The sequence below is a fragment of the Stenotrophomonas sp. BIO128-Bstrain genome, from assembly GCF_030128875.1.
Lineage (GTDB): Bacteria > Pseudomonadota > Gammaproteobacteria > Xanthomonadales > Xanthomonadaceae > Stenotrophomonas > Stenotrophomonas bentonitica_A.
In genome coordinates this window covers 2,798,156-2,853,861 of the sequence record NZ_CP124620.1, presented here as the reverse complement: position 1 = coordinate 2,853,861, position 55,706 = coordinate 2,798,156, and the positions used below count along the sequence as shown (strand labels likewise).

Annotated in this window: 53 protein-coding genes (2 of these 53 running past the window's edge); 16 read left to right on the top strand and 37 right to left on the bottom strand. The window is 67.6% G+C overall.

What is annotated here, in order from left to right; genetic code table 11:
* The 5 genes from POS15_RS12895 to purM all read right to left on the bottom strand — a co-directional run.
* Positions 1–468, bottom strand: the 5' portion of a protein-coding gene (locus POS15_RS12895) for a DUF3108 domain-containing protein (protein WP_019185415.1). It extends 216 nt beyond the left edge of the window; the window shows 468 of its 684 coding nt (coding positions 1–468); the start codon lies at positions 466–468; the stop codon falls past the left edge of the window.
* 2 nt (positions 469–470) lie between these two features.
* Positions 471–1,247 carry a DUF3108 domain-containing protein gene (locus tag POS15_RS12890; protein ID WP_284128265.1) on the bottom strand — a complete coding sequence of 259 codons (777 nt, stop codon included), beginning with the start codon at positions 1,245–1,247 and terminating at the stop codon, positions 471–473.
* 67 nt (positions 1,248–1,314) lie between these two features.
* Complete coding sequence (gene purN / locus POS15_RS12885) at positions 1,315–1,968, bottom strand: phosphoribosylglycinamide formyltransferase (RefSeq protein ID WP_019185417.1); 654 nt, start codon at positions 1,966–1,968, stop codon at positions 1,315–1,317.
* Positions 1,965–2,447, bottom strand: coding sequence for a hypothetical protein (locus POS15_RS12880; protein WP_019185418.1), 483 nt, complete (start codon positions 2,445–2,447; stop codon positions 1,965–1,967). The genes purN and POS15_RS12880 overlap by 4 nt, the downstream gene beginning before the upstream one ends.
* An 8-nt stretch (positions 2,448–2,455) precedes the next feature.
* Positions 2,456–3,511: a phosphoribosylformylglycinamidine cyclo-ligase gene (purM, locus tag POS15_RS12875; protein WP_019185419.1), complete on the bottom strand. Its 1,056-nt coding sequence runs from the start codon at positions 3,509–3,511 to the stop codon at positions 2,456–2,458.
* A 108-nt stretch (positions 3,512–3,619) separates the two neighbouring features.
* Between purM and POS15_RS12870 the strand changes: the two genes are divergently transcribed.
* The 3 genes from POS15_RS12870 to hda are packed head-to-tail and all read left to right on the top strand — an operon-like array spanning position 3,620 to position 6,620.
* Complete coding sequence (locus POS15_RS12870) at positions 3,620–4,744, top strand: DUF2066 domain-containing protein (RefSeq protein WP_235319018.1); 1,125 nt, start codon at positions 3,620–3,622, stop codon at positions 4,742–4,744.
* Positions 4,741–5,913, top strand: coding sequence for an AI-2E family transporter (locus POS15_RS12865; RefSeq protein WP_046274061.1), 1,173 nt, complete (start codon positions 4,741–4,743; stop codon positions 5,911–5,913). The genes POS15_RS12870 and POS15_RS12865 overlap by 4 nt, the downstream gene beginning before the upstream one ends.
* Entirely contained in the window at positions 5,910–6,620 is a 711-nt protein-coding gene (gene hda / locus POS15_RS12860) for a DnaA regulatory inactivator Hda (protein ID WP_046274062.1), read from the top strand. The genes POS15_RS12865 and hda overlap by 4 nt, the downstream gene beginning before the upstream one ends.
* A 106-nt stretch (positions 6,621–6,726) precedes the next feature.
* On the opposite strand, the gene murU is transcribed toward hda, so the two are convergent.
* The 4 genes from murU to POS15_RS12840 are packed head-to-tail and all read right to left on the bottom strand — an operon-like array spanning position 6,727 to position 10,331.
* Positions 6,727–7,428, bottom strand: coding sequence for an N-acetylmuramate alpha-1-phosphate uridylyltransferase MurU (murU, locus tag POS15_RS12855; RefSeq protein ID WP_046274063.1), 702 nt, complete (start codon positions 7,426–7,428; stop codon positions 6,727–6,729).
* Complete coding sequence (locus POS15_RS12850; protein ID WP_046274064.1) at positions 7,425–8,450, bottom strand: phosphotransferase; 1,026 nt, start codon at positions 8,448–8,450, stop codon at positions 7,425–7,427. The genes murU and POS15_RS12850 overlap by 4 nt, the downstream gene beginning before the upstream one ends.
* A 58-nt stretch (positions 8,451–8,508) precedes the next feature.
* Positions 8,509–8,778, bottom strand: coding sequence for a GlsB/YeaQ/YmgE family stress response membrane protein (locus POS15_RS12845; RefSeq protein WP_046274065.1), 270 nt, complete (start codon positions 8,776–8,778; stop codon positions 8,509–8,511).
* A 59-nt stretch (positions 8,779–8,837) separates the two neighbouring features.
* Positions 8,838–10,331: a M20 family metallopeptidase gene (locus tag POS15_RS12840; protein ID WP_046274066.1), complete on the bottom strand. Its 1,494-nt coding sequence runs from the start codon at positions 10,329–10,331 to the stop codon at positions 8,838–8,840.
* Between the two features lie 252 nt (positions 10,332–10,583).
* Between POS15_RS12840 and POS15_RS12835 the strand changes: the two genes are divergently transcribed.
* From POS15_RS12835 to POS15_RS12820, 4 genes are all read left to right on the top strand, one after another.
* On the top strand, positions 10,584–10,859 hold the full coding sequence (locus POS15_RS12835) for a helix-hairpin-helix domain-containing protein (RefSeq protein WP_046274067.1): 276 nt from the start codon (positions 10,584–10,586) through the stop codon (positions 10,857–10,859).
* Positions 10,860–11,267: 408 nt separating this feature from the next.
* Positions 11,268–12,329, top strand: a complete 1,062-nt coding sequence (locus POS15_RS12830; RefSeq protein WP_284128264.1) for a L,D-transpeptidase — start codon at positions 11,268–11,270, stop codon at positions 12,327–12,329.
* Between the two features lie 27 nt (positions 12,330–12,356).
* Complete coding sequence (locus POS15_RS12825; RefSeq protein ID WP_070426787.1) at positions 12,357–13,064, top strand: murein L,D-transpeptidase catalytic domain family protein; 708 nt, start codon at positions 12,357–12,359, stop codon at positions 13,062–13,064.
* 36 nt (positions 13,065–13,100) lie between these two features.
* Positions 13,101–13,712 (top strand): HutD family protein, encoded by a 612-nt coding sequence (locus POS15_RS12820; RefSeq protein ID WP_284128263.1) that lies wholly within the window; start codon positions 13,101–13,103, stop codon positions 13,710–13,712.
* A gap of 16 nt (positions 13,713–13,728) precedes the next feature.
* Here POS15_RS12820 and POS15_RS12815 read toward each other — a convergent pair whose 3' ends face one another.
* The 19 genes from POS15_RS12815 to POS15_RS12725 form a co-directional block, all read right to left on the bottom strand.
* Entirely contained in the window at positions 13,729–15,342 is a 1,614-nt protein-coding gene (locus POS15_RS12815) for a sulfite reductase subunit alpha (RefSeq protein WP_284128262.1), read from the bottom strand.
* A complete protein-coding gene (locus tag POS15_RS12810) occupies positions 15,339–16,319 on the bottom strand; it encodes an FAD:protein FMN transferase (RefSeq protein ID WP_284128261.1) in 981 nt (326 codons plus the stop codon). Before POS15_RS12810 ends, POS15_RS12815 begins: the two co-directional genes overlap by 4 nt.
* Positions 16,320–16,439: 120 nt before the next feature.
* Positions 16,440–17,246 carry a DUF4198 domain-containing protein gene (locus POS15_RS12805; RefSeq protein ID WP_102789114.1) on the bottom strand — a complete coding sequence of 269 codons (807 nt, stop codon included), beginning with the start codon at positions 17,244–17,246 and terminating at the stop codon, positions 16,440–16,442.
* A 25-nt stretch (positions 17,247–17,271) separates the two neighbouring features.
* Positions 17,272–17,790: a DUF2271 domain-containing protein gene (locus POS15_RS12800; RefSeq protein ID WP_102789113.1), complete on the bottom strand. Its 519-nt coding sequence runs from the start codon at positions 17,788–17,790 to the stop codon at positions 17,272–17,274.
* A gap of 23 nt (positions 17,791–17,813) precedes the next feature.
* Positions 17,814–18,452: a PepSY-associated TM helix domain-containing protein gene (locus POS15_RS12795; RefSeq protein ID WP_343312257.1), complete on the bottom strand. Its 639-nt coding sequence runs from the start codon at positions 18,450–18,452 to the stop codon at positions 17,814–17,816.
* A 150-nt stretch (positions 18,453–18,602) separates the two neighbouring features.
* Complete coding sequence (locus tag POS15_RS12790) at positions 18,603–21,026, bottom strand: TonB-dependent receptor (protein ID WP_284128260.1); 2,424 nt, start codon at positions 21,024–21,026, stop codon at positions 18,603–18,605.
* A 140-nt stretch (positions 21,027–21,166) separates the two neighbouring features.
* Entirely contained in the window at positions 21,167–21,601 is a 435-nt protein-coding gene (locus POS15_RS12785; RefSeq protein WP_284128259.1) for a hypothetical protein, read from the bottom strand.
* Positions 21,602–21,730: 129 nt separating this feature from the next.
* Positions 21,731–22,444 carry a tetratricopeptide repeat protein gene (locus POS15_RS12780; RefSeq protein WP_284128258.1) on the bottom strand — a complete coding sequence of 238 codons (714 nt, stop codon included), beginning with the start codon at positions 22,442–22,444 and terminating at the stop codon, positions 21,731–21,733.
* Complete coding sequence (locus tag POS15_RS12775) at positions 22,437–23,126, bottom strand: Fe2+-dependent dioxygenase (protein ID WP_284128257.1); 690 nt, start codon at positions 23,124–23,126, stop codon at positions 22,437–22,439. Before POS15_RS12775 ends, POS15_RS12780 begins: the two co-directional genes overlap by 8 nt.
* 50 nt (positions 23,127–23,176) lie before the next feature.
* Positions 23,177–25,459: a TonB-dependent receptor gene (locus tag POS15_RS12770; RefSeq protein WP_284128256.1), complete on the bottom strand. Its 2,283-nt coding sequence runs from the start codon at positions 25,457–25,459 to the stop codon at positions 23,177–23,179.
* A gap of 147 nt (positions 25,460–25,606) precedes the next feature.
* Complete coding sequence (locus POS15_RS12765) at positions 25,607–25,993, bottom strand: hypothetical protein (RefSeq protein WP_284128255.1); 387 nt, start codon at positions 25,991–25,993, stop codon at positions 25,607–25,609.
* Positions 25,994–26,082: 89 nt separating this feature from the next.
* Positions 26,083–26,415 (bottom strand): non-heme iron oxygenase ferredoxin subunit, encoded by a 333-nt coding sequence (locus POS15_RS12760; protein ID WP_019185665.1) that lies wholly within the window; start codon positions 26,413–26,415, stop codon positions 26,083–26,085.
* Positions 26,412–26,948 (bottom strand): GNAT family N-acetyltransferase, encoded by a 537-nt coding sequence (locus POS15_RS12755; protein ID WP_019185666.1) that lies wholly within the window; start codon positions 26,946–26,948, stop codon positions 26,412–26,414. Before POS15_RS12755 ends, POS15_RS12760 begins: the two co-directional genes overlap by 4 nt.
* 107 nt (positions 26,949–27,055) lie before the next feature.
* On the bottom strand, positions 27,056–28,312 hold the full coding sequence (locus POS15_RS12750; protein WP_284128254.1) for a cysteine desulfurase: 1,257 nt from the start codon (positions 28,310–28,312) through the stop codon (positions 27,056–27,058).
* Complete coding sequence (sufD, locus tag POS15_RS12745) at positions 28,309–29,571, bottom strand: Fe-S cluster assembly protein SufD (RefSeq protein WP_284128253.1); 1,263 nt, start codon at positions 29,569–29,571, stop codon at positions 28,309–28,311. Before sufD ends, POS15_RS12750 begins: the two co-directional genes overlap by 4 nt.
* Positions 29,571–30,335: a Fe-S cluster assembly ATPase SufC gene (gene sufC, locus POS15_RS12740; protein WP_019185669.1), complete on the bottom strand. Its 765-nt coding sequence runs from the start codon at positions 30,333–30,335 to the stop codon at positions 29,571–29,573. The genes sufD and sufC overlap by 1 nt, the downstream gene beginning before the upstream one ends.
* Positions 30,336–30,380: 45 nt before the next feature.
* Entirely contained in the window at positions 30,381–30,785 is a 405-nt protein-coding gene (locus POS15_RS12735) for a lysozyme inhibitor LprI family protein (protein WP_019185670.1), read from the bottom strand.
* Positions 30,782–32,257 (bottom strand): Fe-S cluster assembly protein SufB, encoded by a 1,476-nt coding sequence (sufB, locus tag POS15_RS12730; RefSeq protein ID WP_284128252.1) that lies wholly within the window; start codon positions 32,255–32,257, stop codon positions 30,782–30,784. The genes POS15_RS12735 and sufB overlap by 4 nt, the downstream gene beginning before the upstream one ends.
* 13 nt (positions 32,258–32,270) lie before the next feature.
* Complete coding sequence (locus tag POS15_RS12725) at positions 32,271–32,723, bottom strand: SUF system Fe-S cluster assembly regulator (protein ID WP_026070170.1); 453 nt, start codon at positions 32,721–32,723, stop codon at positions 32,271–32,273.
* Between the two features lie 172 nt (positions 32,724–32,895).
* Here POS15_RS12725 and POS15_RS12720 point away from each other — a divergent pair, with 172 nt between their 5' ends.
* Positions 32,896–33,363: an SET domain-containing protein-lysine N-methyltransferase gene (locus POS15_RS12720; protein WP_019185673.1), complete on the top strand. Its 468-nt coding sequence runs from the start codon at positions 32,896–32,898 to the stop codon at positions 33,361–33,363.
* A gap of 123 nt (positions 33,364–33,486) precedes the next feature.
* Positions 33,487–34,029, top strand: a complete 543-nt coding sequence (locus tag POS15_RS12715) for a type 1 glutamine amidotransferase domain-containing protein (RefSeq protein WP_284128251.1) — start codon at positions 33,487–33,489, stop codon at positions 34,027–34,029.
* A 39-nt stretch (positions 34,030–34,068) separates the two neighbouring features.
* Here the strand turns inward: POS15_RS12715 and POS15_RS12710 are convergent, their stop codons facing one another.
* The 3 genes from POS15_RS12710 to POS15_RS12700 all read right to left on the bottom strand — a co-directional run bounded on the left by POS15_RS12710 (position 34,069) and on the right by POS15_RS12700 (position 35,743).
* Complete coding sequence (locus POS15_RS12710; RefSeq protein ID WP_284128250.1) at positions 34,069–34,665, bottom strand: DUF1439 domain-containing protein; 597 nt, start codon at positions 34,663–34,665, stop codon at positions 34,069–34,071.
* 80 nt (positions 34,666–34,745) lie between these two features.
* A complete protein-coding gene (locus POS15_RS12705; protein ID WP_026070171.1) occupies positions 34,746–35,057 on the bottom strand; it encodes a DUF3861 family protein in 312 nt (103 codons plus the stop codon).
* Between the two features lie 287 nt (positions 35,058–35,344).
* Positions 35,345–35,743: an HU family DNA-binding protein gene (locus tag POS15_RS12700; RefSeq protein WP_019185677.1), complete on the bottom strand. Its 399-nt coding sequence runs from the start codon at positions 35,741–35,743 to the stop codon at positions 35,345–35,347.
* Positions 35,744–36,107: 364 nt separating this feature from the next.
* Between POS15_RS12700 and POS15_RS12695 the strand changes: the two genes are divergently transcribed.
* Together POS15_RS12695 and POS15_RS12690 are read left to right on the top strand one after the other, a co-directional pair.
* Entirely contained in the window at positions 36,108–36,542 is a 435-nt protein-coding gene (locus POS15_RS12695) for an OsmC family protein (RefSeq protein ID WP_070426802.1), read from the top strand.
* Positions 36,543–36,626: 84 nt separating this feature from the next.
* Entirely contained in the window at positions 36,627–38,300 is a 1,674-nt protein-coding gene (locus POS15_RS12690) for an amidohydrolase (protein WP_284128249.1), read from the top strand.
* A 16-nt stretch (positions 38,301–38,316) separates the two neighbouring features.
* On the opposite strand, the gene POS15_RS12685 is transcribed toward POS15_RS12690, so the two are convergent.
* A complete protein-coding gene (locus POS15_RS12685; protein WP_284128248.1) occupies positions 38,317–39,192 on the bottom strand; it encodes a PhzF family phenazine biosynthesis protein in 876 nt (291 codons plus the stop codon).
* Between the two features lie 205 nt (positions 39,193–39,397).
* Between POS15_RS12685 and POS15_RS12680 the strand changes: the two genes are divergently transcribed.
* From POS15_RS12680 to murD, 3 genes are read left to right on the top strand one after another with little or no spacing between them, the layout of a single operon-like run.
* The gene (locus POS15_RS12680; RefSeq protein WP_019185681.1) at positions 39,398–42,001 is read left to right on the top strand and encodes a bifunctional aspartate kinase/diaminopimelate decarboxylase; all 2,604 of its coding nucleotides are present in this window, start codon (positions 39,398–39,400) and stop codon (positions 41,999–42,001) included.
* 33 nt (positions 42,002–42,034) lie between these two features.
* Positions 42,035–43,387, top strand: a complete 1,353-nt coding sequence (murL, locus tag POS15_RS12675; RefSeq protein ID WP_284128247.1) for a UDP-N-acetyl-alpha-D-muramoyl-L-alanyl-L-glutamate epimerase — start codon at positions 42,035–42,037, stop codon at positions 43,385–43,387.
* Positions 43,368–44,777, top strand: coding sequence for a UDP-N-acetylmuramoyl-L-alanine--D-glutamate ligase (gene murD, locus POS15_RS12670; RefSeq protein WP_019185683.1), 1,410 nt, complete (start codon positions 43,368–43,370; stop codon positions 44,775–44,777). The genes murL and murD overlap by 20 nt, the downstream gene beginning before the upstream one ends.
* A gap of 249 nt (positions 44,778–45,026) precedes the next feature.
* Here the strand turns inward: murD and POS15_RS12665 are convergent, their stop codons facing one another.
* A complete protein-coding gene (locus POS15_RS12665; protein ID WP_019185684.1) occupies positions 45,027–45,623 on the bottom strand; it encodes an SMI1/KNR4 family protein in 597 nt (198 codons plus the stop codon).
* 208 nt (positions 45,624–45,831) lie between these two features.
* Here POS15_RS12665 and POS15_RS12660 point away from each other — a divergent pair, with 208 nt between their 5' ends.
* Positions 45,832–46,632 (top strand): dienelactone hydrolase family protein, encoded by an 801-nt coding sequence (locus tag POS15_RS12660; protein ID WP_019185685.1) that lies wholly within the window; start codon positions 45,832–45,834, stop codon positions 46,630–46,632.
* A gap of 162 nt (positions 46,633–46,794) precedes the next feature.
* Here POS15_RS12660 and POS15_RS12655 read toward each other — a convergent pair whose 3' ends face one another.
* Positions 46,795–47,793 carry a polyprenyl synthetase family protein gene (locus POS15_RS12655; RefSeq protein WP_019185686.1) on the bottom strand — a complete coding sequence of 333 codons (999 nt, stop codon included), beginning with the start codon at positions 47,791–47,793 and terminating at the stop codon, positions 46,795–46,797.
* Between the two features lie 315 nt (positions 47,794–48,108).
* Here POS15_RS12655 and POS15_RS12650 point away from each other — a divergent pair, with 315 nt between their 5' ends.
* Positions 48,109–49,722, top strand: coding sequence for an alpha-glucosidase family protein (locus tag POS15_RS12650; RefSeq protein WP_284128246.1), 1,614 nt, complete (start codon positions 48,109–48,111; stop codon positions 49,720–49,722).
* 246 nt (positions 49,723–49,968) lie between these two features.
* Here the strand turns inward: POS15_RS12650 and POS15_RS12645 are convergent, their stop codons facing one another.
* The 3 genes from POS15_RS12645 to POS15_RS12635 all read right to left on the bottom strand — a co-directional run.
* Positions 49,969–50,178 (bottom strand): hypothetical protein, encoded by a 210-nt coding sequence (locus tag POS15_RS12645; RefSeq protein WP_157267238.1) that lies wholly within the window; start codon positions 50,176–50,178, stop codon positions 49,969–49,971.
* A 388-nt stretch (positions 50,179–50,566) separates the two neighbouring features.
* Positions 50,567–53,326 (bottom strand): TonB-dependent receptor, encoded by a 2,760-nt coding sequence (locus POS15_RS12640; RefSeq protein ID WP_284128245.1) that lies wholly within the window; start codon positions 53,324–53,326, stop codon positions 50,567–50,569.
* 331 nt (positions 53,327–53,657) lie between these two features.
* Positions 53,658–55,706, bottom strand: partial view of a glycoside hydrolase family 97 protein gene (locus POS15_RS12635; protein WP_284128244.1) — the 3' portion only. It continues 18 nt past the right edge of the window; 2,049 of the gene's 2,067 nt are visible here — the last part of the coding sequence; the start codon falls outside the window, past its right edge — the gene reads right to left on this strand; the stop codon is at positions 53,658–53,660.

Below are 55,706 nucleotides of genomic sequence, written 5' to 3'. Positions count from 1 at the left end.
GACCATGCGGTAGTTCAGCGGCTTGCCGGCAGCCAGATCCCGCGCGATCGCCAGGTTGATCAGCAGGGCGTCCATGTCGCCGGCCTTGAGCGCGACCGGGCCGCGACGGTCCGGCTTGACGTCGCCGGTCCAGGTCGCCTGGTTGCTGGTCCAGTTGTAGTTGGCGTCCACGTTGCGCTTCTTGACCAGCAGCACCGAGCGGTCGTTGCTACTCAGCGGGCGCAGGCGGCCGTTGGCTTCCTCGAAGACGGTGTTCTGGCTGAGATCGGCCAGCTGGTTCTTGACGTTGAGGCTGTAGCGCCACTTGTTGGCGCCTTCGCTGGTGAGGGTCATGGTGCCATTGGCCTGCATGCCCATGTAGCTGGCCTGGTAATCGGCCTTGAACGGCTGCAGCGCCATGGCGGGCAGGCTCACGACAGCCAGGGCGCCAGCGGCGATCCAGGTCAGCGGACGGTTCAGTGTGGTCATGCTCAGACTCCTTGGTATTCGATCAGGCGCAGATCAATCCGATCTTCGCCATCTTCGCGTTGCAGGATGCGCACCGGCGTGGGAACACCGTTGGCGATCCAGAGGATGGTTTCGTCGTTGCCGCCGTTGGTGCGGTACACCCGCAGCGCGTTGTAGGACAGGTCGCCCACCGGCACGTTCTCCGTGTCCGGCGCGGCCTGGTAGTCGTGCTGGCGGACGCGGCCCACGTCCACATAGCGGTAGTGCATCTGCCCGCCGGGGCGGGCGTCGCGCATGATCGCCAGATTCAGCAGCAGCGCGCTCTGGTCGCCGGGCTGCAGCGGGATCGGCTGGCGGCGTTCCTTCTTCAGATCGCCCAGCCACTGCGCGGTGCCGGCCTTCCAGTCATAGGTGCCGGTCACTTTCTTGCCCAGGAACAGGCCTTTGCGGACAGTGCTCTGGCTCAACGGCACGTAGGTGCCGTTGCGGTTCTCGAACACCGTGCTCTGCTCCAGGTTCAGGCCGAGCACGCTGGCAAAGCCGCTGCGACCCACCACCTGCATGTCCACCCGCCACTGGTCGCCGCCGGTGTGGGTGACGCGCATGGTCGCATCGCCGGCCTGCTTGCCCTTGTAGAGGGCTTGGTAGGTGGCGGTGAATGGCTGCAGCGGCGGTGCCTCCCAGTCCATTGCAGGAAGGGCGGGCAACGGGGGGGGCGCCGTCTCCTGCGCGTGGGCAAGGGCGGCAGTGCACAGCAGGGAGGCCATCAGCAGCACGGGCTTGAACAAAGGCGTTCTCATGCGGGCCGGTCGGTGGGGGAAGGGGAAGAATGCCAGCGCCGGGATCAGCGGCGTGTGTGCGCGGCGCTTATCGGTTCAGCTGTCCGGCGCAATCTAGGCGCAGCGGGCTAAACAGGGGGTGACCGTCGAGCTGGAGCTGACCTGCCTGTTCAGTTACGCGGCCGCTGACCAGCAGCCCGAGGCTGGCGATGAGCAGCGGATGCTCCACGGCCAACACCCGCAGGGCCAGCGCTTCGGCGGTGTCACCGGCCTGGACCGGCACGCGGGCCTGTGCCAGCACGGTGCCGGCATCCAGTTCGGGCACCACGAAGTGCACGCTGGCGCCGTGCTCGGCATCACCGGCTTCCAACGCGCGCGCATGCGTGTGCAGCCCCTTGTACAGCGGCAGCAGGGAGGGATGGATGTTGACCAGGCGGCCATCGAACCGCGCCACGAAGGCCGGGCCGAGGATGCGCATGTAACCGGCGCAGACGATCCAGTCCGGGGCGAACGCGTCCAGCGCATCGGCCATCGCCGCATCGAAGGCGGCGCGGTCCGGGAAGTCCCTGGGCGAGCGCGCCCAGCGCTGGGCCGGGCCGACCTTGAGCAGGGCCGAGGCCTCGGGTTTGTCCGAGAGCACGGCCACGACCTGCGCATCCAGCCGCTGCGCGGCGATGGCGTCCAGGATGGCCTGCAGATTGCTGCCCCGGCCGGAGGCGAGTACGGCGATACGGCTGCTCATGCGGTTTCGAAGGCCGCCTTGACTGCCGGGCGCGACAGCACCACCAGGGTGAACACGCCCAGGGCGGTACCGAACGGCATGAAGATGCAGGCGATACCGGCCACCACCATGCACAGCAGGTAACGCCGGCGCTGCGCCAGGCAGCGCCCGGCATAGGCCATGTACCCGGCCAGCACCAGCCCGGCAGCGCAGCCCAGCCCACCGATCAGCACGAACACCCACCCAAGCAGGCGCGGATCGAACGGCGGCGGCGCCTCGCCCGGCGCCAACGGCGGTGGTGCGGCGAAGATGACGGCCACGCCCATCAACAGATAGATCAGCGGGAACAGCGAGAACAGCGCGGTCAGGCCGGCCAGCACATAGTGGAAGACCGACAGCAGTTGCAGCTGCGAGGTGTCAACCGCGGTGCCCGGCACGGCCGGCGCCGCTGCGGCGGGCAGCGACGGCGGTTGGGCAGCGGCCTCCAGGCGGGGCTCCATGACCGGGCTCAGCCGATCTTGACGCGTTCGGTGCCATCGGCGGGGGTCACGGCACCGATGGTCCAGTGGTCCAGCCCCTGCGCGGTGACGGCGGCAGCGACCGAGGCCACCTGGTCGGCGGCCACGATCAGCACGAAGCCGATGCCGCAGTTGAAGGTGCGCCACATCTCGCTGTCGGCCACCGCGCCTTCCTTCTGCAGCCACTGGAACACCGGCGGCAGGGTCCAGGCATCGGCCTGGATGTCCAGGCCCAGGCCCTCGGGGACGACGCGGATGATGTTCTCGGTCAGGCCGCCACCGGTGATGTGGGCCATGCCGTGGATCGCCGCGCCATGGGTCTTGAGCAGCGCCAGGATCGGCTTGACGTACAGGCGGGTCGGCGCCATCAGCGCATCGACCAGCTTGACCCCGCCCTCCAGTTCCAGGTCGGCCGGCTGGCCGGCGCGGTCATAGATGCGGCGCACCAGCGAGTAGCCGTTGGAGTGCGGGCCGGAGGAGGCGATGCCGATCAGCACGTCGCCGGCGGCCACGCTGGCGCCGTCCTTCAGTTCGCTCTTCTCGACACCGGCGACGGTGAAGCCGGCCAGGTCGTACTCGCCCGGGGCATACATGTCGGGCATTTCAGCGGTCTCACCACCGATCAGCGCGCAACCGGCCTCGGTACAGCCGTTGGCGATGCCGCCCACGACCGCTGCCGCGGTATCGATGTCCAGCTTGCCGGTGGCGAAATAATCCAGGAAGAACAACGGCTCGGCGCCCTGGACCAGCACGTCGTTCACGCACATGGCGACCAGATCGATGCCGATCGTGTCGTGGCGGCCCAGCTGTTGTGCGAGCTTCAGCTTGGTGCCCACGCCGTCCGTCCCCGAGACCAGGACCGGCTCGCGGTACTTGCTGGAGAGGTCGAACAGGGCGCCGAAGCCACCCAGGCCCCCCATGACTTCCGGGCGGAAACTGCGCTTCACCAGCGGCTTGATGCGCTCGACCAGCTCATTGCCCGCGTCGATATCGACACCGGCGTCGCGGTAGGTCAGGGGAGAGGGGTTGGACGGGGAATTGGTCACGGGCGTCGGCGCTGCGCTGGGGTGAAAGCGCGATTTTAACAGGCCACGTTGGCGCGCAGGCCCTATTCGGGCAACAATTCCCCCCGGATACGCTCAATGGAAGTCCTGATGCGCCGCAGCCTCTTTTTCATGATGTTCCTCGCGCTGTGCCTGCCGGTGGCCTCGATGGCCCAGAGCGGCCTGCGCACCGAAGGCGATGTGGCCACCGCCAGTGGCGCTTACGAGGCCGAGGTCCCGGTCAACAGCCAGGCCGATTCGGACCGCAACGGTGCCCTGGCCAGGGCGCTGGGCAATGTGCTGGCCAAACTCTCGGGCGACCGCAGCGTGATGAGCCGCCCCGGGGTGATGCAGGCCCTGCGCAACGCCAAGGATTACGTGGCCAGCTATGACTACCGCCAGGACCAGAGCACCTCGGCCGGCGGCGCCCCGAGCTACCGCACGATCCTGGTGGCGCGCTTCCGCGAGGATGACGTCGACGGGCTGATCTCGGCCCTGGGCCTGCCGCTGTGGCCGCAGCCCCGCCCGAAGCCGGTGATCTGGCTGGCTATCGACGATGGCTCCGGCCCGCGCCTGGTCACCGTCCAGCAGGCCAACGCGGCCCGCCCGCTGCTCAACCGGGCCATCGAACGCGGCTACAAGCTGGGCCTGCCCTCGGGCAGCGCGGCCGAGCAGGCGCTGGTCGGCGCGATCTGGCGCCAGGATACGGCCGCCGTCGCCCGCGCCTCGGCGCGCTATGCCCCGCCGATGCAGCTGATCGGCAAGCTCTACCGCGATGGCAGTGGCTGGGTCGCCGACTGGGTATTCGTCGATGGCGGCAAGGAACTGAACAAGTGGAGCACCAAGGACAGTGACGCCCGCCGCGCCATGGCCGGTGGTGCCGACGGCGCCGCCGATGCGCTGGTTCGCCGTTATGCCAAGGCCGGGGCCGCCACCGGTGCCGCCGGGACCTACACGATCGTGGTGCTGGGCCTGAACAGTGCCGAGGATTACATGCGCCTGGCTGCCGGCCTGCGCGAGACCGCGGTGGTGCGCAACGTCACCCCGGTGCGCGCCTCTGGCGACCGCCTGGAGCTGTCGCTGGAACTGACCACCGGCCTGCCCGGCCTGAACCGCATGCTGGGCGACAACGGCGTGATCGCGCCGACCGCGCCGCTGGCCCTGCCGGTGCCGATCGATGAAACCAACCCCTCGGCCCTGCCGCCGCCTGCCAGCAACGAGTACCGCCTGCGATGATCCTTACCCCCGAAGCGGAAATCGCGCAGTTCCTCAGGCGGTTGAAGTATGTGCTGGTGGCGCTTGCCGCCGGCTGGGTGATCTGGCTGCTCGGCCCGATCCTGACCCCCTTCGTGCTGGCCCTGGCGCTGGCCTGGCTGGGCGACCCGCTGGTCGACCGGATCGAGGCCACCGGCCGCTCGCGCAACACCGGCGTGGTGCTGGTGTTCGTCGCGATGATCCTGCTGATCACCGCCGCGCTGCTGATCCTGGTGCCGATGATCGAGCGCCAGGTCGCCACGCTGGTGGCGGCGATCCCGCAGGCACAGCAATGGCTGATGGAAAAAGGCATCCCGTGGTTCGAGCAGAAGACCGGGCTGGAGGTCATGCAGTGGATGGACCCGGACCGGCTGATCGAGTGGGTGCGCAGCCACTGGCAGCAGGCCGGTGGCTTCGCCAAGACCTTCTTCGGTTACGTGCAGCGCTCGGGCTTCACGATGGTCACCTGGGTGGTCAACATCCTGCTGCTGCCGATCCTGGCGTTCTACTTCCTGCGCGACTGGGACAAGCTGGTCGAGCGCGTGGCTTCGATGATTCCGCGCAACCACGTCGGCACCATCACCAACCTGGCGCGTGAGTCGGACGAGGTGCTGGGGGCATTCATCCGCGGCCAGTTCCTGGTGATGATCGCGCTGGGCGTGGTGTACGCCGCGGGCCTGTCGCTGGTCGGCCTGAAGCTGGGCCTGTTGATCGGGCTGGTGGCCGGCCTGATCAGCTTCATTCCCTACCTGGGCGCGACCACCGGCATCGTGATGGCCGTGGTGGCCGCGCTGGTGCAGGCGCAGGGCTTCGATCTGAAACTGCTGATCCTGGTCGGCGTGGTGTTCACCGTGGGCCAGCTGCTGGAAAGCTACGTGCTGACCCCGCGCATCGTCGGCGACAAGATCGGCCTGCACCCGGTGGCGGTGATCTTCGCGGTGATGGCCGGTGGCCAGCTGTTCGGCTTCCTGGGCATGCTGCTCGCGCTGCCGGTGGCGGCGGTCAGCAACGTGCTGCTGCGCTATGCGCACCAGCGTTATCGCCAGAGTGATCTGTATGCCGGTGAGAAGTCGGCGATCGTGCTCGATGCCTACGTCGACAAGCCCGAGATCGTGATCGTAGGCACCCCGAAGGGGCCGGACGCGCAGTGAGTGTCGTGCCGCAGTTGCCGCTTGCCCTGCGCTACCCGCAGGACGAGCGGCTGGAGACCTTCATCGGCGCGCCGGATGGCGCACTGGCGCAGCTGCGCGCCATCGCCGTGGGCGCGGCGCACGACTGGGTCTACCTCGAAGGCGCGCCGGGCACCGGCAAGACCCACCAGGCGCTGGCGATGTGTTCGCTGGCCGAACAGGCCGGCCGCCAGCCGACGTACCTGCCGCTGAAGGCGGTGGTCGGACGCACCCGCGCCGCGCTGGAATCGCTGGAGGGGCGCGACCTGGTCGCGCTGGACGGGCTCGACGCCGTAGCCGGGCAGCGCGAAGATGAAGTGGCGCTGTTTGATTTCCACAACCGTGCGCGCGCCGCGGGGATCACCCTGCTGTACACCGCGCAGCACGCCCCGGACCAGCTGGGGCTGGTGCTGCCAGACCTGCGCTCACGCCTGCAGCAGTGCGTGCGCGTGGTGCTGCAGCCGCTGGACGACGAAGGCCGTGCGGCGGTGTTGCGCGAACGCGCGGCGCGACGTGGCCTGGCCATCGACGAGGCCGCCATCGAATGGTTGCTGACCCGTACCGGCCGCGAGCTGGGCAGCCTGGTCAGCCTGCTGGACTGGCTGGACCGCGAATCGCTGGCGGCGCAGCGCCGCATCACCGTACCGTTCCTGCGCCAGGTCCTTGAAGACGGCCCACACCGCCTGTAGAGCCGACCGTTGGTCGGCTGCTCTGGTGGGCTCGGGCGTAGAGCAGCCGACCAACGGTCGGCTCTACCACCGGATTGACCGGGGGGGCGCGGTTTTGCCCGTGCCGTCAGCGCAGCTGCGCATCCAGCTGCGCCAACCGTTCCGGCGTGCCCACATCGGTCCATCGGCCGCGATGGTGCTGGCCGGTCACACGGCCCTGCGCCATCGCATGGCGCAAAAGGGGCACGAGGCTGAATTGCGGCGGTGTCGCGCCGGCCCCGGTGGTGTCGCCGATCACCGCCCGCCAGCCGTCGAGGATCGCCGGGCGGTACACGCCGATACCGGCGTAGGTGAGCCGCGCGCTGTCGCCGTCATCGCTGACGTGGCCATCGTCGTGCAGGATGAAATCACCGCGCGGGTGCTGCGCGGGATTGTCGACCAGCACCAGATGCGCATCGCCGGCAGGCGTGCGCGGCAACGTGGCGACCTCCATATCCGTCCACACATCGCCGTTGATCACCAGGAACGGTGCCTCGCCGAGGATCGGCAGTGCATTGAGGATGCCACCACCGGTTTCCAGCGGCACGACGCCCTCATCGATGAAGTGCAGGCGCAGCCCCCAGCGCGCACCGTCGCCCAGCGCGGGTGCGAACTGGTCACCCAGCCACGCGGTGTTGATCACCACCTCATTGATCCCGGCCGCGGCAAGCCGCTCCAGGTGCCACACGATCAGCGGTTTGCCACCGGCCACCAGCAATGGCTTGGGCGTGTGCAGGGTCAGCGGACGCATGCGCTCGCCTTTGCCGGCCGAGAAGATCATGGCCTTCATGGGCGCGCCAGCACGGGTTCGGCGATGCGGGCCAGCGCCGGTTTGATCCGCAGTTCGAACAGATCGAGCAGGGGTGCGAGCTGCGGATGGCGCGGCAGCACTTCATCCAGATAGCCGATGAAGCGTGGTGCATCCTCGAAGTAGTGACCTTTGCCATCGCGGTCGCGCAGGCGCACGAACAGGCCGAGGATCTTCAGGTGGCGCTGCACGCCCATCCAGTCGGCGTCGCGCAGGAACTCCGGCCACGGCCGCACCGGCAGGCCGGCGGCCAGGGCGAGTGCGTGATAACGCGCCAGCCAGGCGTCCACGCGTTCGATCGGCCAGCTCAGGAACGCATCCTTGAACAGGCTGACCGGGTCGTAGGCGATCGGTCCGCGCACCAGGTCCTGGAAATCCAGCACCGCCGGCCCCCCGTCGATCGGCATCAGGTTGCGCGGCATGAAATCGCGGTGGGTCAGCACCTGCGGCTGCTGCAGGGCGTTGTCCATCAGCAGGCGGTGCATGCGCTGCAGGTTCTCGATCTCGCCGCAGTCCAGTTCCAGGCCGAGGTGACGTTGCAGGAACCAGTCGTCGAACAGCCCGGCATCGCGCTGCAGCAGCGCCTCGCCGAAGCTGCCCATGCCCTCGGGCACGGGGATCGACTGCAGCCGGATCAGCTGCGCGAAGGCGGCATCGAACCAGGCATCGGCGTTGTCATTGTCGATATGGCGCGCCAGGGTCGGGCCGCCCAGGTCTTCCAGCAGCAGGAAGCCGTTGTCCTCATCGCGCGCCAGGACCTGCGGCACGCGCACGCCGTTGGGCTCGAGCAGGTCGTGCATGCGCAGCCACGGGCGCACATCCTCCAGCCCGGGCGGGGAGTCCATCACGATGTGGCTGCCGCGCGCGCTGGTGGCGCGCCAGTAGCTGCGGAAACCGGCATCGACCGACGCACGGTCAAGCGCAGTGGCCGGGTCGCCGAGGGCGGCACAGGTCCACTGCCGGCGGTGTTCGGCGCGCAGCGGATCGGAAGCGGGATCGTTCATGGACGGGTACGTCGAAGCGGCGCCGGACGGCGCGCGGGAAGAAAGAAGAGGGCGATGCTCAGCGCTTGCTGCTGAACAGCCGGAGCACGGCCAGGACCGCGATCGCACCCAGGATCGCGCCGATGAAACCGGCCGGCTCGCCGCGGGCATACCAGCCCATGTACTGGCCGAACCAGCCGGCCAGCAGGGCGCCGACGATGCCGAGCACGATGGTCAGCAGGCAGCCCATGCGGTTGTTGCCCGGCATGAAGAAACGCCCGAGCAGACCGACGACGAAGCCGACCAGGATGATGTAGAGCCAGCTGGTGCTGCCAAACAGTCCGTTCATGCCAAATGCGTCAGTAGAGGTGGACGCAGCCTAGCAAGGCCGGGCTGCGTCCGCCAACGTCAGCAGCAGCCGTGGCCGCCGTGACGGGTACCGCTGTCGGCGGCGACCGGCGAACCGCTGGTCTCGCCACGCAGGCTGGCCGCGTAATGCTCGCTGATCACCTTGGACACGCACGAGGTCACGCGCTTGCCCATCGGGATGTGCAGGAACTCGTTCGGGCCGTGTGCGTTGGAGTGCGGGCCGAGCACGCCGGTGATCATGAACTGCGCGCCCGGGAACTTCTCGCCGAGCATGCCCATGAACGGGATCGAGCCGCCTTCGCCCATGTACATCGCCGGCTTGCCGAAGAAGGTCTGGCTGGCATCGTCGATCGCCTGGGTCAGCCACGGCGCCATGGCCGGGGCGTTCCAGCCGCTGGAGGCCTTCTCTAGGTCCAGCTTCACTTCGGCGCCATTCGGCGGATCGCGCAGCAGCGCTTCCTTGAGCAGCTCGCCGCAGGCCTTGCCGTCGGCGGTCGGGGGCAGGCGCAGCGACAGCTTCACCGCGGTATGCGGGCGCAGCACGTTGCCGGCCGAGGCCAGCGGCGGCAGGCCGTCCACACCGGTGACCGACAGCGCCGGCCGCCAGGTGCGGTTGAGCACCAGTTCGGCCAGGTCATCGTTCATCGGGCGCAGGCCGTCGACCATCGGGAATTTCTCGAAGATGGCGGTGTCCACCACTTCAGCGGCGCGCTTGGCCTGTTCCTGGCGCTCGACCGGGATCTCGACATTCATGCCGTCGATCAGGATGCGGCCGGTGTTCTCGTCCTCGATGCGCGAGATCAGCTGGCGCAGCAGGCGGAAGCTGGACGGGATCACGCCGGAGGCATCGCCGGAATGCACGCCTTCGTTGAGCACCTTGACCGAGAAGTTGCCGCCGGTCAGGCCGCGCAGCGAGGTGGTGCACCACAGCTGGTCGTAGTTGGCGCAGCCCGAATCCAGGCACACCACCAGCGACGGCTTGCCGATGCGCTCGGCCAGGTGATCAACGTAGGCGGGCAGGTCGTAGCTGCCGGATTCTTCGCAGGCTTCGATCAGGATCACGCAGCGCGCGTGCGGCAGGCCTTGTTCCTGCAGCGCCAGCACGGCGGCCAGCGAACCGAACATCGCGTAGCCGTCATCGGCGCCGCCGCGGCCGTACAGCTTGTCGCCGCGCAGCACCGGGATCCACGGGCCCAGGTCATCGTCCCAGCCGGTCATTTCCGGCTGCTTGTCCAGATGGCCGTACAGCAGGATGGTGTCGTCGCCGGTCTCGGCGCCGGAGGCCGGGATTTCCAGCAGCAGCAGCGGGGTGCGGCCTTCCAGGCGCACGACCTCGACGGTCAGGCCGGGCAGGTTCTGGGCCTTGGCCCAGGTTTCCATCAGGGTGACGGCCTGTTCCATGTAGCCGTTGGCGACCCAATCGGCGTCGAACATCGGCGATTTGTTGGGGATACGGATGTAATCGACCAATTGCGGGACGATCTCGTTGTCCCACTTTTCACTGACGAATTGGCCGAGCTTGGCGCTGTCCATCTGAACTCCGGAATGCTTTGACAAGTCCGTCCATTCTACGCCTGCGCTGGGGTAGGTATTTCCCTACATCACGTCGGGTGTTACGCCTGCTGTGTGAAGGCGCCGTGGACGATAGGCTGTGTGTATGTGGCGAGGGACGCTGGAACCTTCGACAGGATTGCCGGCAGGGGCCGGTTCCGAGCCACACGGAGCTACACAGTGGGACCTTGGTTTTCGTGCAGGGCGCTGGTGCTGGGACTGCTGTTGAGCGGAATGGCCTTCGCGGCCGATCGGATCAACATCAATACGGCGGATGCGTCGACGCTGCAGCAGGGATTGGCGAACGTGGGCCCGATGAAGGCCGAAGCGATCGTCGCATACCGGCGACAACACGGCCCTTTTGAACGCGTCGAGGATCTGGCGCGGGTGAAGGGGATAGGGACAGCTACCGTCGAACGGAATCGACAACGGATGACCACCGGGGCCAGGCAGGCGCCGGTCCAGGCACCGCCCAGGAGGGCAGCGCCGGCCACCGTACCAAGGCGCTGAACAACAGGACACGTCGGGACGGGCAGGACGCCGGTCACTGGCTGCCACGGCAGGATGCCGCGGTGGCACCGACCGCTGCAGGGAGGCGGCACGCACGGAGGCGGCGCGGAAGGAGCGGCGCGGACCCACCAGGACGGTGGCATCCAGACCCCGGGAAGGGCTGAGATGGCGGAAGCATATACGGCCGAGTGCACGGAGCATGGCCGGCACCCAGACTGCGCAGGACGCACAGGGGGAAGGCGGGATGCCGACAAGGATGTATCGATTGCCCGGTCTGCACACGGAGGTGTGGCCGGGCAATTACTGTTTGGGGCGAACGAAATACGACGCGTGGCCGCCCGTGGTTTTCGCGAACGCTTGGCGGCACTTCGTGTAGCGTGGCGGCATCTCTTCGAATGGATGCACGACATGGCAGTACGCAGCACGCTGTTGAGTCTGGCGCTCGGAACGCTGTTGGCGACCGGGATGCTTCCCGCCACGGCCGCCAACACTGCGCCGACGGCCAGCAGGACGACCGAGGCCCCGCGCGGCCCCACCGATCTCAAGCCCGGCGAGTTCCTCTGGCATCCGGAGATCTCCCCGTCCGGCCCGATCGTGCTGGTGGTCAGCCTCGATGAGCAGCGCGCTTACGTGTACCGCAGCGGCATCGCGATCGGCATGAGCACGATCAGCTCGGGCAAGGCCGGGCACGAAACCCCGACCGGTGTGTTCACGATCCTGCAGAAGGACAAGGACCACAAGTCCAACCTCTACAACAGCGCGCCGATGCCATACATGCAGCGCCTGACCTGGGACGGCATCGCGCTGCACGGCGGCAGCCTGCCCGGGCATCCGGCTTCGCACGGCTGCGTGCGGTTGCCGCAGGCGTTCGCGCAGAAGCTGTTCGGCGAGACCCATCGCGGCGATACCGTGGTGGTGGCCGATGCCAAGAGCGCGCCGATGACGCTGGCCTATCCGGCCGTGCTGGCCCCGGTCAGCAGCACCGGCAAGCCGTTGGTGGAGAGCACCGACGCACCCGCGCACTACTGGAACGATGCGGCCGCACCGGCCGGCCAGGTCGGCATCCTGGTCAGCCTGCACGACCAGCGCCTGTACGTGCTGCGCGATGGCGTGCTGATCGGCGAGTCGCGGCTGGAAGCCAAGGCGCTGCCGGCCTTCGAGGGGACCACCCTGTTCGTGATGGGCCAGGGCTACCAGGACAACCCCAGCCCGCTGGATCCGCACCGCCCGCTGCACCGCTGGACCGCGTATCCGCTGCTGGGCCAGACCGCCGCCAATGCGACCCCGGACCTGCTCGCCACGCCCAGCCTGCCGATGGCGCTGCCGCCGGAATTCGCCGAACAGCTGTACAGCGTGCTGGTGCCCGGCACCACGCTGCTGGTGACCAGCCTGCCGGCGGTACGCCCGGTGGCCGATGAACAGAACCTGCAGCCTGTCTTGGAATCCGACGCCGGTGGGTCCACTTTGTAAGGGTTGCCTCCGCCTGGTGAGCTGCCCATGCCCGTTGTGAAATTGCTGCCTGCTGCGTTCTGTGGCCTGATCGCGTCCGCCACGGCGGGCGCGGCCAGCCCTGCGCCGGCGCCGACCGGCAGCCCGGTGCAGATGGCCGAGATGCTGGCCAAGGCCGCCCCTGCGGCGGACAAGCACGTGCTGCAGCTGGCGGCGCGCGCGATGCGCTGTGCGTTGCGCCGGCCGGAGCTCGGCGTCGACCCGGGCAAGTTGAGCGTGATCGATTACTCGCGGCCGTCGACCGAACCGCGCATGTGGATTTTCGATCTGACCCGCCAGCGGCTGCTGTTCGAGGAGTGGGTTGCGCATGGGCGCAACAGCGGTGACAACCGCACCCAGCATTTCTCCAACAAGGACGGCAGCTTCATGTCCAGCCTCGGCGCGTTCACGGCCAAGGAAACCTATATGGGCGGCAACGGCTATTCGCTGCGGCTGGAAGGGCTGGAACCCGGCTTCAACGACCATGCCCGCGACCGCGCGATCGTCATCCACGGCGCGCCGTACGTGAACCCGGCGATCGCACGGCTGCAGGGTCGCCTGGGCCGCAGCCTGGGCTGCCCGGCGGTGCGGTTGTCGGTGGCGCGGCCGCTGATCGACAGCCTGCGCGGCGGCACGATGGTGTTCGCGTACTACCCGGACAAGGACTGGCTGGCGCGTTCGCGGCTGCTGGAACCCGATTGCGGCGGTATGTCCTGACAGGACTGCCCACCTCGGCTCAGGCACACTAGGGCCATGTCCCCCGATACCGTCCTGAGCGCGGCCAGCCGCGTCATTCCCGCTTTCGAGTACCGCCGCGAACGCTGGCGCAATGGCCTGGGCTGGACCCGCGAAATCCTGCGCGTGCCCGACAACGACGATTGGCAGGTGCGCCTGTCGATCGCCGAGATCGAGCAGGACGCCGCGTTCTCGGCGTTTCCGGGCATCGAGCGCGAACTGGTGCTGCTGCGTGGCGAGGGCCTGCGCTTGCGTTTCGACGATGGCGCGCTGCACACGCTGATGCCGCCGCACGACCGGCTGCGGTTTGCCGGCGAAGCGCAGGTGACCGGCGAACTGGTCGACGGGGTGACCCACGATTTCAATCTGATGTGGCGGCGCGATGCGGTCCAGGCCGAGCTGCTGCATCGGCCATTGGTCGGCAGCATGTTCTTTTTCACCGAACCCGAGGCGGCCTGGGCGATCCATCTGCTGGCCGGCCAGGCCGAATTTGACGGGGAGCCGTTGTTGGCACCGCTGGCCGCCGGTGATACCGCCTGGTTGGCTGCCGGCGAGCGCCGCCGGTTTGCGTTGCACGGCGGCGGCGAGTTGCTGGCGATCCGCGTGAGTGCGGTGGGCCGCAACGCCTGAGGCCTGGAGGCACTTCTCAGTACACGTCGCGCCGGTAGCGCCCGGCCACGATCAGCGCTTCTTTACCGTCGCGGCCCAGCGCCTGCTCGATCACCGCATCCACCGCCGGTGCCATGCCCTGCAGGCTGCCGCAGACCAGGATCGTGGCACCGTCGTGCACCCACTGCTGCAGCGTGTGGATCTGCGCCTGCAGCCGGTCCTGCACGTAGTGATGCTCACCACCGTCGCGACTGAACACCGTATCCAGCCGTGCGATCCAGCCGTCGCGCTGCCAGGCGCGCAGGTCGTCGCCGAAGAAGAAATCGTGCGCGGCCGTACGCTCGCCGAACAGCAGCCAGTTGCGGCGCGCGCCGGCGCTGATCCGCTCGCGCAGGTGCGCGCGCAGGCCGGCGATGCCGGTGCCGTTGCCGATCAGGATCAGCGGCGTTGCCGCCGCCACACCATGGAAGTTGGGGTTGCTGCGGAAGCGCAGATCGATGCGCCCATCGAGCGCAGCGTGATCGCACAGCCAGCCACTGCCCAGGCCCGGCGTGCCATCGGGCCGCAGCTGGCGGCGCAGCAGCAGCTGCACCTGGCCTTCGGCGGGCAGGGTGGCGATGGAGTATTCCCGGTGCGGCAGGGGACGCAACGCGGCGACCACGGCATCTGGATCGGCAAGCGCCGCCATCTCCTCTGCACCGGGCAGATGCGCGTGCGAAAGGTGCGCACGCAGCGTCTGCCCATCGATGAATGTGTCGCCCGCCCACGGCGTCTTGCGCAGCCAGGCTTCGACGTCCGCCGGTGCATGCTGCGGCCCGATCTCGACCACGTCGCCGGCCTGCCAGACCGGCAGGGTGCCATCGGCAGGCACCAGGGTGATCCGGTAGGTCGGTGCGCCCGGGCTGCCCGGATTTTCCAGATGCCGCGCCTGCAGTTGCCAGGGCAGATACTCGGCCGGCGTCCAGTCCGGCAGGTCGGTGGCTTCGCCGCCGAGCTGGCCGAGCAGCTGCTGCCAGTGGCGCAGCGCACCGGGATCGGCATTGTCCACTTCAACCGTGTCGAACAGCGGGTGCGCACCACGCTGGCGCAGCCACGCGTCGAGCTGGTGGCCGAAGGCGCAGAAATGGCCATAGCTGCGATCGCCCAGGGCCAGCACGCCGTACTGCAGGTGGGGCAGTGCGGGCGCCTGCGGCATCACCTTGCGCAGGAAGGGCAGGGCATGATCCGGTGCATCGCCCTCGCCGGTGGTGCTGACCACGAACAGCACCTGCGCGCTGCGCTGCAAAAGCTCGGCCGTCACCGCATGCAGCGCACGGATGCGCACTGGCAGCCCGGCAGCGCGCAATGCCTCTGCGCTGCGGTCGCACAGCTGCTGTGCGAAGCCGGTCTGGCTGGCCCAGACCAGCAGGATCGGTGCGGGTCCGTTGTCGGCCACGCGCGCCTGCCGCGGTCGTCCACGCCACCAGATCAGGGTGCAGAACGCGGCATAGAGCACCAGGCTGCCCGCTGCCCAGCGCCAGTGCGCGGCCAACGGTGCGGCTGGCCACCAGGCGTCGCCCAGATGCAGGCGCAGCAGCGCCCAGGCAATGACGCCCAGCAGCACCATCACCATCAGGTTGCCCAACCACGCACGCGAGGGGCGCAGGCTCATGCCGCGCCCACGCGATCGTCGGCAAGCAACTGCTCGAATGCAGGACTCATGGATTCCTCGCTACCGTGCGCGCCACGGCCGACAAAGCGTGCGGCCAGCGCATGGGTGCGCGCAAATGCCATGCCCTCGTCCCTGCCCATCACGGTCAGCGCCGTGGCCCAGGCGTCGGCCTGCATGGCGCTGTCGGCAACCACGGTGACGGCCGCCGCAGCGCGCGTGACCGGCGCACCGATGCGCGGATCCAGCGTGTGGCTGAACTGCTCGCCGCTCTGCTCGAAGTGGTGCCAGCGATCACCGGAGGTGGCGACCGCGCGGTCCGTCAGTGCCAGCACGCGTGGCGGGTAGGTGGCCTGCGCGTCTTCCTCCGGTGCCGATTCCACCAGCACGCGCCACGGCTGGCCATCGGGCTTGTGCCCAAACCCGTGCAGCTCGCCGCCGACCTCCACCAATGCGGCGTGTACCCCGTTCTGGCGCAGCCACGCGCTGACCTGATCGACACCAAAGCCCTTGGCGATCGCCGACAGATCCAGTGCCAGTCCGCCGGGTTGCAGCAGGCGACCGGGCTGCCACTGCAGGCGTTCCCAGCCACAGCGCGCGCGCGTTGCCGCCAGCGTGTCGGCATCGGGAATCCGCCGGGCCTGCGCCTGCGCCCCGAACCCCCACAGCGCCACCAGCGGGCCCACGGTGGGATCGAAGGCGCCGCCGCTGCGCTGCGCGATCTCCAGCGCACACTGCATCACCGTATCGAACAACGGCGGCAGCACCTGCCATTCACCGGCGGAGGCACGGTTGAAGCGCGCGATATCGCTGTCGGCTTCCCACGTGCTCATCTGCGCCACGATGGCATCGAGCTGCGCCTGGATGCCGGCATGCAACGGGTGCAGGTCGCGGGTGCGCGCCACGGCCAGTTTTACCTGCCAGGTGGTGCCCATGGTGTGGCCACCGAGGTGGGCGATGTCGAAATCCGGATTGGTCATGGGGGTGGGCAGGTCGGGCCTTGGTAAGCCCGATGGCCGGAATGCGTCGGGTGAAAAGCCCCCGTCAGGTCGGCGGGGGCGGGTGGGGAGGACGGCGCGCGCACGGCACGCCGGATGCCGTTACTCCGGCAGCACTTCCAGCGTGGCCACGTAGCTCAGGCGACGCTTCTTGGCTTCCTTGATCGAGGTCTTGCTGTCCTCGGTGCCGGTTTCCAGCCAGTACATGCCCGCTTCCGGCCAGGTGACGGCGAACTCGCCCTTGGCATCGGTACTGACCTTGATCTCTTCCTGTGCGTTGCGGTAACGGGTGCCGCCGCGGGTGATCTCGAAGTCCAGGCCGGCGGCCGGCTTGCCGTCGACCAGCACGCGGAAGCGTGCGGCTTCACCGGCGACCAGATCGTTCGGGTGGGCCAGCGCGATCATCTCGATGCCCTGGTTGGTCGGCTTGAGCGCGGTGTCGTTCGGGGTGCCGTTGGTGACGAAGGTCTCCACGCGGCCGACCGACTGCGAGACCTGCAGGTTCCTCGCGTTTTTCGGGACTTCGGTGGCGAAGGTGGCCGGGGTGCCGCGCCAGCGCTTGGGCTTGCCGTCTTCTTCCCAGCTGGCCGACAGGCCGTTGTTGATCGTGGCCAGGCGGTAGGTGCCCTGCTGGGTCAGCTCGACATCGAACACGCTGCGGAACTTGCCGGTCGCCGCGTTCTGCGGCTGCACGGTGCTGCCGTCGGGCGCGGTGATGACCAGGTTGTCCAGGCGCAGCGGCACGTGGTTGAAGTAGAACAGGTCGTTGGAGACCGCCGCATCGACGGTGATCCACGGGTTGGTGCCCGCGATCACGGTCTGCGAGGGCTGCAGCCAGGCCTTGTGGGCCAGGGCGGAGAACGGAAGTGCGGCGGCCATGGCGGCGGCGAGGACGAGCGTGCGCTTCATCGAAAAACTCCAGGTGGATGGGGTATCAGGGCTTGGCGGACAGGGTGACCAGACCGAGTTCGGTCGCGCCCTGGGCCTTGCCCGTCTGTGCGGCCGTGACCGGCCAGGTGAAGGGGATCTTGAGCAGTTCGCGGCCGCCGACTTCGCGCACCGCTTCCACCACGAGGGTGTAGTTGCCCGGGGCGAGTGCCTTGAGCGCCGGCTGCTTGTCGTTGAACGACAGCGCATGCTTGCCGACCGGGCGGGTCGGACCGGTCACGCCGTCCACCGGCACCTCCAGCGTGCGGCCGCTCTTGCGCCACCACTGGCGCAGGTCGGGCAGCCACTTGGTGCCATGGCCCTCGCTGTTGCCGGTCTGCTGGTACCAGACCGACAGGTTGGCGGCGACCTTCTGGTCGGCGCCTTCCAGCCACACGGCCACATAGGGGCGGTGGTATTCGGCCACGTTGAGCTTGGGCACCTCGACATTGATGTCCAGGGTGGTGGCATAGGCCGGCGAGGTGGCCAGCAGGCCGCTCAGGGCGATGGTCAGGGTGACGCGCATGGTGCGGCTCCGGAAGGGGACGGTCAGTGGATGAGGATCAGGGCGATCAGCAGCGGGATCAGCAGGCCCAGGCCGACCAGCGGCCAGGTCATGCGGCGCTGGCGGGCATGCAGGTGCAGCAGGAACAGGCCGGTGATGCAGAACACCAGGCAGGCCACGGCGAAGATATCCAGGAACCAGCCCCAGGCAGGCCCGGCATTGCGCCCTTTGTGCAGATCGTTGAAATAGGACACCCAGCCACGCGCGGTGGATTCGTACTCCACCTCGCCCGTTTCACGGTCGATGCTCAGCCATGCGTCCGCGCCTGGGCTGGGCATGGAGAGATAGATTTCGCCATCGGACCATTCGGCCGGGCGACGCCCGATCGAGATGCCGAGCTGTGCATCCAGCCAGCGGCTGGCCACGCGCGGGATCGGTGCCTTTCCATCGGCGCGGTCGCCCAGCTTGCCGAGCAGGTCGGCAGGCAGTTCCAGCTGACGGCTGACCACCTCCGGCGTGGCTTCGATCCGGGAGGCGTGGTTCAAGGTGATGCCGGTCGCGGCGAACAGCAGCATGCCGATCAGGCACACCGCCGAGCTGATCCAGTGCCACTGGTGCAGCGTGCGCAGCCAGAAGCCGCGGCGTTGTTGTTGCACGCTGGAAGAGGGAGCGCTGGTGGCCACGGTCGGAAGAGAGAGTACTGAGGGGCGAATTACACCATTGATGAGAATGATTCGCAATTTGTAGACAAAGAAGGCAGCGGTCCCTTGCCGGACCGCTGCCCGAGGTCAAGACCGGGCGCGGCGTCACTACGGACGCCGCGCCGGTGTGCCTCAGAACTTGGCGTTCAACGAGATCCAGTAACTGCGCCGCTGGTCCTTGGTGGAATAGTCATCCACGCAGTCGTATTCGCTGTCGCTGATCAGCACGCAGGACTGCGACACGAAGTCCTTGTCGAACAGGTTGTTGACCCGCGCGTTGACGGTCAGCCAGTTGTTGATGTCCCAGCTGCCGCCGAGGTGGAAGATCGTGTAGTCCTCGTAATAGCGGGTCTGCGAGCTGCTGACGCCGCCGACATTGCTGACCAGCGTGTCGCGGTAGCGGTCGTAGCGGCCTTCGCCGATCAGCGACAGGCTCACCGCCTCGCTGATCTGCCAGTTCAGGCTGGCATTGGCCATGTGTCTGGCCGGGTTGCCGGTGATTGGCAGGCCCTTGCCGGTGCCGCTGGTCTGCTCGCTCTTGGTCCAGGTGTAGTTGCCGCGCAGCTGCAGGTTGTCCAGCAGATCGACCTGGGCCGCCGCCTCGACGCCGCGGGTTTCGGCCTTGTCGATGTTCACGCTCTGCCCGAAGGTGCTGTAGCCCAGCTCGGCCCAGCCCGGGCCGATGTCCACGCAATAGCTGCCATCGTTGGGGGCCACTTCGCAGTTGGCGAAGGTGCCGCCGCTGGCGATCTTGTCATCGAACTTGTTGAGGAAGCCGGTGACGTTGAAGCCCCAGCGATCGCCTTCGTAGTACGCGGCGATTTCGTAGTTGGTGCTGGTCTCCGGCTTCAGGTTGGGCGAGCCGACCAGCGGGGTCACACCCTGGCCACCGAAGCCGACGATGCCGGGGAACAGCTGGTCCGGGCGCGGTGTCTTGTAGCCGGTGCTGACGCCGCCCTTGAGGGTCCAGGCATCGTTGGCGTTCCACACCAGGTAAGCGCGCGGGCTGACGTGGCTGCCGAAGATGTTGTGGTCGTCATAGCGCACGCCGACCGTCGCGGTCAGGCTGTCGGTCAGCGACCAGTTGTCCTCGGCGAACAGCGCCCACATGCGGTGCTGCTGCTTCACGTTATCTTTGTAGCCGGCCCCATCCATGCCGAACACGCCGTCGACCATGTCGGTGTCGTTGTACTGGCCGCCCACGGTCAGCTTGTGCGCACCGAAGGTGAGGTCGAGCATCGTGTCCAGCACGTTGCCCTTCAGCTCCATGGTGCGCAGCGGGCGTGGCAGGAAGGCCTGCAGGCGCGCCATCTCGGCCGGGTTGAGCGCGCCCAGTCCGTTGCGTGCACCGGCAGCGCAGTTGGCGGCGGCGCCGGTGCGGCGGCAGACATCATTCCACAGCGTCTGCAGATCGGCGCGTTCGTCCAGCGTCAGCGGCAGCGAGCGGCCGAGGTTGTTGCTGGTGATGTGGGTCAGGGTGGTCTGCCAGGTACCGAATTCATAACGGCCCTGATGGGTCAGCGCCAGCTGGTCGCGCTCGTAACGCTGGTAGGCGGTGTAGCCCACGCGCGGCTGCACCACGCGGCGGGTGACGTTGCCGGGGCCGTTCGGGTTGGGGATCGTGGCATTGCCCACGCGCCACAGGCTGGCCAGGCTGTCCAGGGTGCCGGTCTGGCCTTCGCTGTTGTCGTACTTCTGGCGCGACACGTCGTAATCCAGCCACAGCTCGTGGTCGTCATTGACGATGAAGTTCAGGCGCATGCCCGCGTTCCAGTTCGTGTTGGCCACCGCCTTGCCACCGGCACCGAAGCCGATGCTGCGCGACCACATCGTGCCGTCCGGCAGCGGCAGGTCATCCCATTCCGGGTTGGAGGCCTTGGCGTCGTAATAGCTGCCGCGCACTGACACGCCCAGACGGTCCTTGACCAGCGGGCCGCTGAGGTAGACATCGGTGCTGCGCGCGTCACCGAACTGGTCGTCCTGCTGCACCGTGAAGCCCTGGGTGACCGCGCCATGCCACTCGGCCTGGTTGCGGCGGGTGATGATGTTGATCACCCCGCCCATGGCATCGGAGCCATACAGCGTGGACATCGGGCCGCGCACCACTTCAATGCGTTCGATCGCATCCAGCGGCGGCATGTACGAGAACTGGCCACCGCCGAAGTTGTTCGGGTACAGGTTGCCGGCGTTGCTCTGGCGGCGACCGTCGATCAGCACCAGGGTGTAGTCCGAGGGCATGCCGCGCATGGAGATGGTGGCGCGGCCGTTCTTGTCGGTCGGTTCCATGCCCACGTCGATGCCTTCCACGTCGCGCAGCGCATCCACCAGGCTGGTGTAGGGGCGCTTGCTCAACTCTTCGCGGCTGATCACGCTGATGCTGGCCGGTGCATCGGCGATCTTCTGTTCGAAGCCGGCGGCGGTGACCACTACCTTGTCCAGCGTGGTCGGAGCGGCGGCGTCGCCGTGGGCGAAGGCCGGGGCGCTCAGCGCACCGAGCAGGGCGAGGGACAGCGTGCAGCGGGACAGGGACGTGCGACGACGATGGCGCTGGGCCATGGGGGCAACCTCGGAAGGGAGAAAACGGACGCGACGTGGCAGGCCGCAGGGCGGCAGCACGCGCAGGAATCAGGAACGCCCGGGGCGGGCGCAACGCGCAGGACCGGAGGCGGGCACGGTGGCGCCGCCGAAGGTCGGAATCAGCCCTGCGGTGGGGCTTGGCCGCGCTGCACGCGCAGGCCGGGTGCGGCAGGCAGCGGCGTGGCCGGTGCCGAGTCAATGGCTGGTACGACCCGCGGCGGCTGTGCCACCAGTGTGGCCATCAGCGCATCCAGCGATTCCACGACCGGCGGCAACGCGGGCGGCAGCGGCGGCGTCGCGGCAGGGCGCGCGCTGGCGACCCGGCGCGGCTTGGCCGGGGCTTCTTCCTGTGCGGTCTCACCACCGCCGGCCGGGTGCTCGCCCATTGGCATCTGCAGGACCATCACAGTGCTGCCCGGGGCGGCCCGTTCCAGCACGGGCAGGCCGGCCAGCAGCAGCGACAGCAGGCCAAGCCATGCCAGCACGCTCGACAACGCCTGCTGCCGCCCGCGCATGGCGGGAGCAAAGCTGCGGTGGCGGTGTGGATGGCGCAAGGCGGGCCCCTGTGAATGGCCAGTCGATCAGCCGACCAGCAACGCGGCGGGATTGTAGGTGAGATTCGTTAGCGGACGCAAATGAGAATGATTAATGATTTCGGTCCCTGCGCGTCCGGAGCGCAGGAATCAGCTGACCAGCGCCCGGATCGCGGGATGCGGAGAGGCCGCCAAGGTGGGGCGCACGTGAGCCAGAAACGACGGGCTCCCGTGTGCAAGTGCGCGACGCAGCCAGTCCGCCGCACCGTCGATATCACCGGCGGCGAGCAACAGGGAGGCATGGCTGGCCTGCCCGCGGAAGTCGCCGGCCTCGGCCGAACGCAGGTACCAGGCCGGTGCCGCACGCGGATCGGCCGGTACACCGATGCCGTCTTCCAGACAGCGGCCGACCAGGTTCATCGATTTCGCATGGCCCAGCCGTGCCGCGCGCAGGTACAGCGCGAATGCGGCGGCGTCATCGCGCGGCACGCCGCGGCCGGTGCCGAGCAGGTTGGCCAGGTTGTACAGGCCCCAGTCCAACTCGGCATCCGCTGCCTTGCCGTACCAGACCGCGGCCAGTGCCAGGTTGATCGGCGTCCCGGTGCCGAGTTCGTGGCAGCGGCCGAGCATGTTCATGGCGAGGGGCAGACCACCGTTGGCGGCGCGCTCGAACCAGAGCACGGCCGCCGCCGCATCGGGCGCGATCCCGCGCCCTTCCATCCGGGCCTGCCCGAGCAGGAACTGCGCCTGTGGGTCGCCGCGCTGCGCGGTCGCTTCCAGCGTGGCGAGCGCGGCGGCCGGATCGTGCTGCAGCTGGTCGGCCAGTGCTGCCAGGTCGAACGCGGGCAGGGCCGGCTCAGACATCGGCCCACTGCCGCAGCAGGTTGTGATACACGCCGGTGAGATTCACCAGCGCAGGGTGTTCGGGGTGGTCATGGGTGAGGCGGCGGATCGAGACATCCAGGTCCCACATCAGGCGCCGCTGGCCGTCATCACGCAGCATGCTCTGGATCCAGAAGAACGAGGCCAGCCGCGTGCCGGCGGTGACGGGGGTAACCTGGTGCAGGCTGGTGCCCGGGTACAGCACCATGTGGCCGGCCGGCAGTTTCACCCGCCGGTTGCCGTAGGTGTCTTCGATCACCAGCTCGCCACCCTCGTACTCATCCGGGTCGCTCAGGAACAACGTGGCCGACAGGTCGGTGCGCACCGGCTGCGGCTGGCCGGGGGCGGTGTAGTCGTAGCGCACGGCGTTGTCCACATGGAACCCGAAGGTCTGCCCCGGCTGATAGCAGTTGAACAGCGGCGGGAAAATGCGACGCGGCAACGCGGCCGAGAAGAAGGTGCTGTTGCGGCCGAGTGCATTGAGGATGGCCGAGCCGACCGCACGCGCGGCCGGATCGGACTCGGGCAACTGCAGGTTGTGCTTGGCCTGCGCGGACTGGTAACCCGCGGTCAGGCGGCCGTCGGTCCAGCCGGCCGTGGCCAGCTGCTGGCGGGCCTGGGTGACCTGCTCGGCGGTGAGGACGTCGGGAATGTGCAGCAGCATGGTGGGCTCCAGCCCCCTCCCGCGCCGGGACACGGGAGGGGGCGTATCGCTTAGAACTTGAAATTGAAGGCCAACGTGGCCGAGCGGCCCGGCGCGATGGCGGCGTAATGCGAAGCGTACGCCTTGGTGAAGTAGGTTTTGTTGGTCAGGTTCTGCACGTTCAACTGCAGGTTGTAGCGCTCGCTGAAGGCGTAGCCGACCATCGCATCCCAACGGGTATAGGACGGCACCCACTTGGTGTTGTTGACGTTGCCGTAGACCTTGTCCACGTAGTTGGCACCGGCGCCCAGGCTCAGGCCCGGCACGAACGACGGCGCCCACGTGGTCCACAGGCTGGCGCTGTGCTTGGCGGTGTTGGGGAACGCGTTGCCGTTGAACGGCGATGGCACGTAGACCCCGTTGACCAGCGCAAAGCCGTTGTCCTCGACCACGGCATCCAGGTAGGTGTAACCACCGAAGACCTGCCACCCCTCCACGATCGTGCCGCTGAAGCCGAGTTCGGCGCCCTTGACCTTCTTGGTGCCAGCGTTCTGCGTGGTGCCCGCATCGCTGGTCACGCGCGCGTTGCTCATCTCGGTCTGGAAGATCGCACCGGTCAGCGACAGGCGGGCATCGAACAGATCCCACTTGGTGCCCAGCTCGATGTTGCGGCTGCGCTGCGGCTTGAGATCCTGGATGGTCGCGCTGATGCCGTCGGCGCCATCACCGCCGTCCACGCCGACCGGGGTGGAGGAGGTGCCCCAGGACAGGTAGATGCTGCCGATGGCGACCGGCTTGAACACCAGGCCGGCCTGGCCGTTCCAGAACGAGGTGTCGTTGCGCAGGTGCTGCAGGTTGGCCGCGGCCGTCGGGTTGAACTGATGCGTGTTGTAGTCGTCGAAGCGCGCGCCCAGGTTCAGCATCCACTGCTCGCTGAAGCTGATCGTGTCGAACACATAGGCCGACTTGGTGCGGGTGGTCTGACGCACGTCGCGGGCCGGGTCGCTGCGGGTGACGGTATGCGTGGCCGACCACGGATCGTTCGGGTTGGGGTGGGTGAGGTCGGTGCAGTTGTAGCCGGTGGCCGCGCCGGTGGTCGGGCAGCTCTGGTTGCCGGTCAGCGGGTTGTTGGTGCCTGCGGTGGTCTGGCCATTGGGGCGGCGCACGTCGGCGATCGCGTAGGTGCCGCGCACGGTCTTTTCGCTGCTGTATTCCACGCCGGCGTTGAAACTGTGGCGCAGCGGGCCGGTCTCCAGCTCACCGGTAACGCTGGTCTGGTTGACGAAGCTGTCGGTCTGCGTGGCGCGCGCGTTGGTGCGGCGCCAGACGGTGCCGAACAGGTTCGGATTGCCCTTGCTGTCGTCCGGCTGGGTCCACAGGTAATCGTTGCTGGTGTCCCCGTAGCGGGTGATGTTGCGCAGGACGATGCCGCCGAAATCATGCGACAGGTTCAAGGTGGTGATGTCCGCCTTGGTCTTCTGGAAATCGCGGTCGACCAGGCCGTAGAACGCGTCGCGGTTGGTCACGATCGGGCTGCCGTCGCCATTGAGCGCCAGGTTGGGGCCGCTGGTGAACGGGTTGTTGTACGGGAAGCCGCCGGCATCGGGCAGGTCGTCGGTTTCCATGTGGTAGTGGCTGATCACCGCCTGGGTCGGGCCGTTCAGACCGAACGCCAGCGACGGCGCGATGCCCCAGCGGCTGCTGTTGACTTCGTCACGGCCGGCCACGTCGGCCTCGTGCTTCATGATGTTCACACGCGCGGCGATGCCGTCGCCGATCAACTGGTTGGCATCGAGCGTGCCGCGGTAGTAGCTGTCCGTGCCGGCGGCCAGGCTGCCGGCCACGAAGTTCTCCAGCTGGGGCGTCTTGCTGACCAGGCTGATGGTGCCGCCGGCTGAACCGCGGCCGGAGTAGGCCGAGCTCGGGCCTTTGACCACGTCGATCTGCTCGATGGCGAACACTTCACGTGTCTGGCTGCCGGCGTCGCGGATGCCATCGACGTAGATGTCCGAGGCCGAATCGAAGCCGCGGATGAAGGGACGGTCACCGGTCGGGTTGCCGCCTTCGCCGGCGCCGAAGGTGATGCCCGGCACGGTGCGCAGTGCATCGAGCAGGGTGGTGGCGGCGGTCTGTTCGATCACCTGCTGGGAGATCACGCTGACCGACTTGGGCGTATCCAGCAGCGGCGCGGTGAATTTGGACGATTGCGCACGCACGCGCTCGCCGTGGACGTCGACGCCATCCAGTTCGGTGGCGCGCTGCGGATCGGCAGCGTCGGCCTCGGCATGGGCGATGGCGGGGGCGGCGATGGCCAGCAGCAGGGCGGACGACAACGGAGTCGGGCGGACGGTCATGGTGATTCCTGGCAGGACGGACGAAGGCCGGACAGCGTGTGGCGGTCACGGCGGAGCGGAGGCAGGTGGGGAAAACGGGCAGACGGCCGACGGCGGCGCGATGGCGCGGGCGTGCGCGGGCAGCGACGCGCAGCGTCGCCGCCGGAATCAGGCGTGGGGCGGGGCGTGGCCGGGGTTGAGCCGCAGCGAAGGTTCCAGCCGCTGCCAGCGCAGCGCGTCGGACGGCCACAGCGGGACGACGGCGATCCAGGGCGTGCGGCGCAGCTGGGGCAGTACTGCCGGCGGGCTGGGCTCGGGGTCGGCACCGGTCTCCGCCGCCAGGGTCGGCTCGGCAGGAAGCTCCGGTGCAGGCGTGGATGGCGCCGATGCCTGGCGCGCGCTGTCGGCGCCCAGCAGGCCCGCGGTGTGCGCCGCCGCCGGCGCCGACCCGGCGCTACCGGAGCCGCCAGCCGTCAGCCAGCCGCAGGCCAGCAGCACCACGCAGAACGTGGCCCACAGGGCGGCGAGACCAAGGGCGGAGCGGTTGGCGGACACGGCTTACCGGGCAGGAGCGGCCAAGTGACCGCAATGCCTATGGTAATAGGAACAATTCGCGTTTTCAAAACGCCCGCGTTCAGGCCGGCTCAGTCGCGGTCATCGCGGGCCCAGACGGCGTCGTGTTCCCGCTTGACCGGGAACTTCGCCACCGGCGAATAGGCCGGCGCGCAGAGGGCAGCGCCGTCACGCACGTCGAAACGGGCCCCGTGCAGGACGCACTCGATGCTGCCCTCGCCGGTATCGAAGGTGCCCGACGACAGCTCGAACTCATCGTGGGTGCACTGGTCTTCGAGTGCGTACAGTTCCCCGTCCAGGTTGAACACCACGATCGGCGTCCCGGTCACTTCGTCGAAGGTGCTCTTCATCTCGCCGGGCAGCAGCTCGGCGCTGGCGCAGACGAAGGTCCAGGTCTCGCTCATGCCGGCACCGCCAGCGGCTTTTCCAGGATCTCGAAGCGCAGATCGTCGCGCTTGGGGATGCCGAAACGCTCATCCCCATACGGGAAGGGCTTCTTGATGCCGGTGCGCTGGTAGCCGCGGCGCTCGTAGAAGGCGATCAGCTCGTCGCGGACGTCGATCACCGTCATCTGCATGACCGGCACGCCCCACTCGCGCGCCGCGTGGGCCTCGGCGGCCAGCATCAGCTGCTTGCCGATGCCGCCGCCCTGCTGGGACGGGTCGACCGAGAACATGCCGAAGTAGCCCTTGCCGTGGTCATCGGCCACGTGCGCGCAGGCCAGCAGCTGGCCATCGCGCTCGGCCAGCAGGATGGTCGAGCGTGGCTTGGCGAGGTCGGCCTGCAGGCCGTCGGCATCGATGCGGGCGCCGTCCAGCAGGTCGGCCTCGGTGGTCCAGCCGGCCCGGCTGGCATCGCCACGGTAGGCGGAGGTGACCAGGGCGATCAGGGCGGGGATGTCGGCGGCAGTGGCCGCGCGGAAGGTCAGGGTGCTCATGGCGCCATTTTAGGCCCGCAGGGGGCGCTACGGAAATGTGCGGGGCGCGCCATGAAAAACGCCGTGGCAGGCCACGGCGTTCGAGTGGGGCGCAGTCTGGCGCGGGCTCAGCCCAGCAGCTTGCGCACCTTGTTGAGCGCCACGATGAAGCGCTCGATTTCCTCATGCGTGTTGTAGAACGCCAGCGAGGCACGGCAGGTGGCGGCGACGCCGTAGTACTGCAGCAGCGGGTGCGCGCAGTGCTGGCCCGAGCGGACCGCGACGCCTTCCAGGTCGAGCAGGGTGGCCAGATCGTGCGAGTGCGCGCGGTCCACCAGGAAGGAGACCACCGCCGCCTTGTCCGGCGTGGTGCCGAAGATGCGCAGGCCGTCGATCCTGTTCAGCTCTTCGGTAAAGTGCGCCAGCAGCTCGCCTTCGCGGGCTTCCACATGCTCCAGGCCCAGCGACTCGAGGTAATCCACCGCCACGCCCAGGCCGATGAAGCCGGCGATGTTCGGGGTACCGGCTTCGAACTTGTGCGGGGCGTCGTTGAACACGGTGCCTTCGAAGCTCACTTCCTTGATCATCTCGCCCCCGCCGAGGAACGGCGGCATGGCATCAAGGTGTTCGCGCCTGGCCCACAGGGCGCCGGTGCCGGTCGGGCCGCACATCTTGTGGCCGGTGATGGCATAGAAGTCGCAGCCGATCGCGGGGATGTCGACCTTGCGGTGCGGCACGGCCTGCGAGCCGTCCACCACGGTGACGATGCCGCGCTTGCGGGCCTCGCGGCAGATTTCGCGGACCGGGTTGACCGTGCCCAGCACGTTGGAGACATGGGTGACGGCGAGCAGCTTGACCTCGGGGGTCATCGCCGCGCGCAGCGCGTCCAGGTCCAATGCGCCCTCCGGGGTGATCTCGGCCACGCGGATTGTCGCGCCCGTGCGCTGGGCGACCAGCTGCCACGGCACGATGTTGGCATGGTGCTCCATGCGCGAGACGAGGATGACATCACCGGCCTTGAGCCGCGGCAACGCCCACGAATACGCGACCAGATTGATCGCGAAGGTGGTGCCACTGCACAGCACCAGCTCGCTGGCACGGACATTGAGAAAACGCGCCAGCTTGTTGCGTGCGCCTTCGTAGGCATCGGTGGCCTCGGTGCCGAGCGCATGCACCGCGCGGCTGACGTTGGCGTTGTAGCGGCGGTAGAACTCGTCCACCGCGCCGATCACCTGCACCGGCTTCTGGCCGGTGTTGGCGTTGTCGAAGTACACCAGCGGCTTGCCGTGCACTTCGCGCATCAGCAGCGGGAAGTCCAGGCGCACGCGGTCCCAGTCGGGCGCGGTGCCGGTATCGGCGGCCGGGCGCGGCGTGGACAGGTTCATGCCACGCCCGCCACGGCCAGCGCACGGCTGAGCTGGGCGGTGAGCTGCTCGGTCAGGCGTGCGTCGAGGACGTTCAACGGTTCATGGCAGAACGCGGCGCTCAGCAGCTGCTGTGCACGATCGGCCGGCAAGCCGCGCGAGCGCAGGTAGAACAGCGCGTTGGCATCAAGCTGACCAACCGTGGCGCCATGTGCCGCCTTTACTTCGTCGGCATCGATCACCAGGGTGGGCTGGGTATCGATCTCGGCATCGGCCGACAGCAGCAGGTTCTTGTTGGAGAGGTTGGCGTCGGTGCCATCGGCGCCTTCGCGGATGTGGATGCCGCCGTGGAAGACCACGCGGCTGCGGTTGGCGGCGACGCCACGCCAGACCATTTCCGAGGCGGTATCGCGCGCGATGTGCTCGATGCCCAGGCGCGTATCGACATGGCGGCGGCCATTGCCGAGCAGCACACCGTTGGCGGTCAGCTGGGCGTTGTCGCCTTCCAGGCGGACGTTGAGCTCATGGCGGCTCAGTGCCGCACCCAGCTCCAGGTCCACGCGGCGGTACTGCGCGTTGCGGGCCAGTACGGCGTCGGTGCGCAGCAGCGAGGTGGCGCGGGTGGCATCGGCCTGCACGCGGGCGTGCGAGAGCACGGCATCCTGCGCGAGGTGGACGTGCACCAGGGTGTTGTCCAGGTGCGCGGCATCACCGACATGCAGGTGATGCTCGACCACGCCCAGCGCGGCACCGCTGCGCAGTTCGATCAGGTGGCGATGGTGCCAGGACAGATCGGTCTCGCCGGCCACGCTGATGAAGACCAGCTGCAGCGGCGCCTCGACCTGCACGCCTTCTTCCACGCGCAGCAGCACGCCTTCATCGGCGAGTGCAGCGTTGAGACGGGCGAATACTTCCTCGCTGCGCTCGAAGCGACGGCCAAGGAAACGGGCGGCTTCATCGCCGGCGGCCAGCGCCGAGGACAGTGTGGCCAGCTGCACACCGGCCGGCACCGCCGCGACATCGCTGAGCGCGCCGGACGGGCGGCCATTGACGAACACCAGCCGCGGCGACGGGATGTCGGCCAGCAGGGCGGCATCGACCACGGCCGGGGCGAGCGGGGCGGGCTGGAAGCTGCGACGCTCCAGCTGGCGCAGCGACGTGTATTTCCAGGCTTCGGTACGCGGGTCGGGCAGGCCGGCCTGCAGCGCGGCATCCAGCTCGGCGCGACGTGCATCGCTGCCGCAGAAGCCGCTGGCGAGGGAATCGAGCAGGGCGCTCATCAGACCGCTGCCTCCGGCACCACGCGGTCCTTCAGGAAGTGGTAGCCATGGGCTTCCAGTTCCAGGGCCAGTTCCGGGCCGCCGCTCTGCACGATCCTGCCATCGGCCAGCACGTGCACCACGTCCGGCTTGATGTAATCGAGCAGGCGCTGGTAATGGGTGATCACGATGAAGGAACGGTCCGGCGAACGCAGCGCGTTGACGCCGTCGGCCACGCTCTTGAGCGCATCGATGTCCAGGCCGGAGTCGGTTTCATCCAGGATCGCCAGCTTCGGCTCGAGCACGGCCAGCTGGAAGATCTCGTTGCGCTTCTTCTCGCCACCGGAGAAGCCTTCGTTGACGCCGCGGTGCAGCAGTTCGTCCTTCAGGTGCAGCACGGCCAGCTTCTGGCGCACCAGCTTGAGGAACTGCATCGAATCCAGTTCTTCCTCGCCGCGCGCCTTGCGCTGGGCGTTGAGCGCGGCGCGCAGGAAGTAGGTGTTGTTCACGCCCGGGATTTCCACCGGGTACTGGAAGGCCAGGAACAGGCCGGCGGCGGCGCGTTCTTCCGGCGCCAGCTCGAGCAGGTCACGGCCTTCGAACTGCACGCTGCCTTCGCTCACGTCATAGCCGTCGCGGCCGGCCAGGACATTGCCCAGGGTGGACTTGCCGGCGCCGTTGGGGCCCATGATGGCGTGCACCTGGCCGGGCTTCACGTCGAGCGAGAGGCCCTTGAGAATCTCTTTTTCGCCGATGCGTGCGTGGAGGTTGTCGATCTTCAACATGTCGATAATCGTCTTGTCAGATAGGGAAACTGGAGGCAGCGCGACTCAGAGGTCGTATTCGCTGCGCTCGAGGAATTCTTTGCGCAGGTAATCGGTGCGGGTTTGAGTCAATGCAGTCTTGGCCCCGGAATAGAGCATCGGGTACATCGAGCCGTACAGCATGCGCGGGTCTTCATCCTTGCCAACCGGGTACTGCGCTTCCAGATCGGCATCGCGCAGCTGCACCCACAGGCGCTGGGCGGCTTTGAGGTTGGCCAGCGCCACCGGTGCATCGGCCAGCTTGCCCACCACCTGCCGATACACCGCGTTCAACGCGGCGTCGGCTTCTTCGAACCCTTCGTTGGCGCACTCATTCATCTGCATCTGCGTGCTCAGGTCATCGCAGGCCGATTCGGCAGACGCCGGCGCCGCAGCCCCAAGCAGCAGGGCCAAGGTCAGCACGCTCTTCATCCGACCGAGCCTTCCAGGCTGACTTCCAGCAGCTTCTTGGCTTCCACCGCGAACTCCATCGGCAGCTCGCGGAACACCTGCTTGCAGAAGCCGTCGACGATCATCGACACCGCGTTTTCCTGGTCGATGCCGCGGGCGCGGCAATAGAACAGCTGGTCGTCGGAGATCTTGGAGGTGGTGGCCTCGTGCTCCACCGTCGCACTCGGGTTCTTGACCTCGATGTACGGGAAGGTGTGCGCGCCGGAGGTCTTGCCGATCAGCAGCGAGTCGCACTGGGTGTAGTTGCGCGCGCCGTCGGCGTTGCGGTCCACCTTGACCAGGCCGCGGTAGGTGTTCTGGCCACGCCCGGCACTGATGCCCTTGCTGACGATCTTGCTCTTGGTGCGCTTGCCGATGTGGATCATCTTGGTGCCGGTGTCGGCCTGCTGGCGATGGTGGGTCAGCGCCACCGAGTGGAACTCGCCCACCGAGTCGTCGCCCAGCAGCACGCAGGACGGGTACTTCCAGGTGATCGCCGAGCCGGTTTCCACCTGGGTCCAGGTGACCTTGCTGCGCGCGCCCCGGCATTCGGCACGCTTGGTGACGAAGTTGTAGATGCCGCCCACGCCGTTCTCGTCGCCCGGGTACCAGTTCTGCACCGTGGAGTACTTGATCTCGGCATCTTCCAGCGCGACCAGCTCGACCACTGCGGCGTGCAGCTGGTTCTCATCGCGCATCGGCGCGGTGCAGCCTTCCAGGTAGGACACGTACGCCTTGTCTTCGCAGATGATCAGCGTGCGCTCGAACTGGCCGGTGTGGCCGGCGTTGATGCGGAAGTAGGTGCTCAGCTCCATCGGGCAACGCACGCCCTTGGGGATGAACACGAAGCTGCCATCGGAGAACACCGCCGAGTTGAGTGCGGCGAAGTAGTTGTCGCCGACCGGCACCACGGTGCCCAGGTACTGTTTGACCAGCGCCGGGTGCTCCTTGATCGCTTCGGACATGGAGCAGAAGATCACGCCCTTCTCGGCCAGTTCCTTGCGGAACGTGGTGCCGACGGAGACCGAATCGAACACCGCATCCACGGCCACGCCGGCCAGCTTGGCGCGCTCATGCAGCGGCACGCCGAGCTTGTCGTAGGTATCCAGCAGTTCCTTGGGCACGTCGTCCAGCGAGGCGTACTTCGGGCCCTTCGGCGCGGAGTAATAGCTCAGCGCCTGCAGGTCGATCTGTGCGATCTGCAGCTTGGCCCAGTCCGGCATCGGCATGGTCAGGAAGTGGCGGTAGGCGTCCAGGCGCCACTGCGTCATCCACTCCGGCTCGTCCTTCTTGGCCGACAGGGCACGGATGGTGTCTTCGTCCAGGCCGGGCGGCAACGAGTCCGATTCGATGTCCGTGATGAAGCCGGCCGAATACTTGCGGCCGAGCTGCTCATGGATCTCGCGGTTGGGGGTATCGCCGGTGGCGACGGTATCGAGGGTATCGGTGGCCATGGGGGCTGCCTGATCAGGAGACGACATCCGCCGCGATCGCGCGGCGGTGGGCGTCAACAAGGGGAAGAGGGGGCAGGATCTGCGCCAGGGTGACCGCGCGCAGCGCTTCGGACACCACGTCGTTGATCATCCGCCAGCTGCTGCGGGCGCCGCACTGCAGCTCGCGGCCGCATTGGCTGTGGTCGTGGGCGCACTCGGTCAGGCCCAACGGCCCTTCCATGGCTTCCACGATCTCGAACAGCGTGATCTGGTCCGCCGCGCGGGTCAGCCGGTAGCCGCCGCGCACGCCGCGCAGGCCTTCCACCAGCCCGGCCTGGGCCAGAGGCTTGAGAAGCTTGCTGACGGTTGGCGGTTCCAGACGGGCGAACTCGGCCAGTTCGGTGGCACTGAGCACCTCGCCCGGGCGGGCGGCGAGTACGGTCAGCACGACGGTGGCGTAATCGGTAAGCTTGGTGACGCGGAGCATGGTGGGGGCAGAACCATAAAGCGGACTGAAATTGTACGCTTTTCTCCGCCGGCATCCAACCCGCCCGTTCAGGCGCCCGCAGGGCGGCCTTTGAGGCGTATTGAACCGCATCGCTTTGGCAATCACAAAGATTAAGCGAGAATCGGGGCTTCCCACCGCAACGGTCAGCCAGATGCCCAAGAAGATCCAGGCCCGCAAGTCCACCATCCATGGCAATGGCGTGTTCGCGCTGGCGCCGATCAAGAAAGGTGAGCGGGTCATCCAGTACAAGGGTCTGCTGCGCAGCCACGCCGACGTGGATGCCGACGACACCGGGGATGTGGAGAGTGGTCATACCTTCCTGTTCACCCTCAATGACGACTACGTCATCGATGCGAACTACAAGGGCAATGATGCGCGCTGGCTCAACCACAGCTGCGAGCCCAACTGCGAAGCGGTGATCGAGGAAGCCGAGGGCGACAACCGCCGCGAGGACAAGGTCTTCATCGAGGCGATCAAGGATATCCAGCCGGGCGACGAGCTGACCTACAACTACGGCATCACCCTGGCCGAGCGTCACACCGCGCGCCTGAAGAAGATCTGGGAATGCCGCTGCGGCTCTAAAAAGTGCACCGGCACGATGCTCCAGCCCAAGCGCTGACCGCGCCGGCGGTCACCGGCCACGTGCGCCGGTGACTGCGCCGACACGCTGTGCACATCCTGGTCACCGTCGCCCAATGCATGCCTGGCCACACTGAAGGCTCCTACTTACTGGAGCCGCTCAATGGCACATGCACTCAACGGCAAGCACATCGCGATCCTCGCTACCGATGGTTTCGAACAGTCCGAGCTGCAGGAACCCAAGCGACTGCTGGAGTCCTGGGGCGCCTCTGTGAAGGTGATCGCCCCCGGTGACGCCAGTCAGATCCGCGGCTGGAAAGACAAGGACTGGGGCGAGAACGTGAAGGTCGATGCCCCCTTGAAGGGCGCCAAGGCCGACGACTACGACGCGCTGGTCCTCCCCGGCGGCGTGATCAATCCCGACAAGCTGCGCATCGATACCGACGCGGTGGTCCTGATCAAGGCCTTCGGCGCCGCGGGCAAGCCGGTTGCTGCGATCTGCCACGGGCCGTGGCTGCTGGTCGAGTCCGGCCTGGCCAAGGGCCGCAAGGTGACCTCGTGGCCGTCGCTGAAAACCGATCTGGGCAATGCCGGTGCCGAGTGGACCGATGCCGAGGTGGTGGTGGATGGTGGCCTGATCACCAGCCGCAAGCCGGGTGACATCCCGGCGTTCGCCGATGCCGTGGCCAAGGCGCTGGCCGCTTGATGGATGCACGCACCGACCGTGGGTCGGTGCCATTTCCGGTTACTTGCTCAGCAAGCCTGCCGGCACCAACGCACCGAGGTCCTGGTTGAAGGTGACCACCAGCTTGCCGTTCTCTACCTGCGCCGACTGCACCTGCAGCGTGCCCAGGACCGCCGCGACCGTCGGGTCGATCTTGTAGATCGGCTCGCGCCGGGCGTAATCGACCAGCCAGGTGTTGAGCAGGCCACGCGTGCGCGAATCGAGCTTGCCGCCATTGTTGGCCGGCGTGAAGTCATCGACCGTCGGTTCCTGCAGGTGGAAGCCCTGGGTCTGCGCGTCATAACGCAGGCCACTGCTCAGCTTGACCTTGCCCAGCGGGGCGGGGTTGCCGCCGGCAGTGGCCATGGCGATGTCGAAACCCAGATCCAGGCGGTTGCCTTGCGGCAGGGTGAGCTGGGGATGGCTCATGGTCATCGCGATCAGGCCGCCCAGCGCGTCCTGCGTGCGCGGGAAACTGCCATCGAGGTACTGCTGCACATCGGTGGCGCCCACCGACAACTGACGGCCGGAAATGCTGGGCGCGGCCTGCGCGCCGATGGCGGCGGCCAGCAGCACGGTGCAGGCGGCGAGGCGGGACAACAGCGGGCGAACGTTCATGACGGCAGGCCGTGCGGGAATGAGACGCCAACAATAACGCGCGCGGCTGAATCCAGCTTTGACGCGTGCGGGTGGTGGGCTCAGGGCGCGCCCTGGATCGATTCCAGCGCGGCCAGCACCTCGTCCAGCTGCGGCTGCAGCACGGTCAGCGGGTGGCTGGGTTCATCGGCATGGCGCTGGGCGAGATCGCGCAGCAGCTGGGTGGCGACGATCGCCGCGGCCCGTTCGTCTCCGCTGAGGCCGGTGTTGCGCCGTGCGATTTCCAGCAGGCGCATCCAGTCCTGCTGCGCACGATGCTCCAGCTCGATGGTGCAGCGCCCGCTGCACTGCAGGCCGTCCTTTTCGATCGGGGTGACGGTGATGCGGTAACGCTGGGAAGAAGAGCTGGCCATGGCTGCCTGCGCGGTGGGGGACAAGGCCACCATAGGCTGCGATCCGCACCGCGACGACAGGCGCGGTCGCACGCAGTGTTCCACCCTGTGCGTTCCGGCCGGTCCTGTCATCGCGTGGATCACGGCAGGACAGGCATCTGCGCGGGAAGGGCGCGCCGTTGATGGCTTTGGAAACGCTGTGTTTCGCCAGCGTCGGACCCACCCGCCGCCTCGATGGGATGGCAGAACCTCCAAAAAAAACGGGACGGCGTGAGCCGTCCCGTCGGGTGCTGCAGGAAGCGCGCAGATTAGAGCGCGGCGTCCTTGAGCTTCTTGAGCGGACGCACCTTCAGCTTGGTCGACGCCGGCTTGGCGGCAAACCACTGCTCTTCCTTCGTGAACGGGTTGATGCCCTTGCGCTTCGGCTTGGCCGGCACGCTGACGGTGGAGATCTTCAGCAGGCCCGGCAGGGTGAAGCTGCCAGCGCCCTTCTTGTGCACCGAAGCGGCGACGGCGCCTTCCAGCGAGGCGAGCACGGCGCGCACGTCCTTGGCGACAACGCCGGACGCTTCAACGATGTGTGCAACCAGACCAGACTTGCTCAGCACTTCCTTGATCGGCTTGGGAGCGGCCGGCTTCGCGGCTGCCTTCGTAGCGACTTTCTTTACTGCCTTCTTCGGGGCAGCCTTCTTAGCGGTCTTTGCCATGGTTTCCTGTTCCGTGAACGGTTGGTTGTTTGGTCGCGCCGAACCCCGTCGGCAAGCGAAATGTAGGGCAACTGTGGGGCGCCGCCAATAGGCAGACGCATAAAAATTCGTGATTTCCACGCCCTTCGTTACCGCGGTGCATCAGGTCATAGCCAAAAAACAGGGTCCGCCCTCGCGGCGGGTGCCATCGGTCATGGACCGTCGCACCCCGACTGTCGCACGAAAACCACTTGAAAACAGCATCCATCCTGATCGCCGATTCAGCTGGGGGCGACACCCGGCAGCAGGCTGGCGGCGGCCAGACACGGTGCTAACGCGGACCGGTCTAGGCTGGCCTGGCCATTCATCCCGCAGGAGATCAACGATGGGTATTTCGCGTCATGCCACCGCGCATTGGGAAGGTGACCTCAAGACAGGCAAGGGACAATTGAGCACGCCCCAGAGCGGCTTGATGGACAAAACCCGCTATGCCTTCAGCAGCCGCTTCGGCGATGAGAAGGGCACCAACCCGGAAGAACTGATCGCCGCCGCACACGCCGGCTGCTTCACCATGGCGCTGTCGGCCAAGCTCACCGAAGCCGGTTTCGTGCCGACCTCGCTGGATACCGAAGCCAAGGTCGACCTCTCGATGGAAGGTGGCCCGCAGCTGTCGCAGATCACGTTGAAGGTGAAGGCCGTGGTGCCGAACATCGAGGCCACCCAGTTCCGTGCCATCGCCGATGACGCCAAGCAGAACTGCCCGGTCTCCAAGGCGCTCAGTGCGGTGCCGATCACGCTGGAAGCCGAACTGGCCAGCTGATCGGCGCACGATTGGTGCACAGGCAGATTGTGATGGGAAAGCGGCCGCCGCATAGTCGCCGCTTTCCTTTTGTGGGGTGTCTGCATGCGTCCGACTGCTTTCGCTGCCCTGATGGCCTGCCTGCTGGCGGGGACCGCGCAGGCCGATGTCCGCCTGTTGACCGCCGCCACCATCCACACCGGCGATCCGGACGCGCCGACCGCCACCGCGCTGGCATGGGAGACCGAGACCGGGCGCGTGCTTGCCGTCGGTGACCGGCAGGCGATGCTCGAGCTGTATCCACTGGCGGCGCTGACCGACGTCGGCCAGGCGACCGTGATCCCGGGCCTGATCGACGCGCACGCGCACCTGATGTTCCTCGGCAGCACCCTGATGCAGGCCGACCTGACCGGCGCGACCAGCACTGCCGACATCGTCGCGCGCCTGCAGCGCTTTGCGGCGGAGAACCCCGAGGGCTGGCTGCTGGGCAGTGGCTGGGACCAGAACCGCTGGCCGGGCAAACAGTTTCCGACCGTGGCCGATCTCGACGCTGCATTCCCGGACCGCCCGGTCTGGTTGGGCCGCATCGACGGCCACGCCGGCTGGGGCAACAGCGCGGCACTGCGCGCGGTCGCCCAGCGCCCCGGGCAACGCGCGCTGAAGGGCAACTGGCAGCCTGCAGGTGGGCGCATCGTGCGTGATGCCAAGGGCCAGCCGAGCGGGGTGTTCATCGATGAAGCGATGACCCTGGTGCAGGCGGCGATACCGGCCCCGGGCGAGGCCGCACGCGAGCAGATGCTGACCCGCGCGCTCGACAAAGCAGTCAGCCAGGGCCTGACCGGCGTGCACGACATGGGCGTATCGCGCGCCGATCTGGCCCTGATGCGCCGCTTCGCCGACGCCGGCAAGTTGCCGCTGCGCATCGATGCCTATGCCGATGGCAACAGCGAAGCATTGGCCGATCTGTGCGCGAACGGGGCCTACCAGCACGCCGGCGGCCGGCTGGAAATGCGCGGGGTCAAACTGTTTATGGATGGCGCGCTGGGCAGCCGCGGTGCGGCGCTGTTGGCAGATTACAGCGATGACCCGCACAACCGCGGCTTGCTGGTCACCTCACCTGAGGACTTCGAGACCGCCGTGCGCAAAGCCGATGCCTGCCATGTCCAGGTCGCCACGCATGCGATCGGCGACCGCGGCAACCGGATCGCGCTGGATACCTATGCACGGGTGCTCGGCGAGCGCCGCAGTGGCGACCATCGCTGGCGCATCGAACATGCGCAGGTGGTTGCGCTGGAGGACATTCCGCGCTTTGCCCAGCTCGGCGTGATCGCCTCGATGCAACCTACCCACGCCACCTCGGACATGGGCTGGGCGCAGGATCGGGTCGGGCCCGAGCGCATCCTTGGTGCCTATGCGTGGCGACGGATGCTGGCCTCCGGTGCTCGGCTTGCGCTGGGGTCGGATTTCCCGGTGGAGCAGGTGGATCCCCGCCTGGGCCTGTATGCCGCCGTCACCCGCCAGGACCGTGCCGGCCAACCGCCGGCGGGCTGGCAGCCCGATCAGCGCCTGACCGCGGCCGAAGCGCTGCGGGGTTTCACTGCCGACGCCGCGTGGGCAGGCCATGACGACGCCCAGGTCGGCCGGTTGCAGCCCGGCCTGCGCGCGGATTTCGTGGTGCTCGACCGCGATCCACTCAGCGTCGCCCCCGCCGAACTGGCCGACCTTCAGGTGCGCTCGACCTGGGTCGATGGCGCACCGGTGTACGACGCGGCGCGTTGACGCGCCGCCGCCGGGATCACCAGTCCAGCGTGCCGCGGATGACGGTCTGCACCTGGCCGCCGGACCAGACATCGCCATGGTCATCGATGCGCAGGGTCAGGCGCGCATCGTGGCCCACTTCGCGGCCCTGGCTGACGACGTAGCCGTGCGCGGTGCCGGGCAGCGCATCGCGGCTGTCCAGCCAGGCAGCCAGCACCGCATTGGCCGCACCGGAGGCGGCGTCTTCAAAGCGGCGACCGTTGCCGACGAACGCACGCACCGCCAGATCCCAGGCCTGGCCCTGGCTGCGCGCATAGGCGAACACGCCCATGCTGTCGGTCGCTTCGGCCAGGGTGGCCACGGCATCCCAGTCCGGGGTGAGTGCGCGCAGGGCCGCTTCGTCTGCCAGTTCAACCACCCACCAGCTGCGGCCACCGGCCATGCGCGCCGGCGGCAGGCTGCCCAGCGGCCACCCGGTCAGCGCGGCCTGCAGGCGGGGATCGTTGGCGGTCGTCACTTCGGCCACCGCTGCACGCGGCGTGCGGATCGCAATGGTGCGGGTAGCGCCGCTGCCGTCCACGCGCAGCGGCAGCGCTCCGGCGATGCCATCCTGGACCAGCACGCCCTCGACCGGCGCGGCCACGCCCAGTTCCAGCACGGCATGGGCGGTGCCCACGCTGGGGTGGCCGGCGAACGGGACTTCCTTCTGCGGGCTGAACATGCGGATGCCGTAGCTGGCACCGGGTGCCTGCGGGGGAAACACGAAGGTGGTCTCCGGCAGCCGGGTCCAGCGGGCGATGGCCTGCATCGCTGCCTCGTCCAGGCCCTGTGCATCGAGTACCACGGCCAGCGGGTTGCCGGCGCCGGGGTAGGGCGAGAACACATCCAGCTGCAGGAAACGACGGGAGGTCATGGCGATGCGCTCAACGAAAAACGGGCGGGCAGCTTACCAATCGGGGCTGCGTTCCGGGCCGTGACCGGCGCCCCGCGCACCGGCGACCGGCCAAATCCGCCCGGCCTGGGCCGCCCGGGCCCTGCAACGGCCAGGCTTGGCATAGAATCGGGGGTTCGGCCCGGCGTGCCGGGCGATTCCCCTCACTACCCAAACCTCCACCTCCATGTCAGCTTCCCCCCTTGTCGATCGCTGGATCGTACTGAAGTTCGGCGGCACCTCCGTGTCGCGTCGTCACCGCTGGGACACCATCGGCAAACTGGCGAAAAAACGGGCGGAAGAAACGGGCTCGCGCGTGCTGGTGGTGGTGTCGGCGCTGTCCGGGGTGACCAATGAACTCACCGCGATCGCCGATGGCGCCGCCGACAGCCGCGACCGCGTCGCGGCGCTGGTCGCGCGCCACCGCGCGTTCCTGACCGAGCTGGAGCTGGATGCCACCGCGCTGGACGTGCGTCTGGACGCGCTTGCCGGGCTGCTGGACGATCCGCGTGCCGCCGGGCGGCCGCTGGAGTGGCAGGCCGAGGTACTGGGCCAGGGCGAACTACTGTCCTCGACCGTCGGTGCGGCCTACCTGCGCGCCAGCGGTCTGGATTTCGGCTGGATGGACGCACGCGAGTGGCTCGATGCGCTGCCGCCGCAGCCCAGCCAGAGCGAGTGGTCGCAGCGCCTGTCGGTGAACTGCCAGTGGCGTGCCGAGGCCGATTGGGCCGCGCGTTTCCGCGCCCAGCCGACCCGCATGCTGATCACCCAGGGCTTCATCTCCCGCCACGCCGATGGCGGCACCGCCATCCTCGGCCGTGGCGGTTCGGATACCTCGGCGGCGTACTTCGGTGCGCTGCTCGGCGCCAGCCGCGTGGAGATCTGGACCGACGTGCCGGGCATGTTCAGTGCCAACCCGAAGGACGTGCCGGACGCGCGCCTGCTGACCCGCCTGGACTATTACGAGGCGCAGGAAATCGCGACGACCGGCGCCAAGGTGCTGCACCCGCGTTCGATCAAGCCGTGCCGCGACGCCGGGGTGCCGATGGCGATCCTGGATACCGAGCGTCCCGAACTGCCGGGCACCAGCATCGACGGCAATGCCGCAGCGGTGCCTGGCGTGAAGGCGATCAGCCGCCGCAACGGGATCGTGCTGGTCTCGATGGAAGGCATCGGCATGTGGCAGCAGGTCGGCTTCCTGGCCGACGTGTTCGGGCTGTTCAAGAAGCATGGCCTGTCCGTTGACCTGATCGGTTCGGCCGAGACCAACGTGACCGTTTCGCTGGATCCCTCCGAGAACCTGGTCAGCACCGACGTGCTGGCCGCGCTGTCGGCCGACCTCTCGCAGATCTGCAAGGTCAAGATCATCGTGCCGTGCGCGGCGATCACCCTGGTCGGCCGCGGCATGCGCTCGCTGCTGCACAAGCTCTCGGACGTGTGGGCCACCTTCGGCCGCGAACGCGTGCACATGATTTCGCAGTCGTCCAACGATTTGAACCTGACCTTCGTGATCGACGAGGCGGATGCGGACGGGCTGCTGCCGATCCTGCACGCCGAGCTGATCGACAGCGGCGCAATGCCGGTGGAAGAGGGCGAAGTATTCGGCCCGCGCTGGCGCGAGATCGCCGGCACCATCCGCCCGCGCGAAACCGCCTGGTGGCGGGGCCAGCGCGAGCACCTGCTGACGCTCGCCCAGGCCGGTACGCCGCGTTACGTCTACAACCTGCCGACGGTGCGGGCGCGTGCGCGCGCGCTGAACGCGATCAAGGCGATCGACCAGCGTTACTACGCGATCAAGGCCAACTCGCACCCGGCCATCCTGGAAGTGCTGGAGCAGGAAGGCTTCGGCCTGGAGTGCGTCTCGCACGGCGAGCTCAAGCACGTGTTCAACACGCTGCCGACGCTGTCGCCCAAGCGCGTGCTGTTCACCCCCAGCTTTGCGCCGCACGCCGAATACGATGCCGCGTTCGCGCTGGGCGTCACCGTCACCCTGGATAACGTGGAAGCGCTGCAGCGCTGGCCGGAATTGTTCAGCAACCGCGAGCTGTGGCTGCGCGTGGACCTGGGCCGTGGCGAAGGTCACCATGCCAAGGTCCGCACCGGCGGCAAGGACTCCAAGTTCGGCCTGCCGATCGCGCGCGTGGATGAGTTCGTGCGCATCGCCGGCGAGCTGGGCACCCGCGTGGTCGGCCTGCATGCCCACCTGGGCAGCGGCGTGGAAACCGCGCAGCACTGGCGCCTGATGTGCGATGAGCTGGCCGGGTTCGCCCGCCGCATCGGCAGCGTCGAGACCATCGATATCGGCGGTGGCCTGCCGATTCCGTACAGCGCCGACGACGAGCCCTTCGATCTGGACGCGTGGGCCGCCGGCCTTGCCGAAGTGAAGGCCGTGCACCCGGCGTTCCGCCTGGCGATCGAGCCGGGCCGCTATCTGGTGGCCGAGTCCGGCGTGCTGCTGGCCCGGGCCACCCAGGTGGTGGAGAAGGACGGCATCCGCCGCGTCGGTCTGGATGCGGGCATGAATACTCTGATGCGTCCGGCCCTGTACGACGCCTGGCATGACATCGAGAATCTCAGCCGCCTCAGCGGCTACTCCGAAGCGATGTTCGATGTGGTCGGGCCGATCTGCGAATCCAGCGATGTGTTCGGCAAGCGTCGCCGCCTGCCGGCCTCGACCGCGCCGGACGATGTGATGCTGATCGCCGACGCCGGCGCGTATGGCTACGTCATGGCCAACACTTACAACCAGCGCGAGCTGCCGCGCGAGGACGTCATCGATGATGGCCCGTGACCGCTGCCTGCCGCCTTTCAAACCGGATACACCATGACTGCTTTTGATAAACACCAGGTTGCCGTTTTCCGCTTCGTCCGCTGCGCGTTCGCCGCGGACACCGGCGTGGCGCAGCTGGTCTACGCCTTCGATGACGGCCCGGAACTGATCGAGACGGTCACCATCCCCGGTGCGCCGTTCGTGCTCGAGGGCGACCGCGCCGAGGCGGTGCAGCGCGCCCTGCGCCTGCTGCACCTGATCGCCGGTGTGAGCTATTACAAGGCGGGCGTTCCCGAGCAGGTGCGCATCGACAGTTACACCATCGATGCGGCCACCGCCGCGCTGGTGGAGACGGTCTACCTCAACGGCCTGGGCGAGTTCGCCTACCGCAATGGGCTGAACCTGCGTGGCCGGTTCCGCCTGCCGGTGGAGGGCGAGGCCTTCGCCGCGCCGGCACTGGGCCTGCGCGAACACGCGCTGGTCGCCATCGGCGGCGGCAAGGATTCGCTGGTCAGCATCGAAGCGCTGCGCCACCTGGGCATCGCCGAGACCGTCACCTGGATCGGTGGCTCGCAGCTGATCCGCGCCTGCGCCGAGCGCACCGGCCTGCCGATCCTCAACATCGGCCGCACGCTGGCCCCGGAGCTGTTCGAGCTCAATCGCCAGGGCGCCTGGAACGGGCATATCCCGGTCACCGCGGTGAACTCGGCGATCATGGTGCTGGCCGCGCTGCTGCAGGGCGTGGACCAGGTGGTGTTCTCCAACGAACGCTCGGCCAGCTATGGCAGCCAGATTCCCGGCACCGGCGAGGTCAACCACCAGTGGTCGAAGGGCTGGGCGTTCGAGCAGGCCTTCGGCGAGCACCTGGAGCAGCACGTTGCGGCGGACCTGCACTATTACTCGCTGCTGCGCCCGCTTTCGGAGCTGGCGGTCGCGCGTCAGTTCGCCAAGAGCGATTTCTACGACGCGCATTTCTCCAGCTGCAACCGCAACTTCCACATCCTGGGCGAGCGCCCGGTGAACCGCTGGTGCGGCGTCTGCCCGAAGTGTCACTTCGTGTTCCTGGCGCTGGCTCCGTTCATGCCCAAGATGCGCCTGGTCGGCATCTTCGGCCGCAACCTCCTCGACGATATCGAGCAGGCCCCGGGCTTCGATGCGCTGCTGGAATTCCAGGACCACAAACCGTTCGAGTGCGTCGGCGAAGGCCGCGAATCGCGAGCGGCGATGGCGACCTTGGCCGCGCGCCCGGAGTGGAACGAGGACGCGCTGGTGAAGCGTTTCGTCCACGAGATCCGCCCGCGGCTGGAGGCCACCGAACTGCAGATCGAACCGCTGCTGGTACTGGAAGGCGAACACCGCATTCCGCCGGCGATCTGGGAGCGCCTGCGTGCGAATTTCGCAGCTTGAGGGAAAGCGCGTTGCCCTATGGGGATGGGGACGCGAGGGGCGCGCTGCGTTCGGCGTCCTGCAGCAGCGACTGCCATCGCTGCCGCTGACCCTGTTCTGCCCGGAAGCCGAGGCCGCCGCGGCGCGCGAGGAAACCGGCGCTGCGCTGACGGTGCGATCGGAGGTCACCGGCGAGGCGCTCGCCGCGTTCGACGTGGTGATCAAATCACCGGGCATCAGCCCGTATGGCGAGGCGGCCCTGCACGCCGGCGCGCAGGGCACGCAGTTCATCGGCGGTACCTCGCTGTGGTTCGCCGAGCAGGCCGCCGCCGACGGCATCGTGCACGACACCGTGTGCGTGACCGGCACCAAGGGCAAGAGCACCACGACCGCGCTGCTGGCGCACCTGCTGCGCGCCTCGGGCGCGCGCACCGGGCTGATCGGCAACATCGGCCTGCCGCTGCTGGAAGTGCTGGCGCCGCAGCCCGCGCCGCAGTACTGGGCGGTGGAACTCTCCAGCTACCAGACCGGCGAGGTCGCGCGCAGTGGCGCGCACCCACAGGTCGCCATCGTGCTCAACCTGTTCCCCGAACACCTGGACTGGCACGGCAGCGAAGCGCGCTACATCGAAGACAAGCTGCAGCTGGTCACCGGGGCCGCGCCGCGGATCGCGGTGCTCAACGCAGCCGATCCACACCTGGCCGGGCTGTCGCTGCCCCGCAGCGAGATCATCTGGTTCAACCAGCCGCTGGGTTGGCACATGCGCGGCGATGTCGTGCATCGCGGCGAGCAGCCGGTGTTCGATACCTCGCATACTCCGCTGCCCGGTCGGCACAACCGCGGCAACCTGTGCGCGGTGCTGGCGGCGATCGAAGCGCTGGGCCCGGACGCTGTGGCGCTCGCGCCGAGGGTGCAGGACTTCCGCCCGCTGCCCAACCGCCTGCAGACCATCGGGACGCGCGAGGGGATCACCTACATCAACGATTCGATCAGCACCACGCCGCATGCGAGCCTGGCGGCGCTGGAATGTTTCGCCGGGCACCGCATCGCGCTGCTGGTGGGCGGGCATGATCGTGGACTGGACTGGCACGACTTCGTTGCGCACATGGCGCACGACGTACCGCCGGTGGAGATCGTCACGATGGGCGCCAACGGCCCGCGCATCCACGCACTGCTGCAGCCGCTGGCCGATGCCGGCCGTTTCGGTCTGCATGCGGCCACCGATCTGCCCGAGGCCATGCAGCTGGCGCAGGCCGCGCTCGGCGGGCAGGGCGGGGTGGTGCTGTTGTCGCCGGGTGCGCCCAGCTATGGCGTGTACCGCGACTACGTCGCCCGTGGCCGCCACTTCGCCGAACTGGCCGGCTTCGATCCGGACCAGATCACGGCGATCCCGGGGATCGGGATCGCCTGATAGGTCGCTGTAGAGCCACGCCATGCGTGGCTGCCGTTGGTGTGGATCGCGCAGCCACGCATGGCGTGGCTCTACCGTGGTGTGGATGGCGCAGCCACGCATGGCGTGGCTCTACCGTGGTGTGGATGGCGCAGCCACGCATGGCGTGGCTCTACCGTGGTGTGGATGGCGCAGCCACGCATGGCGTGGCTCTGCCCCTTGGATGTGCGGCATCGTTCATCCGCGCGGGGCACGTCGGTGATCTACGCGTCAGACCTCTTCCTCATCGATGAAGGCGTAGTCGTTTTCGATGAGCTGCTGCAGGTATGCATCGAAGCTCGGCGCGATCACCCGGTAGCTGTCCGGGTCGTGCAGGTAGCGCACCACCTGGCCGACCGTGCCACCGGGCGCGGGATCGAAATCCAGGTACAGCATCGAGCTGCCGCCGTTGTTCATGCAGTGCGAGAAGCACAGGCGCTTGCCCATCGGCAGGTCGGCATCGATGCCGTCGCCGAGAATCTCCGGGTCTTCCTCCAGCCATTCCTCGTAGATCGAGCGGATGCTGTCATCCCACTGCGCGCTGTCCTCGAAGACCTGGTCCACCGAACGCAGGTAGTAGGGGTAATGCCCCTCTTCGACGTCCGAGCCCAGCATCAGCACCACCACCTCGCCGCCCGGGTAGGCGCGGAAATGCGTGCCGTCGACCCGCGCCAGCAGTGCAAGCAGGCTCTCGGGCGCCTGCGGCCAGCGCTCGCGCAGGCGCTGCAGATCGGCTGCACTAGCGCCCTCGACCCAGGCCCACATCCGCGCATCATCTTCGGGCAGGCGCGGCACCAGGCCGGACAGGAAACGGTCGACAAGGCTCATGGGGTATTCCGTACACGGGGCCGGCCAGCCTGCCATAACAGGGACGGAGGTAGTTAATTCAATAACAGGGACGGCGGTGGTCAATCCAGATGAGGTCGGGCGTGGCCGGCCTGCCGGATCACCGGGGGGGCCGTCGACCCGGCGCTTCTACACGGTGCCGTCAACCGGCCGTCATACACTCGGGGCTCTTTCTGTCGGGAGCAGACGCATGAACAGGCAATGGCGGTGGGGTGCGGCGGTGCTGTTGGGAATGACGGCGTTGCCCGCGCTGGCGGCAATGCAGGCCAAGCCGGTGGAGTGGACCCAGGACGCCACCACGTTCAGTGGGGTGCTGGTCTACGACGACAGTGACAATGACAAGCGCCCCGGCCTGGTGATGGTGCCGAACTGGAAGGGCGTGAACGACTCGGCCATCGCCAAGGCCAAGCAGCTGGCCGGCGATGACTACGTGGTGCTGGTCGCCGATGTGTACGGCAAGGGCGTGCGACCGAAGACCGACGCCGAGGCCGGTCCGGTGGCGACCAAGCTGCGCAACGACCGCCCCGTGCTGCGCGCCCGTGCGCTCAAGGCGATCGAGGTGCTCAAGGCCCAGGCCGGCAAGGCGCCGCTGGATGCCAGCCGGATCGGCGCGGTCGGGTTCTGCTTCGGCGGCACCACGGTGCTGGAGATGGCGCGCGCCGGCGCACCGCTGGCTGGCGTGGTCAGCCTGCACGGTGGCCTGGGCTCACCGCTGCCGGCCAAGGCCGGCGGGACGCATCCCTCCGTGCTGGTGCTCAATGGCGCCGACGACAAGGGCGTAAGCAAAGCGGACATCGCCAGCTTCGAGCAGGAAATGAACGCGGCCAAGGTCGACTGGGAGTTCACCAACTACAGTGGCGCGGTGCACTGCTTCGCCGAATCCGATGCCAACAGCCCGCCAGGCTGCCTGTACAACGAACGGGCGGCCAAGCGTGCCTGGAAGGCACTGGATGAATTCTTCGAGGAGCGGTTCGAGACCAGAGCCCGGTGAGGAGCGGTTCGAGACCACCCCCCGGTAGAGCCGACCGTTGGTCGGCTGCACCGCGCATGGCGTGGTACATCTATCGGTGATCGTGGTGCGGGGGCGAAGCGCAGCCGACCAACGGTCGGCTCTACCTCTGAGGGATACGACCGTCGGGCGGAACGCCCTCCGTCAATGCGAACGCTGCACCGCGTAACGGGCGAGCCCGCGCAGGGCGGCCACGGCATCGTTGTCGGCCAGGCCGTCGAGCGCACGCTCGGCGGCGTCGGCATACTCCTCGGCGCGCGCGCGGCTGTAGTCCAGCCCGCCGGTGGCGTGGATGGCCGCCAGCACTTCCGGCATCGCCTCGGCGTCACCGTTCTGCACGATCTCGCGCAGGCGCTCGCGGGTGGTCGCATCCGAATGCGCCATCGCGTGGATCAACGGCAGGGTGGCCTTGCCCTCGGCGAGGTCGTCGCCCAGGTTCTTGCCCAGCTCATCGGCGTTGGCCGAGTAGTCCAGCACATCGTCGGCAATCTGGAAGGCGTAGCCCAGGTGCATGCCGTAATCGTACAGCGCCTGCTGGGTGGCCTCATCGACACCACTGGCCAGCGCGCCCAGACGGGTGCCGGCGGCGAACAGCACCGCGGTCTTGCGCTCGATCACACGCAGGTAGGCGGCCTCGTCGGTATCCGGGTTATGCACGTGCAGCAGCTGCAGCACCTCCCCCTCGGCGATGCGGTTGGTGGTGTCGGCCAGGATCCGCATGACCGGCATGCGGTCCAGTTCGACCATCAGCTGGAAGCTGCGCGAGTAGAGGAAATCGCCGACCAGCACGCTCGGGGCGTTGCCCCACAGCGCATTGGCGGTGCTGCGGCCACGCCGCAGGCTGGATTCGTCCACCACGTCGTCGTGCAGCAGGGTCGAGGTATGGATGAACTCGATGATCGCGGCCAGCTGGTGGTGTTCCGCACCGGCCTGGCCGACCGCGCGGCCAGCCAGCATCACCAGCATCGGGCGCAGGCGCTTGCCGCCGGCCGAGATGATGTGGTCGGCGATCTGGTTGATCAGCACGACATCCGAGGACAGTCGGCGACGAATCAGCGCATCGACGGCGTCCATGTCGGGCGCAGCGAGCGACTGGATCTGGGGCAGGCCCAGCGCGGGGCGGGTGTCTTCGGTGATGGTCATGCGGTCTGACTTTCAGGCTTGGCCGGAATTATAGGCGGTGCCGTCGTATTCCGCCTGCGAAGACGCGCCTGTGGCCCGGCCAAGGTGCGCGGCAGACGCGGGGCGGGGGCCGGACCCTGCCGATCCTGGGCGCCGCCACCGATGCGCCGTGCCCGGTTGGCTGCCGCCCGGCCGGGCGCTGGGAATGCGCCCCGCGCCGGCATCTGGCGTGAATACGTATGCAAGCAACCCCACCACTGGAGGCGCGCAGCTAAGCTTGTCGGGTTCGTTTCTGGCCCCCTCTGGGGTGCCGTGGAAGCCCGAAGGGGGGCCTCAATGTCGCAGTCTCCATGGTGGCGCGGTGCCGTCATCTATCAGATCTACCCGCGCAGTTTCCTGGATGCCAATGGCGATGGCGTGGGCGACCTGCCCGGCATCATCGAACGCCTGGACTACGTGGCCGCGCTGGGCGTCGACGCGATCTGGGTCTCGCCGTTCTTCAAATCGCCGATGGCCGACTTCGGCTATGACATCGCCGACCACCGCGATGTCGATCCGATGTTCGGCACGCTGGCCGACTTCGACCAGCTGCTGGCCAAGGCGCATGCGCGGGGCCTGAAGGTGATGATCGACCAGGTGTTCAGCCATACCTCGATCGAGCATGCCTGGTTCCAGGAGAGCCGCCAGGACCGTACCAATCCCAAGGCGGACTGGTACGTATGGGCCGACCCGCGCGAGGACGGCACCCCGCCCAACAACTGGATGTCGATCTTCGGCGGCGTGGCCTGGCAGTGGGAGCCGCGCCGCGAGCAGTACTTCCTGCACAACTTCCTGGCCGACCAGCCCGACCTGAACTTCCACAACCCGGCGGTGCAGCAGGCCACGCTGGATTACGTGCGGTTCTGGCTGGATCGCGGCGTGGACGGCTTCCGCCTGGATTCGATCAACTTCTGCTTCCACGATGCACAGCTGCGCGACAACCCGGCCAAGCCGCTGGAGAAGCGCTTGGGCCGTGGCTTCAGCGCGGACAACCCGTACGCCTACCAGTACCACTATTACAACAACACCCAGCCGGAGAACATCGGGTTCATCGAGCGGCTGCGCGTGCTGCTGGACGAGTACCCCGGCTCGGTCAGCCTGGGCGAGATCTCCGCGGAAGATTCGCTGGCCACCACGGCCGAGTACACCGCGCCGGGCCGGCTGCACATGGGCTACAGCTTCGAGCTGCTGGTGAAGGATTTCAGCGCCGGTTACATCCGCGATACGGTGTCGCGGCTGGAAGCGACGATGACCGAAGGCTGGCCGTGCTGGGCGATTTCCAACCACGACGTGGAGCGCGCAGTGACGCGCTGGGGCGGCCATCCGGCCCAACCGCGGTTGGCGCGGATGCTGGTAGCGATGCTGTGTTCGCTGCGGGGTTCGATCTGCCTGTACCAAGGCGAGGAGCTAGGGCTGGGCGAAGCGGATGTGCCGTTCGAGGCGCTGCAGGATCCGTATGGCATCACCTTCTGGCCGAACTTCAAGGGCCGCGATGGCTGCCGCACGCCGATGCCGTGGCTCGATGCGCCGAAGGCGGGGTTCACGACCGGTGAGCCGTGGTTGCCGATTCCGGCGGAGCATCAGGCCGCCTCGGTGGCGACGCAGGAACATGATCCGCAGTCGGTGTTGAACGCGTTCCGTCAGTTCCTGGCGTGGCGGCGGACGATGCCGACGTTGTTGGTGGGCGATATCCGTTTCCTTGCGTGCGCCGAGCCGGTGTTGATGTTCGAGCGGGTGCACGGGGAGGAGACGCTGCTGTTGGCGTTCAATCTGTCGGCGGATCCGGTGCGGGTGTCGCTGCCGGTGGGGGACTGGCAGGTGGTGCAGGTGCCTGGTCCGGACGCGGGCGAGGTTGTTGGGAGTGAGCTGGTGTTGCCGGCGCAGTCGATGTATTGCGCGCGACGCGGCTGATCGGTTTTCCGGTGGTATTGAGAGGGCGGGGCCAGGTGCCTCGCCCTTTTTTTGTCTTGCGTTCGGGCGTTGGGTACAGCCACAGCCACAGCCACAGCCACAGCCACAGCGCTCAGGGCTGCGGTCGTGCTGGTTTGGGCGGGCAGGGGTGGGTCAGCGGGACCCGCTGCAAGTACGTCCATGTAAGCTCGTATGCCGCCATCCATGGCGGCATACGGTCCCGCCAACCCACCCCTGCCCACCCTTTCACAGTGTGTCGGTGTGCAAGGGAAAGGCGATGCCGGGCAGGCACGACATCGCACCGGCGAGGCTGATGTTGACCGGAATTCGAAAGGCTTGAGCTGACGCGCTGGTCTCAGGCGTTGAAGCAGTTGAAACAGTTGAAGCATTCGCAACGGTCGTATCGGCCAGTGCGGTCGAGATGATCGGTGTGATCGGAACGGTCCAGGCGGTCACGGCAATCGGGGCTTTCGAAGTAGTCGGCACGGTCAAAAGTGTCGAGGCGGCCGAACTGCTCGAGCTGGCCCTAACCGCAGATACCTCGTTCGATCTTCCTTTACCCTGCTCTGGTTTGCGTTGCAGTGCACTGCACTCCCATGGCGACCAACCAACTGTCGAAGGGCGGGGGTGTGTGGGTTGGCGGGGGCTCGTGTGCCGCATGGATGCGGCTCACGAGCCCCCATGGATGGGTTTACGGCGCGTCCCGCGAACCCACACACCCCCGACCAGGCCACGGACAGTCGGCACTGACGCTTTTGAGAGGGCAAAGAAAATCCAACAAAAAACCCGCTGCACAAGCAGCGGGTTCTTCGATGTTGCCATTACGTCGCTGAAGCAAGCTCAATCAGAACTTGTAGTTCACGCCCAGCATGTAGGTGCGGCCCCACTCCACGTACTCCAGCGGGCGATCCTTGGTGCCGGCATAGGTCCGATACGGCTCGTTGGTCAGGTTGCTTCCCTGCAGCAGCAGCGTCAGCCCATGCAGGCTGCTGCTGTCGGCGAAGGTGTAGCTGACCTGCGCATCCGTCACGTTCTCGCCGACCACGTAACGCAGGGTGCGGTTGCCGTTGAAATTGCCGATCTCGCCGATGAAGTCCGAGCGACGGCGCTGGCTCACGCGTGCCTCGAACCCACTGCGCTCGTAGTACGCGGTGAAGTTGTACACGCGCTCGGACAGGCCCGGCAGGCTGATCGGATCGCTTCCCACGCTGGAGGCGCTTTCCGGATCCAGGATCTTGATGTCGCTGTCGTTGAACGTCGCACTGGCCTGCACGCCGAAGCCGCGCAGGCTCTCGGTCAGCATCTCCAGCGGGAAGGAGGCGGTCAGCTCCAGGCCCTTCAGCTTGCCACCCTGGCCGTTCTGCGGGGCCGAGAAGGTGCCGGTCGGCAGCACCGGCACGATCATGCCCGGCGGCGGTACGTAGCTGGCCAGCAGGTCGCTGAAGTCGTAGTCATCGCGCGACTGCGTGTAGACGTAGGACTTCAGGTCCTTGAAGAACACCGCGGCGGCCACGTAGGCCTTCTCGCCGAAGTACTTTTCGTACGAGAGGTCGATGGCGTTGGCGCGCCATGGATCCAGCAGCGGGTTGCCGCCGCTGCCGCCGGGCTTGCCGGTGGCGGTGTCCACGCCGAACTCCAGGCCGGCACGCATCTGGTCCACACGCGGGCGTGCCACCTGCTTGGCCACGGCGAAGCGCAGCGTCTGCTGGTGCGGGAACATGAAGGCCAGGTTCAAGCTGGGCAGCCAATCGGTATAGGTCTTGCCGTCATCGATCGGCAGGATGTTCTGGCCGTCCGGACGTGAGCGGTCGAAGTAGTTGGACTGCGAGCTCTGGTCGGTACGCACCATCTGTACGCCGATGTTGCCGCGCAGGCCCACCTCGCCCAGGTCGGTGTTGATGTTGGCGCGGATCCAGGCGGTGCTGGTCTTTTCCTGCACCGTCCAGGCCTTGGGAATCAGATAGTCCAGGTTGGTGACCGGGTTGAACACCATGTAGCGGTCCACCGCGGCCGGGACGTTCCAGGCGGGGATGTAGCCGATACCGGCGAAGCCCAGGTTGACCGGCGCGTACTGCAGGTCACTGGCGATGTTGGCATCGCCCTGGTCGCCCAGCAGGATGTTGCCCTCGGCCTGGGTCTTGTCCTTGCGGCGGTCGGCGTAGTTCACGCCCACGTCCACATCGGAGAACCACGGCAGCGAATCGGGCATCGCAAAGGTGGCCTGCAGGCGGGCGCCCTTCAGGCGGTCTTCGACCATCGGCACCTTGCCGTAGCCGGAGCCGTAGATGGTGTTGGTCAGGAACAGCGCGTCCGGATTGGAATAGTCCAGGCCCGGGCTGATCTGTGAGAAACCATCCGGTTTGACCACCACGCCGACCGAATCCAGCTGCGGCATCGGCGTGAGCTGCAGGTTGTTCTCCAGATTCAGTTCGTTGCGCGTGGCCTTGGAGTAGTTCACGTCGGCGACGACCTTGACCCGTTCGAAGTTGAACTCGTTGTTCCAGCCGAACGCGTCGATCTTGTCCTTGCGCTTGTTGTACATGCCGCGCACCAGCGGATACACGCCGGTCGCCACGCCGCCGGCGAAGGTGCCGTCGGCGTTGATCTGCGGGTTGGTGATCAGCAGGCCCGGGGTATAGCCGCCGTTGTAGTTGCTGAGGTTGACCTCGAACTGGTTGGCAGTGTCGATCTGCTCGGCTTCGGTGTGGAAGGCATCCAGCGTGCTGGTCCACACGTTCGACGGACGGAACTGCACGGTGGCCATCACGCCGTCGCGCTCGTTGTTGCCGGTGCGGCGCAGGGCCTTGATGCCATCGGAAAACACGGTGCCCGGAGCCAGGCCGGGGCGGTTGCCCTGGTCGGTCTGCTCGGTGGTCCACGGCTCGTACAGGCCGACCTGGTTTTCCTGGATGGGCATGTCGCTGTGCGCATAGCCGATCGAGATGCCCAGGGTGTTGTCCAGGAACTGGTCGATGTAGCTGGCGCTGAAACGGTTGCCGTACGGGTCGACGTTGGCGGCCTTGCCCAGCGAGCTCTTCTGGTAGCGGCCGCTGATCGCGATCACGCGCTCGGCGAAGCTCAACGGACGCACGGTCTGCATGTCGATGGTGCCCGACAGGCCCTGGCCGACCAGGGCGGCGTCCGGGGTCTTGTAGACGGTCACGCCGTTGACCAGTTCCGAGGGGTACTGGTCGAACTCGACGCTGCGGTTGTCACCGGTGCTGACCACTTCGCGGCCGTTGAGCAGGGTGGTGGCGAAATCCGGCGACAGGCCGCGCACGCTGATGACCTGGGCGCGGCCGGCCACGCGCTGTGCGGCCAGGTCGGGCAGGCGGCCCAGCGATTCGGCGATGCTCACGTCAGGCAGTTTGCCGATGTCCTCGGCCGAGATCGCTTCGACCACCGAGGTGGCGTCCTGCTTGATCGCGATCGCGTTTTCGATGCCACGGCGGATGCCGGTGACCTGGACGGTGTCCAGGTTGGTTGCCGTATTTCCGGTCGGTGGGGTGGTGGTACTGGATTCGGCGGTCTGCGCCGACGCCATCAACGGCGTCAGGGCGACGGCCAGCGCGAGACTCAGCGCGCTGCGCTTGCGGTTCAACATTTTCCCCTCCCAGGCAATGTTGCCAATCGATTTTGTGGTTGCCCGGAGGACCCGGGAGCGTCATGGCGCGGTGGCCGTTGACTGCGTGGCTATGGTAGGCAGCGCGCCTGCCGCGGGAATCACCCTGCATACGTATTCAATGACGTTTGCCGTGTTGGAAGCGATTACAGCTGCGTTGGCGCATGCGCGCCACCGCGCCACGGTTTGCCATGCAAACGTCGACGGGTAGTGCCGGCCGCTGGCCGGCTCCTCGGGATGCCAGGCAGATGGAGGAGCCGGCCAGCGGCCGGCACTACCCGTCATGGGCCTGCGTCGAGACCTCTGATCAGATCTACAACGGGGTAAAGCGGATCGCCTGGCCGCCGCCCGGCGCAAGCACGAGCGTCAGCGCGTCGGCGCTGGTGACCTCGCGGGTCTCGCGCACGAAGGCGAAGGGGTTGCTGCGGAAATCGGCGCCGTCCCCATCGCGATAGATTTCCGCCCGGTAACGTACGCCCGGCTCCAGGAAGCCCAGCGGGATGGGCAGCACGCGGCCATGTTCGTCGGTGATGCTGCCAAGGAACCAGTCGCGGCTGTGGCGGTCCCTGCGCACGATGGTCACGAAGTCGCCCACCTCGCCGTTGAGCACGCGGGTGTCCTCCCAGTCCACCGCCACATCTTCGATGAAGCGGAAGGCCTCACGGTGCTGCTCATAGTGCTCGGGCAGGTCGGCGGCCATCTGGATCGGGCTGTAGATCGCCACGTAGAGGGCGAGCTGGCGCGCCAGCGTGCTGGGGATCGCCTGGCCGCCACGGCCCTTCAGGCTGAGGATGCCGGGGGTGTAATCCATCGGCCCGGACAGCATCCGGGTGAACACCAGGTTGACCTCGTGCTCAGGCGGATTCGGCGGCTGTCCCCAGGCGTTGTACTCCATCCCACGTGCACCTTCGCGGGTGATCCAGTTCGGGTAGGTGCGGCGCAGGCCGGTGTCCTTGATCGGCTCGTGCGGGTTCACCGCGATATGCCGTCTGGCCGCCTCCTGCACCACCTTGAGGTGATGGCGGGCCATGAACTGGCCATCGTGCCACTCGCGCCACAGTGGCCCACCCGCCGGGTTCCGCCGATCCACCTGGCCGTCATCGCACACATAGCCGCTCTTGAACGAGTCCACGCCCAGCCGCGCGTAGAGATCCAGCGCCGCGCCGAGCTGATCCTCGTAGTGTTCGATGGCGCAGCCGGTTTCATGGTGGCCGATCAGGTGTACGCCCTTCGTCGCGCCGTAGGCCGACAGCGCCTCGATGTCGAAGTCCGCAGTGGGCCGGGTGAAATCGAACGCGTAGCCGTTGCCGACCCAGTCGCCGTTCCAGCCGGGGTTCCAGCCTTCCACCAGCACGCCGCGGAAGCCATGCCGGGCAGCGAAGTCGATCACGCGTTGGGTCTTGGCCGTGGTGGCAGCATGTCGCGGGCCGGTGGCCCAGCTTTCCTCGTCCAGATGCATCGACCACCACACACCCAGGTACTTGGAGGGCTTCACCCAGCTCACGTCGCCCAGCACATTGGGTTCGTTGAGGTTGAGGATCAGGCTGGATTCGACCAGCCCGCCGGCGGTGTCGCTGATCTGCAGCGTGCGCCACGGCGTATCGAAGGGCAGGCTGCGCCGCACTTTCCAGCCCTCGGCAGAGGGTGACAGCTGCGCCCGCAGGCGCTGGCCTTCGGTGCGGCGCAGCCACATGCCGGCGTAGTCCACCAGGGCCGCCTCATGGATGGAGACATGCAGTCCATCGCGGCTGCGCAGCGTCATCGGCGTATGCGCAAGTGGCACCTGGTCCAGCGGCGTACGCTGGTAAAGATATTCGTAGTGGATCGGCTCGCCGGCCGGAATCCACCAGGCGGTGGCGGTCGGTGCGATCGCGAACTCGGTCAGCTCATCATCGATGATCGCCTCGCGCATCCCCGGCTGCTGCGGGAAGCGATAGCGAAAGCCCAGGCCGTCGTCGTAGACCCGGAACACCACATCGATGCGCCGCTTGGTGCCGCTGCGCTCGACCAGCTGCACCACCACTTCGTTGAAGTGGTTGCGGGTCAGCCGGCGCTCGCCCCAGGGCTGCTCCCAGGTCTCATCGACGCTGCGCGACTGCTGGCCGACCACGGCAAGGTCGCGGTCCAGGCGGCCATCGCGCAGTTGGAAGCCAAGCTTGGAGTTGTCCACCACCGTTTCGCCGAAACGGTCCACCCGGTAGCTGGGGTTGCCACCATCCAGTTGCAGCGACACGCGCAGTACCTTGCCGGGCGACTCGACACTGGCGACAGTGACCGGTTCCGCCAAGACGGTGGCGCTGAATGCGCAGAGGATCCAGCCCAGCAGGGGCAGGCGACGACGTGCGAAATGCCCGTTTGTTGG

Excerpts from the sequence above, each read along its gene's own strand:
- POS15_RS12720 (WP_019185673.1), top strand. The coding sequence starts at position 32,896 with ATGCCCAAGAAGATCCAGGCCCGCAAGTCCACCATCCATGGCAATGGC.
- POS15_RS12680 (WP_019185681.1), top strand. The coding sequence starts at position 39,398 with ATGTCAGCTTCCCCCCTTGTCGATCGCTGGATCGTACTGAAGTTCGGC.
- POS15_RS12695 (WP_070426802.1), top strand. The coding sequence starts at position 36,108 with ATGGGTATTTCGCGTCATGCCACCGCGCATTGGGAAGGTGACCTCAAG.
- POS15_RS12790 (WP_284128260.1), bottom strand. The coding sequence starts at position 21,026 with ATGGCCCAGCGCCATCGTCGTCGCACGTCCCTGTCCCGCTGCACGCTG.
- murL (WP_284128247.1), top strand. The coding sequence starts at position 42,035 with ATGACTGCTTTTGATAAACACCAGGTTGCCGTTTTCCGCTTCGTCCGC.
- POS15_RS12815 (WP_284128262.1), bottom strand. The coding sequence starts at position 15,342 with ATGAGCCTGCGCCCCTCGCGTGCGTGGTTGGGCAACCTGATGGTGATG.
- POS15_RS12665 (WP_019185684.1), bottom strand. The coding sequence starts at position 45,623 with ATGAGCCTTGTCGACCGTTTCCTGTCCGGCCTGGTGCCGCGCCTGCCC.
- POS15_RS12700 (WP_019185677.1), bottom strand. The coding sequence starts at position 35,743 with ATGGCAAAGACCGCTAAGAAGGCTGCCCCGAAGAAGGCAGTAAAGAAA.
- POS15_RS12655 (WP_019185686.1), bottom strand. The coding sequence starts at position 47,793 with ATGACCATCACCGAAGACACCCGCCCCGCGCTGGGCCTGCCCCAGATC.
- POS15_RS12835 (WP_046274067.1), top strand. The coding sequence starts at position 10,584 with ATGGCCTTCGCGGCCGATCGGATCAACATCAATACGGCGGATGCGTCG.
- purN (WP_019185417.1), bottom strand. The coding sequence starts at position 1,968 with ATGAGCAGCCGTATCGCCGTACTCGCCTCCGGCCGGGGCAGCAATCTG.
- POS15_RS12890 (WP_284128265.1), bottom strand. The coding sequence starts at position 1,247 with ATGAGAACGCCTTTGTTCAAGCCCGTGCTGCTGATGGCCTCCCTGCTG.
- POS15_RS12865 (WP_046274061.1), top strand. The coding sequence starts at position 4,741 with ATGATCCTTACCCCCGAAGCGGAAATCGCGCAGTTCCTCAGGCGGTTG.
- sufC (WP_019185669.1), bottom strand. The coding sequence starts at position 30,335 with ATGTTGAAGATCGACAACCTCCACGCACGCATCGGCGAAAAAGAGATT.
- POS15_RS12820 (WP_284128263.1), top strand. The coding sequence starts at position 13,101 with ATGTCCCCCGATACCGTCCTGAGCGCGGCCAGCCGCGTCATTCCCGCT.
- POS15_RS12640 (WP_284128245.1), bottom strand. The coding sequence starts at position 53,326 with ATGTTGAACCGCAAGCGCAGCGCGCTGAGTCTCGCGCTGGCCGTCGCC.
- POS15_RS12810 (WP_284128261.1), bottom strand. The coding sequence starts at position 16,319 with ATGACCAATCCGGATTTCGACATCGCCCACCTCGGTGGCCACACCATG.
- POS15_RS12775 (WP_284128257.1), bottom strand. The coding sequence starts at position 23,126 with ATGCTGCTGCACATTCCCGACGTCCTCACCGCCGAGCAGGTCACCCAG.
- POS15_RS12805 (WP_102789114.1), bottom strand. The coding sequence starts at position 17,246 with ATGAAGCGCACGCTCGTCCTCGCCGCCGCCATGGCCGCCGCACTTCCG.
- POS15_RS12800 (WP_102789113.1), bottom strand. The coding sequence starts at position 17,790 with ATGCGCGTCACCCTGACCATCGCCCTGAGCGGCCTGCTGGCCACCTCG.
- murU (WP_046274063.1), bottom strand. The coding sequence starts at position 7,428 with ATGAAGGCCATGATCTTCTCGGCCGGCAAAGGCGAGCGCATGCGTCCG.
- POS15_RS12735 (WP_019185670.1), bottom strand. The coding sequence starts at position 30,785 with ATGAAGAGCGTGCTGACCTTGGCCCTGCTGCTTGGGGCTGCGGCGCCG.
- POS15_RS12760 (WP_019185665.1), bottom strand. The coding sequence starts at position 26,415 with ATGAGCGAGACCTGGACCTTCGTCTGCGCCAGCGCCGAGCTGCTGCCC.
- POS15_RS12725 (WP_026070170.1), bottom strand. The coding sequence starts at position 32,723 with ATGCTCCGCGTCACCAAGCTTACCGATTACGCCACCGTCGTGCTGACC.
- POS15_RS12880 (WP_019185418.1), bottom strand. The coding sequence starts at position 2,447 with ATGGAGCCCCGCCTGGAGGCCGCTGCCCAACCGCCGTCGCTGCCCGCC.
- POS15_RS12685 (WP_284128248.1), bottom strand. The coding sequence starts at position 39,192 with ATGACCTCCCGTCGTTTCCTGCAGCTGGATGTGTTCTCGCCCTACCCC.
- POS15_RS12780 (WP_284128258.1), bottom strand. The coding sequence starts at position 22,444 with ATGTCTGAGCCGGCCCTGCCCGCGTTCGACCTGGCAGCACTGGCCGAC.
- POS15_RS12705 (WP_026070171.1), bottom strand. The coding sequence starts at position 35,057 with ATGGCCAGCTCTTCTTCCCAGCGTTACCGCATCACCGTCACCCCGATC.
- POS15_RS12650 (WP_284128246.1), top strand. The coding sequence starts at position 48,109 with ATGTCGCAGTCTCCATGGTGGCGCGGTGCCGTCATCTATCAGATCTAC.
- POS15_RS12845 (WP_046274065.1), bottom strand. The coding sequence starts at position 8,778 with ATGAACGGACTGTTTGGCAGCACCAGCTGGCTCTACATCATCCTGGTC.
- POS15_RS12715 (WP_284128251.1), top strand. The coding sequence starts at position 33,487 with ATGGCACATGCACTCAACGGCAAGCACATCGCGATCCTCGCTACCGAT.
- POS15_RS12660 (WP_019185685.1), top strand. The coding sequence starts at position 45,832 with ATGAACAGGCAATGGCGGTGGGGTGCGGCGGTGCTGTTGGGAATGACG.
- POS15_RS12870 (WP_235319018.1), top strand. The coding sequence starts at position 3,620 with ATGCGCCGCAGCCTCTTTTTCATGATGTTCCTCGCGCTGTGCCTGCCG.
- POS15_RS12825 (WP_070426787.1), top strand. The coding sequence starts at position 12,357 with ATGCCCGTTGTGAAATTGCTGCCTGCTGCGTTCTGTGGCCTGATCGCG.
- POS15_RS12710 (WP_284128250.1), bottom strand. The coding sequence starts at position 34,665 with ATGAACGTTCGCCCGCTGTTGTCCCGCCTCGCCGCCTGCACCGTGCTG.
- sufD (WP_284128253.1), bottom strand. The coding sequence starts at position 29,571 with ATGAGCGCCCTGCTCGATTCCCTCGCCAGCGGCTTCTGCGGCAGCGAT.
- POS15_RS12690 (WP_284128249.1), top strand. The coding sequence starts at position 36,627 with ATGCGTCCGACTGCTTTCGCTGCCCTGATGGCCTGCCTGCTGGCGGGG.
- POS15_RS12850 (WP_046274064.1), bottom strand. The coding sequence starts at position 8,450 with ATGAACGATCCCGCTTCCGATCCGCTGCGCGCCGAACACCGCCGGCAG.
- POS15_RS12840 (WP_046274066.1), bottom strand. The coding sequence starts at position 10,331 with ATGGACAGCGCCAAGCTCGGCCAATTCGTCAGTGAAAAGTGGGACAAC.
- POS15_RS12755 (WP_019185666.1), bottom strand. The coding sequence starts at position 26,948 with ATGAGCACCCTGACCTTCCGCGCGGCCACTGCCGCCGACATCCCCGCC.
- POS15_RS12830 (WP_284128264.1), top strand. The coding sequence starts at position 11,268 with ATGGCAGTACGCAGCACGCTGTTGAGTCTGGCGCTCGGAACGCTGTTG.
- POS15_RS12770 (WP_284128256.1), bottom strand. The coding sequence starts at position 25,459 with ATGACCGTCCGCCCGACTCCGTTGTCGTCCGCCCTGCTGCTGGCCATC.
- sufB (WP_284128252.1), bottom strand. The coding sequence starts at position 32,257 with ATGGCCACCGATACCCTCGATACCGTCGCCACCGGCGATACCCCCAAC.
- POS15_RS12750 (WP_284128254.1), bottom strand. The coding sequence starts at position 28,312 with ATGAACCTGTCCACGCCGCGCCCGGCCGCCGATACCGGCACCGCGCCC.